Source organism: Streptomyces sp. NPDC003720, assembly GCF_042875075.1.
GTDB lineage: Bacteria > Actinomycetota > Actinomycetes > Streptomycetales > Streptomycetaceae > Streptomyces.
In genome coordinates, this window is the sequence record NZ_JBIANZ010000002.1 from 54880 (window position 1) to 110161 (window position 55282).

Consider the following 55282-nt stretch of genomic DNA (forward strand, 5'->3'; position numbering starts at 1 on the left):
CCCGCAGACTGCGCTGTCGCATGTGCTGTCCCAGCCTTTCGCACACTTCGGTCGGTCGTCCGCACCGCCGTCACGGCGCACGGACGGAGAGAGCCACCCACCATTCAGCGACGGATCGGGCCGCCCGGCATCCCGTGGGGGGACAGCGGGCGGCCCGGTCCCGCTCGGTGGGCCGTCCACGACGCTACGACCTGAAGTGCGCTCGAACGCAAGCGCCGTCCGGTGTCAGACGCCCAGCCGGACCGGCAGCTCGAACAGGTCGTTCTGCGTGACGACCGGCTTGTTGCGCAGCTCGGCCGCCGGGACCGCGAGCTCCAGGCCGGGGAAGCGGGCGTACAGCGCGGGCAGCGCCACCCCCCCCTCCAGCCGGGACAGCGCCGCGCCCGGGCACACGTGCGGGCCGTGCCCGAAGGAGATGTGCCGGTTCCTCGTCTCGCGGGTGACGTCGAACTCCCCGGCGTCCGGGCCGTGCGCCTTCTCGTCGCGGCCGATCGCCCCGTACGACACGATCAGCGCGTCGCCGGCCGGGATCACCCGGTCGCCGACCTGCACGTCCTCGGTCGCGAACCGGATCAGCACGTGCGAGGTGGGGGTGGACCAGCGCAGCGTCTCCTCGACCACCGCCGACCAGTCCGCCTCGCCGGACAGCACCAGGGCACGCTGCTCGGGGTGCGTGGAGAGGGCGACGACGGCGTTGACGATCAGGGAGATCGTGGTCTCGTGGCCCGCCGCCACCATGAGCTGGAGCGTGGAGACGATCTCCTGGTCGGTGAGCCGGTCGCCGTCCTCGGAGGCGAGGACCAGCGCGCTGGTCAGGTCGTCCCCCGGCTCGGCCCGCTTGGCCGCGACCGTCTCGGCCATGATCTCGGCCAGTTCGGTGAGGGTCGCCACGACCTCCGCGGGCGGGGTCTGGGTGGAGAAGAACTTCTCGAACAGCACCTTCAGCCGCGGCAGCCGCGCTTCCGGCAGGCCCATGAGGTCCGCGACGACGTACATGGGCAGCGGGTAGGCGAAGGCCGCCTTCAGGTCCACCGTCGAACCGTCCGCGGGCAGCGCGTCCAGCAGATCCTGGGTGAGTTTCCCGATGCGCTCGCGCATCTTCTCCACCCGGCGCGGGGTGAGCGCCTGCGCGACCAGCGTGCGCAGCCGGCGGTGGTCGGCGCCGTCCACGGTGAGCATGGAGCGGCCCGGGTTGGCCAGGCCGATCAGCGGCCAGTCGGCGGGTATCTCGCCGCGCCGCCACGCGCCCCACACCTCGATGTCCTTCACCAGACGCGGGTCGGTGAGCAGCGCCTTGGCCTCCGCGTGGTGGGTGACGGCCCACACCGGGACACCTCCCGGCAGCTCCACGGCGGCGAGCGGGCCGGCCGCGCGCAGGGCCGCGCTCTCACCGTCCAGGTCGGAGACGAAGGGGTCGAGGGCGATCCGCGGTGCTTCGGTACCGGTGCTCATCGTGACGTGCCTCCCAGGGGCGGGGTCAGGGGTACGGCGCCTGCCCGGGGCGGCCCCGGGCCCCCGGCCGGCGAACGGCCCGGCCGGGGCGGCGCGGTGATCAGCGGGCTAGTACGGGGGTGAAGCGGACGGGCAGCCGGTTCAGCCCCCTGAGCCAGGGCGAGGGCCGGCGGGCGAGGGACTCGGCGGGCACCGCCAGATCGATGTCCGGCAGCCGGTCCAGGACGACCTCGATGCCGGTCCGGGCGATGACCTCGGCGATCTCCTGCGCGGGGAACGGGCAGGAGTGCTCGCCGTGGCCGAAGGAGAAGTGCGCGCTGTTGCCGCCGGTCAGCGCCGAGGCGTCGGTGCGCACCTGCGGATCGGAGTTGGCGCCCTGCAGCCCCAGCAGCACCATGTCGCCGGCCCGGACGGAACGGCCGCCGAGGCGGGTGTCACGGGTGGCCCAGCGGCCGGCCACGTTCTGCGTGGGAGTGTCCTCCCACAGCACCTCGTTCATGGCCTCGGCGACGCTGTGCCGCCCGCCGAACAGAGAGGCGGCGAACCGGTCGTCGGTGAGCATCAGCCGCAGTGAGTTGCCGATCCAGTCGGCGGTCGGCTGGTGCCCGGCCGCCGTCATCACCATCAGGTCCTGGGCGATCTCCTCGTCGGTGAACCCGCTGCCGTCGGCGAGCATCCGGGAGACCACGTCGTCGGCGGGCTCCTTCCGCCGCTCGGCGATCAGGCGCTCCATGGAACCGGCGAGATGGGACTGCCCGGCCAGCGCCCGCTCCCGGCCGTCGATCATGTCGTTGAGCGCGGTGACCAGGCCCGGGCCGTCCTCGTCCGGGAAGCCGTAGAGCCGGGCGAGCACCCGCACCGGCAGGAGCATCGCGTACTGCGCGATCAGGTCGGCCTCGCCGGCCGCGCACAGCGCGTCGATCAGCTCGTCCGCGAACCGCTCGGCGTGCCGGCGCAGTTCGAAGGGGTCGACCGCCTCCAGCGCGTTGCCGATCATGGCCGCGCGCTGCCGGTGCCGCTCGCCGACCGTGTACAGGATCGACGGCTGCCTGTGCCCGATCATCGGCCGCAGCGGCCAGTCCGCGGGGATGCTCTCCCACTGGTTCCACAGGTCCGAGTCCCGGCTGAAGAGCACCGGATCGCCGGTGACCTGGTGCAGCTCGCGGTAGCCCAGCACCAGCCAGGCCGGTATGCCGCCGTGGAGCAGCACGGGCACCACCGCGCCGTGGTCGCGCCGCATCTCGCGGTACAGCCGGGCGGGGTCGGTCCGGAACCCGGGCCCGTCGAGCGGGACGGCGTCGGGGGTCGTCACACGAACTCCTGTCGGGGCGAGCCCGCGCGCGCGGACGGGTCGGCGTACCGGTTCTTCACGTGCTCCACCAGCGTGATCAGCGTGTGCTTGCCCGACTCGCGGGAGCGGGCGTCGCAGTCGATGAGCGGCACCCGCGGATCCAGGTCGAGCGCCTCGCGGACGTCCTCGCCCGCGCGTACGGCGCCGCCGAAGTCGTTGCAGGCCACGATGAACGGGGTGCCGTGGTGCTCCAGGCGGTCGATGGCGTACCAGGAGTCGTCGATGCGCCGGGTGTCGACCAGCACCACCGCGCCGAGCGTGCCCGAGAACAGCCGGTCCCACAGGAACCAGAAGCGCTCCTGGCCCGGCGCGCCGAACAGGTACAGCACGTTGCGCGCGTCCAGGGTGATCCGGCCGAAGTCGAAGGCGACCGTGGTGGCGGACTTGCCGCGCACCTGACGGATGTCGTCGACGCCGGCGCCGGCCTGGGTCATCGTCTCCTCGGTGTTGAGGGGACGGATCTCGCTGACGGAGCGGACCAGGGTGGTCTTGCCGACGCCGAAGCCGCCCACGACCACGATCTTCAGACCGTTGTCGGCGGAGGCACCCAACGGGGTGCGCGCGTCAGAGGTTGCGTAGTCCAACGAGCACCTGCTCCAGGATGTCGGGGTCGGTCGGGGCCGGCCTGCGCGGATGACGGGCGCTGACGCGGCCCGCCGCGAGCAGGTCGCACAGCAGCACCTTGGTGATACTCACCGGCAGCCGCAGTTCGGCTGCGATCTCCACCACCGAGGCGGGCGACCGGGTCAGCTCGAGGATGGCCACGTGCTCCGACTGCATGCCGGCCGCCGGGTCGGACTCGGCGACCACGAGGGTGACCAGGTCGAAGGGGGTGTCCGGTCCGGACCGGCTGCGGCCCTGCGTGATGGTGTACAGGCGGTCGGGGGCGTCGTCCCTGCCCGGCCGGCTCATGACGCGCGCGGCGGCGCGGTCAGGTGCTCACCGAGCTGTTCCACCAGCTCGCTCATGGTGTGTCCGACGAGTCCGGCGTCCGCCTCCTCCGTGGTGACCACGGCCAGATGGGCGCCCGCGCCGGCCTCCACGATGAACAGCACGCCGCCGTAGAACTCCGCCATCGCCGAGCGGACTCCGCCGCTGCCGTCGCCGAACTCGACGGACGCCCCGTGCGAGAGGGACTGGATGCCGGCCGCGATGGCGGCGAGCTGGTCGGCCTGGTCGACGGACAGCTCAGGGGTACGGCACAGCTTCAGTCCGTCGCGGGAGAGCACGAGCGCGTGCAGGGCGCCCGGGGTCCGCTCCAGCAGGCCCTCCAGGAGCCAGGTGAGCTTGTCGTCGGCGGTGGTCGGGCCGGTCATGACGTGGTGTCGCCTTCCAGGTGCGTGTGCGGGTGCGGTTGGCAGGTGCCGGGGGGCTGGGCTTGGTGTCCGGCCGGGTGGCCGCCGGGCGCGCCCTCGTCCGGCGCCGTGACATGGGCGTCGGCGCCATCCCGGCCGGCGTCCTGGGCCGGACCGGTGCGCGGCCGGGCCTCCGGCGCGGAGCGGACCGCCTGGCGAAAGCTGCCGAAGCGGGCGGCGCGGGCCTTGCCCTCGTCGGCGTCGGCCGGTCGGGGGCCGCCGCCCTGCTCGGCGCCGGGCGGGGTCCGGGCGCCCTCCGTGCGGGGCGCCGGCCGGGAGCGTTCGGCGGCGGCGAGGGTACGGCCCCGGCGGCGCTTCGGCAGTCCCGCCGGGCCCTCCGCGGCGGACGGCGAGGTGTCGTGGACGACGTCGGTGTCCGCGGGAGCCGGAGCCGGCGGGGCCTCGACCGGCTCCGGGCGGGGCGCCGGCGCCGGCGCCGCCGGGGCGGGGCCGGCGAGGATGTCCTGCGGGACGAGCATCAGCACGCCGGTGCCGCCGCGCGCCGAGGGGCGGAACGACACCTTCAGACCGTGCTTGCGGGCCAGCCGGCCGACCACGGCGAGCCCGAGCCGGGTGCCGGTCAGACCGCCCAGTTCCGTGACGTCACCGGAGACCGCCCGTTCGGCCCGGCGCAGCTGCACCTCGCCCATGACCAGGCCGCTGTCCTCCACGGACACGATGACCCCGGCCGGCACCTCCTCCACGTAGACGTGGACCTCGGCGGTCGGCGGCGAGAAGTTCGCGGCGTTGTCGAGGAGTTCGGCCAGCGCGTGCATCACGCCCTCGGCGGCGTGCCCGGCGACCGCGCTTCCGCTGACCGAGTGCACCCGCACCCGCCGGTAGCCGGCGATCCGGCCCATCGCCCCGCGCAGGATGGACTCCATGCCGATGGGACGTGCCCACCGACGGCCGGTGCGCGCCCCGGTCAGGACGGCGATGGAGTCCGCGAGCCGCCCGGCCTGGGCCGTGCGGTGATCGAGGTGCAGCAGGTCGGCGAGCACCTCCTCGTCGGTGTGCCGGTCCTCCATCGCGCGCAGGTCGGCGAGCGTGGCCGTGGCCAGGGCCTGCATCCGGGCGGCCGCGTTGGCGGTCGCGGACACCGCGGCGCCGCGCTCCCGCCGGGCGCGTTCCAGCTCGTCGGCCAGGCCGGCGTTCTCCGCGCGCAGCCGCTCCGCCTCGCGATCGGCCGCCGCCCGGAGCCGCTCCCGTTCAGCCGCGAACGACTCGGTCAGCTCCGTGCGCAGCTGCGCAAGGTCGTCGATGAGCCGCTGCTGCTCCTGGCGGGCCTCTTCGGCGGCGTGGGCCTGCTGCTGCAGCAGCCGTCCCATGTCCTGGTTCAGGCTCTCCAGCCGGCGCCTGCCGCCGCGCGCGGCGCGCAGGGCGTGCGCGGCCGTGGCGACCGCGGCGCTGAGCACCACCGCCGCCGCGCCGGCGCCCCAGGCCAGCGGGGCGCGCACCGGGCCGGGCGCCGCCGCCACCGCCCCCCAGACGACGAGTGCCGACAGGGCGGCGGTCGCGGCGAGGGCGACGACGAACGTGCGGGACGGGGAACGGTGGCCGGGATGCGTGAGCGGGGTCATCGGTCCGGGTGATCCTCGCGGCAGAGAGGGGCGAAGGAGGGCAGGCGGAGACGTCCCGGGCGGTCGGAAAAAGACACTCGGGGGGTGAACTGCCGGTCACTATACGAGAGTTCGTGATCGAAAAGGAAAGAGTCCGTGCTCGTTCCAGGTGCCGGACGGTCACCGGCCTGGAGCAGCGGCCGGTGCCGTCTGTGGCGCCGCCCACCCCGCCCGTGTGATGGTTCTCGCACGTCGAGACGATTTGGCACCCCCTAATGTTGCCGCGACGTACGGCAGGGATGGCTGACACCATGGTGTTTGTCGCCGCCAGGCAGCTGAAGGGAATCCAGGATGTTCCGCAAGGTGCTGGTCGCCAACCGTGGAGAGATCGCGATCCGCGCGTTCCGGGCGGGCTACGAACTCGGCGCGCGCACGGTCGCCGTGTTCCCGCACGAGGACCGCAACTCGCTGCACCGGCTGAAAGCCGACGAGGCGTACGAGATCGGTGAACCGGGGCACCCCGTGCGGGCCTACCTCTCGGTCGAGGAGATCGTCGCCGCCGCCCGCCGGGCGGGCGCCGACGCCGTCTACCCCGGCTACGGATTCCTGTCCGAGAACCCGGAACTGGCCCGCGCCTGCGAGGAGGCGGGCATCACCTTCGTCGGCCCGGACGCGCGGACGCTCGAACTGACCGGCAACAAGGCCCGCGCGGTCGCCGCCGCGCGGGCCGCCGGCGTACCCGTGCTCGGTTCTTCCGCGCCCTCCCAAGACGTGGACGAACTGGTGCGGGCCGCCGAGGAGATCGGCTTCCCGGTCTTCGTCAAGGCGGTCGCCGGCGGCGGCGGGCGGGGCATGCGCCGGGTGGAGGACCCCGCCCAGTTGCGCGAGTCCATCGAGGCCGCCTCCCGCGAGGCCGCGTCCGCGTTCGGCGACCCGACCGTCTTCCTGGAGAAGGCCGTCGTCGACCCGCGCCACATCGAGGTGCAGATCCTCGCCGACGGCGAGGGCAACGTCATCCACCTCTTCGAGCGCGACTGCTCGCTCCAGCGCCGGCACCAGAAGGTCATCGAACTGGCGCCCGCACCCAACCTCGACCCCGCGCTGCGGGACCGGATCTGCGCCGACGCGGTGCGCTTCGCCCGCGAGATCGGCTACCGCAACGCGGGCACCGTGGAGTTCCTGCTCGACCCCGACGGCAACCACGTCTTCATCGAGATGAACCCGCGCATCCAGGTCGAGCACACGGTCACCGAGGAGGTCACCGACGTCGACCTGGTCCAGGCCCAGCTGCGCATCGCCTCCGGCCAGACCCTCGCCGACCTCGGCCTCTCCCAGGACACCGTCACCCTGCGCGGCGCCGCCCTGCAGTGCCGCATCACCACCGAGGACCCGGCCAACGGCTTCCGCCCGGACACCGGCCGGATCAGCGCCTACCGCTCCCCGGGCGGCTCCGGCATCCGCCTGGACGGCGGAACCACCCACGCGGGCACGGAGATCAGCGCCCACTTCGACTCGATGCTGGTCAAACTCACCTGCCGGGGCCGGGACTTCCAGGCCGCCGTGGGCCGCGCCCGGCGTGCCGTGGCCGAGTTCCGCATCCGCGGTGTCGCCACCAACATCCCGTTCCTGCAGGCGGTCCTGGACGACCCCGACTTCCAGGCGGGCCGGATCACCACCTCCTTCATCGAGCAGCGCCCGTACCTGCTCACCTCCCGGCATTCCGCCGACCGCGGCACCAAACTGCTCACCTACCTCGCCGACGTCACCGTCAACAAGCCGCACGGCGAGCGGCCCGAACTGCTCGACCCGGTCGCCAAGCTGCCCTCGCTCCCGGCCGGTGAGCCCGCGGCCGGCTCCCGGCAGCGGCTGGTGGAACTCGGCCCCGAGGGCTTCGCCCGGCAGCTGCGCGAGTCGCCGACCATCGGGGTCACCGACACCACCTTCCGCGACGCCCACCAGTCGCTGCTGGCCACCCGGGTGCGCACCAAGGACCTCCTCGCCGTCGCCCCGGTGGTCGCCCGCACGCTGCCGCAACTGCTGTCCCTGGAGTGCTGGGGCGGCGCCACGTACGACGTCGCGCTGCGCTTCCTGGCCGAGGACCCCTGGGAGCGGCTGGCCGCCCTGCGCGAGGCGGTGCCCAACATCTGCCTGCAGATGCTGCTGCGCGGCCGCAACACCGTCGGCTACACCCCGTACCCGACCGAGGTGACCGACGCATTCGTGCAGGAGGCCGCCGCCACCGGCATCGACATCTTCCGCATCTTCGACGCCCTGAACGACGTCGGCCAGATGCGGCCCGCCATCGAGGCGGTGCGCGAGACCGGCACCGCGATCGCCGAGGTCGCCCTCTGCTACACCGCCGACCTCAACGACCCCTCGGAGCGGCTCTACACGCTCGACTACTACCTGCGGCTCGCCGAGCAGATCGTCGAGGCCGGCGCGCACGTCCTGGCGATCAAGGACATGGCCGGGCTGCTGCGCGCACCGGCCGCCGCGAAGCTCGTCACCGCGCTGCGCCGCGAGTTCGACCTGCCCGTGCACCTGCACACGCACGACACGGCGGGCGGCCAGCTCGCCACCTACCTCGCCGCGATCCAGGCGGGCGCCGACGCGGTCGACGGCGCGGTGGCCTCGATGGCCGGCACCACCTCGCAGCCCTCGCTGTCGGCGCTCGTCGCCGCCACCGACCACTCCGAGCGGCCCACCGGCCTCGACCTGGGCGCCGTCGGCGACCTGGAGCCGTACTGGGAGGGCGTGCGCAAGATCTACGCCCCGTTCGAGGCGGGTCTCGCCTCCCCGACCGGGCGGGTCTACCACCACGAGATCCCCGGCGGGCAGCTCTCCAACCTGCGCACCCAGGCCGTCGCCCTCGGGCTCGGCGACCGCTTCGAGGACATCGAGGCGATGTACGCCGCCGCCGACCGGATCCTCGGCCGGCTGGTCAAGGTGACGCCGTCCTCCAAGGTGGTCGGCGATCTCGCGCTGCACCTGGTGGGCGCCGGGGTCTCGCCGGAGGACTTCGAGGCGACCCCGGACCGGTTCGACATCCCGGACTCGGTGATCGGCTTCCTGCGCGGCGAGCTGGGCACCCCGCCCGGCGGCTGGCCCGAGCCGTTCCGCACCAAGGCCCTGCAGGGCCGGACGGAGGCCAGGCCCGCCCCCGAGCTGTCCGCCGAGGACCGCGACGGGCTGGCCAAGGACCGCCGCGCGACCCTCAACCGGCTGCTGTTCCCCGGCCCGACCCGCGAGTTCGACACGCACCGCCAGAGCTTCGGCGACACCAGCGTGCTGGACAGCAAGGCCTTCTTCTACGGCCTGCGCCCGGCCAAGGAGTACGCCGTCGACCTGGAACCCGGTGTCCGGCTGCTGATCGAGCTGCAGGCGGTCGGCGAGGCCGACGAGCGCGGCATGCGCACCGTGATGTCCTCGCTCAACGGCCAGATCCGGCCCATCCAGGTGCGGGACCGGGCGGCGGCCTCGGACGTCCCGGTGACGGAGAAGGCGGACCGGGGCAACCCGGGGCACGTGGCGGCGCCGTTCGCCGGCGTGGTGACGCTCGCGGTGACCGAGGGCGACGAGGTGGCGGCCGGCGCCACCGTGGCCACCATCGAGGCCATGAAGATGGAGGCCACGATCACCGCGCCGAAGGCGGGCCGGGTGTCCCGGCTGGCCATCAACCGGATCCAGCAGGTGGAGGGCGGCGACCTGCTGGTGGAGATCGCCTGACGACAGCGCCCGCTCTCCGCGGCCGGAGGTCCGGCCGCGGAGAGCGGGCGTGAAGGGTCCGGCTCGGCGCCGGCCGGGAGTCGTCCGTCAGCCCGGGAGCGGGTAGCTCACGACCTGGTCGAAGCCCTCGGGCCGGGCGCCCTCGTAGGTGAGCGTGATCCGGGTGAAGCGCTGGACGCCCGGGTGCTTCTTCCACGGGGCCGGGCTGTCAAGCCGCACCGTCACCCGGTACGAGTGGAACTTGCCCGCCGCGCAGTACGGCTTGCAGTCGTTGACCGCGTTCAGTCCCTCGGCCATGGCCGCCCGGGAGCCCCACTTGGTCCAGTTGAGGCCCGCCAGACGGCTGTTGCCGTCGCCGCAGGCCAGGATGTAGTCGGCCGGGCGGACGGTGCGCTGGAAGGAGCAGTCGACCAGCACCGGTTGCGAGCGCCGGGCCTGCGGGGCCGACGTGCCCGGCGGAGTCGCGGAGGCCGTCGTCATGGCCGCCGTGAGCATGGCTCCCGCCGCGAGCGTGACTGCCGTTCCCACCAATGATCCGCGCATGGCCGCTCCCACTGCCGTTCCGTGTCCGACCGCGTGCACATCGACGCTACGACCGTACGCCCGGATGTACCAATCGCGCAGGTCGCGCCGCGTGTCCGCGGTAGGGACAACCGTTCGGCCCCGTGTTTGCGCCGAACACGTCAAGCGGATCAGCAGGCGCCCTCGTCCTGCCAGGGGCCCCACTCCGAGGCGCCGGGCACCTCGTTCTGGGTCCACCACTTGGCCTTCCAGTTGTGCTTGCCGTACGAGACCTCGTTGTCCTTGGTGTACACCGCCGCCGAGCTCCAGGCGGCCTTGCAGGAGACGCCCGGGGTCGGCGTCGGGGTCGGCGTGGGGGTGGGGGTCGTGGTGGGCGGGGTGACGCCCGCGAACTTCACCGAGTACTTGGCGAAGTCCCAGGAACCCTGCGCCACGCTCGAGCAAGTCCCCGACGTACGGCCGCCGTTGTCGGCCGGGGTGCACTGGCGGTCGCGGTTCAGGGACCAGAACGTGAAGCGGTCCATGTGGTGAGCGGTGGCGTAGTCCAGCACGGTCTGGAAGTCGGCCTGTGTGAAGTACTCGCCCGTGTCGCTGCGGCCGTTCATGCCGGAGAATCCCTCGTGGGCGTAGGCGGTCGCCTGGTCCCAGCCGAAGGTCGACTGCAGGATCGAGTTGAAGCCGGCCAGCGCCGTGGTCTGGCTCGCCGCACCGTTGAAACCGCCGTCGAACGGCATGATGGAGAAGTTGTTCGGGGTGAACCCCTGCGACTTGGCCTCCAGCAGCATCTGCTTGCCGAACCAGCCGGTGCCGTCCGCGGTGCCCGCGGTGGTCACGGAGACGTACAGGCCGGGGTTGTTCTGCTGGAGGATCTTCGCCGCGCCGATCTCGTTCCTGATCGCGGCGCTGTTCTCGTACTCCGGCTCCTCCAGGTCGAAGTCGATGGCGTGCAGGCCGTACTTCGTGATGACCTGCTGGTAGGCCGCGGCCGTGGCGGCCGGGTCCGCGCACGTCTGGCCGAGCTTGGTGCCGCCGTAGCCGCCGATGGAGACCGAGACGTCGCCGCCCTTGGCGCGGATGCCGGAGATCACCGACTGGACGGCGGTGTCGGAGGAGACGGGGGAGGTGCCGCCCCAGGTGGGGGAGCAGCCGCCGCCGTTCGGGGCGAGGACGAAGGCCAGCTGGAACGCCTTGAGGCCGGTGGCGTCCATGATGGCGGCCGCGTCCGGCGGGTCGTTGTCCAGCGGCATCAGATAGGGGGCGGCGGCGTACCACCGGTCGCTCAGCGCGGTGGTGGCGCCCGAGGCGCTGGTGGTGACGAGTGCGGTGGTGCCCGCGGCGGCCATTCCGACGGCGGCCGCCGCACCCAGACATGCGCGAAGAGGTCTCACTGCGTGCCTCCAGGGGGTGGGGGTGGGGTTGCCCAGCGGGGAGTCGCCCCAGCCTCCGGGAGCTGTTGCGGTCACGTCAATGAGTTGGTCTAGTCCAAAGAGGTCTTTGGACTAGACCATGCGATCTCTTTACCCGGGACGCCGGGTGCTCGAGGCCCGGGGCGGTGCCGGGCTCAGTCCGCGCTCTTCCGCAGCACGATCTGCGTCTGCGTGGTCTGGCCGACCAGCCGGTCCCGGTCGTCCCGCAGATCCGTCTGCACCACCAGCAGGGTGCCGCCGACGTGCAGCGGGCGGGCCGTCGCGTGGACCTCCCCGGAGGTGACCGCCCGCAGGAAGTTGGTCTTGGACTCCACGGTCGAGGTGCCGGTGGCCCCCGCCGGCAGGTTCAGGTAGGCGCACACGGCGCCGACACTGTCCGCCAGCGCCATCAGCGCCCCGCCGTGCAGCGCGCCGCCCGCCGTGCAGACCTCCGGGGACCAGGCGAGGCTGCCTGCCGTGCGCTCGGCGGTGGCCTCGTGCAGCTCGATGCCCAGGCCGGCCGCGAACGGCATGGCGGCCAGCAGATCGGCGGGCCGGGGGACGGCCGGCTCGGACAGGGACATGGGGTACCGCCTCTCGTGGACGCCGTGCTGCTCCGCACGTCGGTCAGGCAGTGTGCCAGCGCTGTCCGGCACGGGCCCGGACCATGGTCGTCATCGCGCCAGCCGGCGCGCGGCCGCCCGGACGCGGCCGCCGAAGGACCGCCCGGGGCGCCGCACCCGCGGCCCCCGCCCCGACGCCCTCCACCCCGGAGGGGGACGACCGAATGCGGCCGTGCGGGTTTGCCCGTCCGCCGTCCATGGCGTAGCTCTGCCACCGGTCGGGACACACGAACAGAACGGTGGGCGGTACCGATGGCACGCATTCTGGTGATCGGCGGCGGCGTCGCGGGCACGGCGGCCGCGCTGGGCCTGGACAAGGCCGGACACGACGTCGCCGTCTTCGAGGCGCACCCCGGCACCGCCGAGGACATCGGCGCCTTCCTGACCCTCGCCACCGGCGGCATGCGCGCCCTGGCCCAGATCGACGCCACGGACGCCGTCACAGCCATCGGTTTTCCGCTGACTTCCCTGCGCCTGCTCGACAGCGCGGGCGGCGAGGCGGCGCGCGCACCGCTCGCCGGTGCCGGCGACCCCGCGCTGCGTTACCGCTGCCTGCGCCGCGGCGAGCTGAACGCGGCCCTGCAGGCCGAGGCGGTACGGCGCGGCGTCCCCCTGCGCCACGGGGCCCGGCTGGTGTCCGTGGACCAGGACGGCGACGGCGTGACCGCGCGCTTCTCCGACGGCACCAGCGCCGCCGGAGACCTGCTGATCGGCGCCGACGGCCTGAACTCGGCCGTGCGCCGGCTGGCCGTGGCGCCCGCCGTCCGGCCCCGGTACGCGGGCCAGCGGGTGTACTACGGCTACACGGACGCGGCGCCCGCGCCGGGGGAGACCGGCGTCATCACCATGGTGCGCGGCAGTGCGGCCGCGTTCGGGTACGCGGTCGCGCCGGCGGGGGAGACGTACTGGTTCGCCCGCGTCTCCGGCGACCCTCGGCCCGCCGGTGACGCGCCGGACGCCACGCCCGCGCGTCTGCGGGGCGAACTGCTCCCGCTGCTGCGCGAGGACGCCACGCCCGCCGGGGACATCGTCGCGGCCTGCGGGGAGAGCCTCATGGCCACCGACGCCACCGAGATGCCGCTGGGCACCCCCTGGCGGGCGGGCCGGATCCTGCTCCTCGGCGACGCGGCGCACGCGGCCTCGCCGGCCACCGGGCAGGGCGCCGCCATGGCCCTGGAGGACGCCGTCGTCCTCGCCAAGGCCCTGCGCGACCTGCCGGACCCGCGGACCGCCTTCACCGTGTACGAGCGCCACCGCCGCCCCCGCGCCGAGCACAACATCACCGTCAGCGGCGCCATCTCGCGCGGCACCCACGACCCGGCGCGCGGCGCCGCCGCGGCTCCGGGCGCACCGCGCGAGGACGACGCGCTGAACCGTCTGCTGGACTGGGAGACCCCGCTCGCCGATCGCTGAGGGAGAGAGCCAACTGGGCTGGCTGAAGGGGAAATTGGGCGACCGGTGACGCGGGCTATCCTGCCCGCATGGAGATGATCGACCCGGCGTCGGACGCCCGCCTCGCCCGTACGGCGGCCCGGGCGGGAGCCGCCGTGGTCCGCGAGATGCACGGCGGGCGCCTGGACCGCTTCGAGAAGGCGGCCGGTGACTTCGCGACGGCGGCGGACCTGGCGGCCGAGGAGACCATCCTCGGACTCCTGCGCGCCGCCCGGCCCGGCGACGCGGTCACGGGCGAGGAGAGCGGCAGCAGCGGCGCCGCGGACGCCCGGCGGCGCTGGCTGGTCGACCCGCTGTGCGGAACCCTCAACTATGCCGTGCGGAACATGCTGGTGGGGGTGAACGTGGCCCTGCGGGAGGACGGCGTCGTCACCGCGGCCGCGACGGCCGACCCGTTCGCCGGCGAGGTGTTCTGGACCGACGGACACCGCGCCCTGGTCCACCGCGACGGCGCGGACGAGGAGTTGACGCCCTCGGGCGGGTCCCGGCTGGTGGACGTCAACCTCGACCCGCCGTTCCCCAACGCGCCGGACTTCCAGGCGGCCCGGCTGCTCGCCGACCCCGGCTTCGGCCGGCGGTTCCGGCCCCGGGTGGTCTCCACCACCCTCGCGGTGGCCTGGGTCGCTGCGGGCCGCAGGGCCGCGTACGTCACCGACGGAGACCTGAGCGACAGCGTGCACTTCGCCGCCGGAATCGCGCTGTGTCGGGCTGCGGGCTGCACGGTGACCGGCATCCACGGCCAGCCCCTGCACACCGGCGCCGGCGGACTGATCGCGGCCGCCGACGCCGAGACCCACGCCGCGCTGCTGGAGATGGTCAAGAACCAGACACGGTAGCGGACTTGGCGCAGGGGCACGCCAGGTCGCGCGCATTTCAGGTTTTGACTTCCGAAGGCTTGCCGCCCGCTTGGCTCACCACTTAAATCAAAACATGAACTAAGCCATGGGGTCAGCTTCCTGACCTCCGCAGCCGCATGGAGCCACCACATGAGACTGAGATCCCTGGGCATCGCGCTGACCGCCACGGCCGCGCTGATCGCCCTTCCCTCCACCCATCCACCCGCCGCCGCGGCCGAAACCCCGCTGTCCCAGGGGAAGACGGCCACCGCGTCCTCCGAGGAGAACGCCGGCACCCCGGCCGCCAAGGGCGTCGACGGCGACACCGGCACCCGCTGGTCCTCGGCCGCCACCGACGACCAGTGGTTCCAGGTCGACCTCGGCGCCACCGCCACGGTCAGCCAGGTGGTCCTCAACTGGGAGGCCGCCTACGGCAAGGACTACAAGGTCCAGCTCTCCAAGGACGGCAGCACCTGGACCGACCTGAAGTCCGTCACCGGCTCCGACGGCGGCGTCGACACCCTCGACGTCTCCGGGCAGGGCCGCTACGTACGCATGCTCGGCGTGCACCGCGCCACCCAATGGGGCTACTCGCTCTGGGAGTTTCAGGTCTACGGCACGGCGGGCGGCGGCCAGTCCGGCTGCGGCACCGCGAACGCCGCACAGGGCAGGCCCGCCGGCGCCTCCTCCACCGAGAACGCCGGCACCCCCGCCTCCGCCGCCTTCGACGGCGACACCGGCACCCGCTGGTCCAGCCAGGCCGCCGACCCGCAGTGGCTGCGGGTGGACCTCGGCTCGGTCAAGGACCTGTGCCGGATCGACCTCACCTGGGAAGCGGCGTACGGCAAGGACTTCCAGCTCCAGGCCTCCGCCGACGGCCAGACCTGGACCACCCTGAAGAGCGTGACCGGCGCGACCGGCGGCACCGCCGCCTACGACGTCAGCGGCACCGGCCGCTACGTCCGGGTCTACGGCACCGCCCGTGGCACCGGTTACGGCTACTCGCTGTGGGAGGTGGCCGTGCACACCGGCTCCACCGGCGAACCGCCCGTCCAGGGCGGCGGCGACCTCGGCCCCAACGTCATCGTGGTCGACCCCTCCACGCCGAACCTGCAGCAGAAGTTCGACGACGTCTTCAAGCAGCAGGAGTCGAACCAGTTCGGCACCGGCCGCTACCAGTTCCTGCTCAAGCCGGGCACCTACAACGGCATCAACGCCCAGATCGGCTTCTACACCTCGATCTCCGGTCTCGGCATGAACCCCGACGACACCCAGATCAACGGCGATGTCACCGTGGACGCGGGCTGGTTCAACGGCAACGCCACGCAGAACTTCTGGCGTTCGGCGGAGAACCTCGCCATCAGGCCGTCCAACGGGGCCGACCGCTGGGCGGTCGCCCAGGCCGCCCCGTTCCGCCGCATCCACGTCCAGGGCGGTCTCAACCTCGCCCCGAACGGCTACGGCTGGGCCTCCGGCGGCTACATCGCCGACTCGAAGATCGACGGCACCGTCGGCCCCTACTCCCAGCAGCAGTGGTACACCCGCGACAGCTCGGTGGGCGGCTGGACCAACGGCGTGTGGAACATGACCTTCTCCGGCGTCCAGGGCGCACCGGCGACCAACTTCGACAACGGCCCGTACACCACGCTCGACACGACCCCGGTCTCGCGCGAGAAGCCGTTCCTCTACCTGGACGGCTCCACCTACAAGGTGTTCGTGCCGGCCAAGCGCACGAACGCCCGCGGCGTCTCCTGGCCGGCGAACGCCGGCACCTCCTTGCCGCTCGACCGGTTCTACGTCGTCAAGCCGGGCGCCACCGCCGCCACCATCAACGCGGCCCTCGCCCAGGGCCTCAACCTCCTCTTCACCCCCGGCGTCTACCACCTCGACCGGACGATCGACGTCACCCGCGCCGGCACCGTCGTCCTCGGGCTCGGCCTCGCCACCCTGGTCCCGGACAACGGCGTCGACGCCATGCACGTCGCCGACGTCGACGGCGTGCGGCTGGCCGGATTCCTCATCGACGCGGGACCGGTCAACTCCGACACGCTGCTGCGGATCGGCGATCCCGGCTCCTCCGCCGACCACTCCGCCGACCCCACCACCATGCAGGACGTGTTCGTCCGCATCGGCGGCGCCGGACCCGGCCTCGCCACCAACTCCGTCGTGGTCAACAGCGACGACGTCGTCGTCGACCACACCTGGATCTGGCGGGCCGACCACGGCAGCGGCACCGGCTGGGACACCAACCGCGCCGACTACGGCCTGCGGGTCAACGGCGACGACGTCCTCGCCACCGGCCTGTTCGTCGAGCACTTCAACAAGTACGACGTGTACTGGAGCGGAGAACGCGGACGCACGGTCTTCTATCAGAACGAGAAGGCGTACGACGCCCTGAACGCCGCCGCCGTCACCCACGACGGCATCGTCGGCTACGCGGCCTACAAGGTCGCGGACTCGGTCACCACCCACGAGGCGTGGGGCCTCGGCAGCTACTGCAACTACACGGCCGATCCCACGATCGTCCAGGCGCACGGCTTCCAGGTCCCGGTCGCCTCAGGGATCAAAATGCACGACCTGCAGGTGATCTCCCTCGGCGGCAAGGGCCAGTACGCCCACGTCGTCAACAACACGGGGGCGCCCACCTCGGGGACGGACACCGTCCCCTCCAAGGTGGTCTCGTTCCCGTGACGCACCCCCCGCTCCCGCGCGCCCACCCGGCGCGCGGGAGCGGGCTCACTCCCCGGCCAGCGTCACACGCGGCGGGCGCCGGTAGGTGCCCCGGTACAGGGACGCGAAGCACCCGCCGCCACGGGGTTTGGAGCGGACGCCGGGTGCTACACGGGGAGTGCCGCACCGCCGCACCCGCCACAGTCCGGCCGGGCCCCCGGCTCACCGCCGCCCGGACGCAGGCACGGCGGGCGCGCGCCGCGTCACCGTACCCGGACCAGAGGAGGACGGCCATGGACCACTCACGCGCACCCGTGCTGGAGGCCCTGCAGGAATTCCGGCGCCGAGGGGACGTGGTGTTCGGGCCGCCGGGCCACAAACAGGGCCGCGGGACGGACCCGCGCGTCGCCGAGGTCCTGGGCCTCGACGTCTTCCGCTCGGACGTGCTCAGCCTGAACGGCCTGGACGACCGGCGCCAGTCCCAGGGCGTCCTGGAACAGGCGCAGGAACTGATGGCCGACGCCGTCGGCGCCGAGCACGCCTTCTTCTCGACCTGCGGCAGCTCCTTGTCCGTGAAGACCGCCATGCTCTCCGTCGCGGGCCCGGGGGAGAAACTGCTGCTGTCCCGCAACGCGCACAAGTCGGTCATCGCGGCCGTGATCATCAACGGGGTGGAGCCCATCTGGGTCCACCCCAAGTTCGACGCCGAGCGGCACATGGCCCACCCGCCCGAGCCGGAAGACGTGCGCGACCGGCTCCGGGAACACCCCGACGCCAAGGGCATGCTGCTGATCACGCCCACCGAACTGGGCTCCTGCGCCGACATCCGCGGGGTGGCCGACGTCTGCCACGCCGCGGACGTGCCGCTCATCGTGGACGAGGCCTGGGGCGCCCACCTGCCCTTCCACCCCGGCCTGCCGTCCTGGGGCATGGACGCCGACGCCGACCTGGTGGTCACCAGCGTCCACAAGATGGGCGGCGCGATCGAGCAGAGCTCGGTCTTCCACCTCCAGCACGACCGGGTGTCGGTCGACGTGCTCAAACAGCGGGAGGACCTGCTCGGCACCACGAGCGCGTCGTCCCTGGTGTATGCGGCGCTGGACGGCTGGCGGCGCCAGATGGCGGAGCAGGGGCACGGGCTGCTCGACACCGCCCTGCGCCGCGCCGAACGGCTGCGGGCCGCGCTGGACGAACTGCCGGGCCTCGCGGTCATGGGCGACGAGATCGTGCGCGGGGGCCTGGCCGCCGAGTTCGACCCCCTGAAGATCGTCGTCGACGTACGGGACCTGGGCATCACCGGCATGCAGGCGGCCGAGTGGCTGCGGGCCGAGCGGCACATCGACGTCGGCGGCTCCGACAGCTGCCGGATCAGCGCCTCGATCACCCACTCCGACGACGACGAGACCGAGAAGATCCTCCTGGAGGCGCTGCGCTCCCTGGTGGACGGCGCCGACTCGATCGAACGGCAGCGCCCGGTCCGCCTGCCGGAGCCCCGCGCCCTCGAACTGGAACAGGCGGTCCTGCCCCGTGCGGCCTTCTTCGGCCCGGCGGAGCAGGTACCGGCCGAGCACGCCGTGGGCCGGATCTCCGCCGAGACGATCAGCCCCTACCCGCCGGGCGTCCCGGTCGTTGCGCCGGGCGAGGTGATCACCGAGCAGGTCGTCGACTACCTGCGCAGCGGCATCGAGCACGGCTTCCTGGTCTCCGACTCGGCCGACCCCTCGCTCGAGACCTTCCGGGTGCTGACCCGCCCCTGACCCGCGCGAGCCGAACTGCGCGGCCCGCGCGCAGCACCTAGGGTGGCGGGAGCGGGCGGCCGCGTGCCGGCCCGCCCGCGGGTCAAGAAACGGCCCTCCTCCGAACCCGCTTTCGGCTGCGGGCGGTTGACCCCGCCGACGGTCCCCGGGTCCGGGCGCATGTCCGAAGGGTTGGACGCGCGGACCACGCGCCGCGTTCCCGACCCGACTTCACCCCACGGGACAAGCCGTACGGCTCCCGGTTTCGGACGCCCGGCCCCGGGGACCTAGGTGTGCGGGTCCCCGCGTTCCCCGGAGCCCGTCCCCTCGCACCCCGGCCGACCTGTCCCCGGAGCCCCGGACCGGCCCCCGTGCGCCGAACACCGCGGACCCCCGTGCCCGGCACGGCATCCATGCGACCAGCGAAGGAATGGTAGTGATGAGCGAGAGCATCCCCGGCAAGCCGGCCCCCGAGACGCCGTCGGTCGCCGAGCCGGCCGAACCCCGCCAGCCGCTGCCCCCGAAGGCCGACCAGACCGGCCCCGACACCGTCTCGCCGACCGGCCAGCCCACCGGCGCCGACCAGGCCCGGATGGCGCAGAGCGGCAGCTACCTCACCGACGCCCAGGGCACCCGGCTGTACGACACCGACCACTCCCTTAAGGCGGGCCCCCGCGGTCCCGTGCTCCTGCAGGACCACCACCTGCGGGAGAAGGTGATGCACTTCGACCACGAGCGCATCCCGGAGCGCGTCGTCCACGCCCGGGGCGCCGGCGTCCACGGCGTGTTCCGCAGCTACGGCACGGCGGCGACCGTGACGAAGGCGGCGTTCCTGGCCGAGGACGTCGAGACGCCGGTGTTCGTGCGGTTCTCCACCGTCCTGGGCTCCCGCGGCTCCTCCGACACCGTCCGCGACACCCGGGGCTTCGCGACCAAGTTCTACACCAGCGAGGGCGTCTTCGACCTGGTCGGGAACAACATCCCGGTGTTCTTCATCCAGGACGCGATCAAGTTCCCGGACGTCATCCACGCCGGCAAACCCCACCCCGACCGGGAGATCCCGCAGGCCCAGAGCGCCCACGACACCTTCTGGGACTTCGTCACCCTGCACACCGAGGCCACCCACCACACGCTGTGGAACATGTCCGACCGCGGCATCCCCCGCTCGTACCGCACCATGGAGGGGTTCGGCGTCCACACCTTCCGCCTGGTCGACGCCGCCGGCGGGACCACTCTGGTGAAGTTCCACTGGAAGCCCAAGCTGGGCGTGCACTCCCTGGTGTGGGAGGAGGCGCAGATCATCAACGGCGTGGACCCGGACTTCCACCGCCGCGACCTCTACGACGCCATCGAGGCGGGCGCCTTCCCGGAGTGGGAGTTCGGCATCCAGACCTTCCCCGACACCCCCGACCAGATGTTCGAGGGCATCGACCTGCTGGACCCGACCAACATCGTCCCCGAGGAACTGGCCCCCGTGCAGCCCATCGGGCTGCTCACGCTCAACCGCAACCCGTCCAACTACTTCGCCGAGACGGAGCAGGTCGCCTTCCACGTCGGCCACCTGGTCCCCGGCATCGACGTCACCGACGACCCGCTGCTGGCCGGCCGGCTCTTTTCCTACCTGGACACCCAGATCACCCGCCTCGGCGGCCCGAACTTCCCCCAACTCCCCATCAACCGGCCGCAGTCACCGGTGAACGATATGCTGCGCGACGGCATGCACCAGACCGCCGTGCACCGTGGCGTCGCCCCGTACCGCCCCAACTCCCTCGACGGGGGCTGCCCGTTCCTCGCCGGGGCCGACACGGGCGCGTTCATCGAGACGCCGGTACGCGTGCCGGAGTCGACCAAGGTCCGCGAGGCCCCCGAGACGTTCGACGACCACTTCAGCCAGCCCCGCCGGTTCTGGCTCAGCATGACCCCCGTGGAGCGCGAGCACATCATCCACGCCTACACCTTCGAGCTCGGCAAGTGCTACGAACAGGCGATCAGGGAAAGGGCGTTGCAGGTCCTCGCCAACATCGACCCGGAACTGTGCGCGGGCGTCGCCGCGGGCCTCGGACTGCCCGCCCCCGAACCCACCGTGCCCCTGGCCGACGTCGAGCCGAGCCCCGCCCTCTCCCAGATCGGCCACACCTGGCCCAGCGACGGCCGGATCATCGGAATCATCACCGGCCCCGACGGCGACCTCGGCGGCGTCCGGGCCGTGCGCCAGGCGGTGCTGGACAGCGGCATGGTCCCGCTCGTCGTGGCCCCGGCAGGCGGCACCATCGGCGACGGCGCGGACGCCCTGACCGTCCAGCGGACCTACGCCACCGCGCGTTCGGTGGAGTTCGACGCCCTGCTGGTCGCCGGCACCCCCGGGGTCGGCGTCGACGCCTTCGGCGCCCGTGACGCCAAGGCCGGCCTGCCCACGTCGGCGCAGGGCACCCCCGACCCCCGGGTGGGGCTGCTGCTGGCGGAGGCGTACCGGCACGGCAAGGCCATCGGCGCGGCCAAGGGCGGCGACGCCGCGCTGGAGGCGGCCGGCATCCCGCTCGACGCGCCGGGCGTGGTCGTGGGCGACGGCGCCACCGCGGTGCTCCAGCAGCTCAACGGGCTGCTGGGCGCCCACCGGGTCTGGGAACGCTTCCCCGCCGCCGCCTGACCCCCAACGGCGTATCCCAACAGGCGGCCGCCGTGCGCAGCCGTTGAGATGAGAGGGTCCCTAAGTCAACCAGTGAGGCAATTCTCATGCGTATGCGCAGCTTCGCCACGGCGGCAGTTCTCGCGGGCTCCCTCGCCCTGGCCGGCACGACGGCCGCCCACGCGGCCGACCCGGACCCCACGACGGGCACCGCCAGCAACAGCCCGGGCGTCCTCTCGGGCAACGTCACGCAGATCCCGGTCGATCTCGGCCTCAACCTGTGCGGCAACAGCGTCGACGTCCTCGCGCTGCTGAACCCGGCCGCCGGGAACACCTGCACGGTGAAGTGACACGGTCCGGTGCGCCGGTCCCCTCGCAGGAGGGGGCCGGCGCACGGCTGTTCAGGAGGAGGTGCGGCAGAGCAGCAGACAGACGTCGTCGTCGTGCTCGGAGTCGTGCAGCATCGGCTTCAGCAGCGACTCGGCCGCCGCGTCCAGATCCTCCAACTCGGCGGCGCCGAGCGTCTCCAGGGCCTGGGCCAGCCGGTCGATGCCCGCGTCGATCCCGGCCGCCCGCCGCTCCACCAGTCCGTCCGTGTAGAGCGCCAGCGTGGACCCGGGCGGCAGCCGCACGGTGTGCTCCTCGTACTCGTACGCCATCGGCACGCCCAGCATGATCCCCGGCTTGAGGTCCAGCACGCTCACCGCGCCGCCGGGATCGCGGGTGACGGCGGGCGGATGGCCGGCCGCGGCCCACACGACGGCCGGATCGCCCGGGGTGAAGCGGGCCACGGCGCACGTCGCGTACAACTCCGGCTGCTGGTGGAGGAGCATCCGGTGCAGCAGGGTGAGGATGCGGGCCGGGCCGTTGCCCTCGACGGCGTACGCGCGCAGGGCGGTGCGCAGTTGCCCCATGATCACCGCCGCGCGCAGCCCGTGCCCCGTGACGTCCCCTATCACCGCGAGGACGCTGCCGTCGGGCTGCGGGAACGCGTCGTACCAGTCGCCGCCGATGTTCAGGCCGCGGGTCGCGGGCAGATAGCGCGCGGCCAGTGACACGCCCCGGACGTCGGGCAGTTCGGTGAGCTGGGCGCGCTGCAGCGCCTCGGCCACGTCCCGGTGCTGCTCGTACCGGCGGGCGTTGTCCAGCGCGATCCCCGCCCGCCGGCCCAGTTCCAGCAGCATCACGGTGGTGTCCGGGTCGAACCGCTCGCCCGGCGCGGTCAGGGTCAGCACCCCCTGCACCGTGCGCGAGCCCAGCGGGATGCACAGCAGCGGCCGGTCGGGGAAGAGGGCGGAGGGCGGCAGGTCGTCCACGCCCGGCAGCTCGCCGGGGTGCCGGGCCGCGTGCTGCGGGCGGCCCGTGCGGGCCGCGGTGACGGTCGCGGCCGCCCGGTCGCCCGGCGGCGTGCGCTCGTCGTCCGGCAGCCAGATGTCGACGTCGGCGGCGTACTCCGGGACGAGCAGGTCGGGCAGCCTGCGCAGGATGTCGTCGTGCTCCAGGGAGGCGTTCAGGGCCGCGCTCGCGTTCGCCAGGAAGGTCAGCAGCCGCCGGGCGTTCTCCGCCGCGGTGCGGGCCGCCCGCTCGGCGTCCAGCAGTTCGTGCTGCGCCAGCGCGGCCGCCTCAAGCTCGGCGTGCAGCGCCAGCACCCCCTGGTTGGTCTGGTGGAGCTCGTCCCGGTGGAAACTGACCAGCTCCTCCGTCTCCGCCAGGCTCTCCAGCACGGCGTCCGCGTCGGCGTCGGCGTCCAGCAGGGCCTCGGCGAGCCCGGCGTCGTCCAGCCCGGCAGGCGAGGGCGGCGGTGACGCGACCGGGCGGGGGCAGGACAGGGTGTGCCGCCAGGACCCGGGCCGCCCCGGCTGCCGTACCGCGACGTGCAGCCGCCCGTCGGCGTCGACGCGGACGGCGACCTCGGCGCCGCCCTCGGCGACGCAGCGGCGCAGCCGCGCGGTGAACGCGGTCAGGAACCGGGCGCGGTCGAGAGCGGGCAGGCCGGCGTCCGCGGTGAGCCGGGCGAGCACGGCCCGGGCGCGGGCCGCGTCGGCGGTCGAGTCGATGGTCCAGAGGTCACGGGCGGCTGTCATGGGAGCTGGTCCGGCGGTCGGGGGCCAGTACGGCCACACTGGTGTCGTCGCGTACGGGGCGGGCGGGGCTGCTCGCGTCGCGCAGGATCGTGGCGGCCACCACCGTGGGCTCACGGGCGAGCAGCGCGTGATCGTCGGGCGGCGACCAGCGGCTCGGCAGCCCGTCGCTGTGCAGGACGAGCAGACTGTCCGCGTGCCACGGCATCGTCCGCAGCGGAACGTGCGCCGGGAAGTAGGCGCCGACGATGCCCGGATGGGAGACGAGGGACGTCCAGGTGTCTCCGGTGCGCAGCCGGGCGCCTGCGTTGCCCACCCCGGCGAAGCGCAGTTCCCGCCGCTCGGTGTCGAGCTGCGCCACCACCGCGGCCGCACCCCGGGTGCGCCGCAGGGCGGTGTGCAGGCGGCGCAGCATCTCCACCGGAGGCAGGTGCGCGGCGGCCCGCAGCTCCTCCACCGCCGCGGTGGAGGCGTGGGCCGCCTTGGCGCCGTGCCCGAGTCCGTCGGCCAGCAGCAGCGTCACCAGGGGACCGGAGCGCACCCAGCCCCAGGAGTCCCCCGAGTGCTCCGCCTGGTCGAGCGCGACGGTGATCCCGCCCGCCGGCGGTTCGTCCCGCGCGGGTGCGCCGGTCCGGCCGGCCTCCTGGTCCACGCGGGCCGCCGCCACCGTGCCACCGCCCGCGGCGCTGTACAGGTGGAAGGCGTTCGCCAGCCGGCGGCAGCTTCCGAGGCCCGCTCCGAGCGACCCCTCGGCGGTGCTGAAACCGTCCCGCAGCGCCGTGCCGACGTCCGCGATCCCCGGCCCCCGGTCGAGCGAGCACAACTGCACCGACGGCGCGCCGCCGGCCGGGCCGTCCACCAGGTTCAGCACCATGCGGCCCCCGTCGGCGTGCCTGAGCAGATTGGTCGCCAGTTCGGTGGCGACCAGCGCGGCCGCCGCGGTGCGCTCCTGACCCAGACCGGCGACGGCGCTCGCGGCCTCGGCCGCGACCCGGACGTCCCGTACCCGTGTGGAGTCGTGCACCGGGATCTCCCACACCCGGCCCATCACACCCCCGCCCTGGCCGGCGGCACCGGGGTGACCCAGGCGACGGCCGTGACCGTGGTGCCCCGGCCGGGCTCGGTGTCCACGGCGAACTCCTGCACCAGCCGTTTGGCGCCGCTGAGTCCCAAGCCCAGGCCCCCGCCGGAGGTGTAGCCCTCGGTCATCGCCAGCTCCAGGTCCCGGATGCCGGGGCCCTCGTCGGTGAAGCGCATCCGCAGCCCGTGGACGCCGCCGTGGTGCAACGGGGTGATCTCCGCCTGCCCGCCGCCGCCGTGCACCAGCGTGTTGCGGGCCAGCTCACTGGCCGCGGTCACCAGTTTGGTCTGCTGCACCAGGCCGAAACCGAGCTGCGCCGCGTACTGCCGCACCTGGTGGCGGACGTAGGCCAGATCCCCGTCCGAACCGATCGGCAGGCAGGCCGCCGAGCAGGCCCGGTCCGACGACGCCGGCATCACGACTCCTCCGGCGACAGCAGTTCCACGGCGCGGTCGACGTCCAGGGCGGTGGTCAGACCGGGCAGCGTGAGTCCCAGTTCGACCAGCGTGATCGCCACCGCCGGCCGCATGCCGGCCAGCACCGTGCGGGCCGCCAGCAGCCGGGCCGTCGACGCGATCTCCGCGAGCACCCGGCCCAGGAAGGAGTCCACGATGTCGACGCCGGAGATGTCGATCACCACGCCGGTCACGCTGCTGGTCGCGATGCGGCTGGAGATGTCGTGCTGGAGCTGTTCGGCCATGCCGTCGTGCAACTCGCCCTGCAGCGAGACGAGCAGGATGTCGCCCAGTGCCAGGACGGGCACCTGGGCCTGGCCGGAGAAGGGCTGCATCACCGCGCGCCCGCCCCGGCGTCCGTGCGCGCGGAGACCTCGATGCCCTGCCGGCCCAGGGCGTAGGCGAGCGCGTCGGCCAGCGAGGCGCGGGTGATCACCGTCCCCAGGTCGATGCCGAGCTGGACGATCGTCTGCGCGATGGCCGGCCGGATGCCGGAGACGATGCACTCCGCCCCCATCAGCCGCGCGGCGGCCACCGTCTTCATCAGGTGCTGCGCGACCAGCGAGTCCACCGTGGGCACACCGGTGATGTCCAGGATCGCGTACCGGGCCCGCTGTTCGACGATCGCCTCCAGCAGGGACTCCATGACCACCTGGCTGCGCGCGCTGTCCAGGGTGCCGATCAGCGGCACGGCGACGGTGCCCTCCCACAACTGGATGACGGGCGTGGCCACTTCGAGCAGTTGCTGCCGCTGCCGGTGGATCAGGTCCTCACCCGCGTGCAGCGCCGTCTCCATCACCACCAGACGCAGGGTACTCATGATCAGGGTGAGGGCGAGCGCCGCGTCCTGCGCGTCCGGACCCGCCGGGTCGGGGAACTCCTCGCGCAGCAGCTCGACCGCCGGTCCGCGCAGCCAGGCCACCTCGCCGGAGATCTGCGCCGGGCTCGATCCCGTACGGGACCGGGTCGCGGCCATACGGCCCAGCTGCTCGCGGACCGTGCCGAAACCGGGGGCGTCGATGTCCTCGAACCGGCCGCTCATCGCCACGTCGACGAGCGCGTCCAGCACGGCCTTGCACGCCTCGACCGCCTCGTCGCGGGAGACGGTGAACACCGAGCGGAACAAGGGGGCGTCCGCCCAGCGCTGCGCGATCTGCTCCTGACGCCGCTCCAGAAAAGCGCTCACCACACGCGACGCCGACTCGGCAGCATCCTGCTCCGGCACGTACATCCACTCCTTCCGCACGGCCCGGCTCCGCCGTCGTCCGGCCGGTTCCGGGCCGATGGCCTCCCTACGACTGACAACAGGGTCCGCGCCGACGAGCGGCCGAACCCCGGAAGGCCCGGCGGCCGAAGCCGCCGGGCCGGTGTCGGAGGCCGTCTACCCCGGATCAGGAAGACCTCTCCGCAGTGTTAGACAGATCACTCGCGCGCGGGACGGATCAGATCGCCCCGCCGCCGCCCGGACCGCCCATCTCGCCGCGCCACGCCCCGGTCTCCCGGCCGCCGCGCTGCTCGATGAAGTCCTTGAACCGGTGGAGATCACCGGAGACCCGCCGCTTGACCACGCCGAGCTTGTCGCCGACCGTCTCGGCGAGTCCCTCGGGTTCGAACTCCAGCTGCAGCATGACCTTCGTGGTGGAGTCGTCGATGCGGTGGAAGGTGACGACGCCGGCCTGCTTGGCCTCGCCGTCGACGGTGGTCCAGGCGACCCGCTCGTCCGGCCGCTGCTCCGTGATCGCGGCGTCGAACTCCCTGCGCACCCCGCCGACGTTGGTCACCCAGTGGGTGAGGGAGTCGGTGCGCTGCTCGATGCGCTCCACCCCCTCCATGAACTCGGGGAACGTCTCGAACTGGGTCCACTGGTTGTAGGCGGTGCGCACCGGGACGCCGACCCGCACGGATTCCTCGACCTGCGACATACAGGAACACCTCTCGTTCTCGTCGGCTGTACGAGGAGCGGGTTCCTGTTTGCCGCCAAGTCATGCACACGATCCCGCGATCGGGTGACACGAGGGCCGGGCGCGGACGCGGGCGGCGCCCGTCAGTCCCGGGCCGGCGCCGGCGCCTCCCGGCCTCCGGCGACCGGTTCGTGCGGCTCCCGCGACTCGCGGCCGGCGCGCCGCCCGCGCAGCAGCAGGCGTCTGGCGGGCCGCTCCACCGCCTCGTACAGCACCCAGGACAGCGCGAGCGACACGGCGAAGGCGACCGCCGTCACCGCGAGGCCCGCCAGCAGGCCGAAGTGCGGCTTCGTACCGAGCAGTTGGGTGCCCGCGCGCAGGACCAGCAGGTGGACCATGTAGAAGGCGAACGACAGCTCCCCGAGCCGCACCAGCCGCCGGCGCCGCCACAGGGAGGGCAGGCCGCGCAGGTCCGCGACGGCCGCGGCCGGGATGAGCAGGGCGAACCCGGCGATGGTGCAGACGGTGGCCGAGTAGCCGGGCGTGACCTGGGGCACCAGGAAGTAGCCGATGACCGCCAGCGCCAGGGCGGCCTCGAGGCCGGGCCCGCGCCACCGGCCCAGCAGTACCAGCCGGGCCGTGACGGCGCCGAGTACGAACTCCGGCAGCCGGGCGGCGGGCATCGAGTACAGGGCCTGCTCGGTCCAGTGGTGGGCGTCCGCCCGGGCCAGCACCAGCACCGCCACCACCGACAGCACGCCCAGCACCGCCGCGCCCCGGGCGCCCAGCCGGCGCAGCAGCAGGAACAGCAGCGGGAACGCGGCGTAGAAGAACGCCTCGCAGGCCAGCGACCAGCTCACCGGGTTCAGCGTCTGCCACCAGGGGCGCCACCACGAGTGCACCAGCAGCAGGTTGGACAGCGCCTGCCCGGAGGACGGTCTCGGCTGGCGGGGCAGCGTGTACGCCATGAGCAGCGCGATGCCCAGGGTGACCACGTGCACCGGGTAGACGCGGGCGATCCGCCGCCGCCAGAAGGCCGGTGCGCGGTCGTGGGGCCGCGCGGACCACGTCAGCACGAATCCGGACAGCACGAAGAAGAACGACACACCCGTGGCGCCCGCCCCGAAGCCCCACAGGACGATACGGCCGGGCTCGCCGCCGAAGTAGCCGAAGTTGTTCACGTGCAGCCCGAAGACCAGCAGTGCCGCGACCCAGCGCAGCCCGGTCAGGGACGGCAGGGCGGGCCGGGCGGCCGGCGGGGCGGAGCCGGCTCCGGTCCCACCGGTCCGTGCGGGCGGCGTCCGGGTGGACCGGGTCGTCGCCGTGGTCATCACATCACCTGCCGCAGAGGGGTCGCGTGGGGCATAAAGGGGACCCTTGCCCGGTCGCCCCTCCGCATTCACACCACGTCGCGAACATCACACTGCTGCCGGACGAACGGGTCCGCCGTATGCCACGGACGGCCGCCGCCGGGCATCCCTACGAGTGACAGGCCCGTGATCCGTGTGGTCCACCGTCGAAGCGGGGTGCGCCTCGTTTCGACGGCCGAAGGCCGGTCGCGCGCACAGCGGCGGAGAGGGCAGGATTCGAACCTGCGTGGGCCCCTGGCGGGGCCCGACCTCGAGACGTGCTCTTGGTCCCCGATCAACCACTCCGGGCACCTCTCCCTGTTCCCGGCCCGGTCTCCCGCGCCGTTCACGACCACTACGTTGCCAGGCCCCGCTGACCGCGCCCTGACCCTCCGCTGACGCCGGCCGACCCGCGCTCACCCGTTCGGAGGACCCGTCGGCTCGGCGCGCCGCCCGGCGGGCCGTGCGGCCACAAGATGCGTTCACACGACGTCCCGGGCGATGCCGGGCGAAACCACGCGCAGGCGAACACCGGGCGTCGCCGAGTAGCCAGAATTGCATCGTTCGTTTTCTTGAACCCTTCGTGTTTACAGGGGTAGGTTCGGCCCATGACCGCATCCGGTGCTCCGACCACCGCCGAGGAACTGCGCGGTGCCGGCCTGCGCGTGACGGCGGCCCGGGTCGCGCTCCTGGAGACAGTCCGGGACGGTGACCACCTCGGCGTCGAGGCGATCGCGTCCGGGGTCCGCGACCGTGTGGGCCACATCTCCCTGCAAGCCGTCTACGAGGCACTGCACGCGATGACGGCGGCGGGCCTCGTACGGCGGATCGAGCCGGCCGGCAGCCCCGCCCGGTTCGAAGGACGCGTCGGCGACAACCACCACCACATCGTGTGCCGGTCGTGCGGTGCCCTCGCCGACGTCGACTGCGCGGCCGGCGAGGCGCCCTGCCTCACCGCGTCCGACGACCGCGGCTTCTCGATCGACGAGGCCGAGGTCGTCTACTGGGGCACCTGCCCCGACTGCTCCACCGGCCGTATCTCCTGAGTTTTCGAGTTCCTGAGTTCCTGAGCACAGAGTTCCGTTCCGTTCGGAAGGATTGCCATGACTGAGAACCACGACGCGATCGTCACAGACGCGAAGTCGGAGGAGCCGAGCGGCGGCTGCCCCGTCGCGCACGGGCGGGCCCTGCACCCGACCCAGGGTGGCGGCAACCGTCAGTGGTGGCCGGAGCGGCTCAACCTGAAGATCCTTGCCAAGAACCCGGCCGTCGCCAACCCGCTGGGCGCGGACTTCGACTACGCCGAGGCGTTCAAGTCCCTGGACCTGCCGGCCGTGAAGCAGGACATCGCCGAGGTGCTCACCACCTCCCAGGACTGGTGGCCGGCCGACTTCGGGAACTACGGCCCCTTCATCATCCGGATGGCCTGGCACAGCGCGGGCACCTACCGCATCAGCGACGGCCGCGGCGGCGCCGGCGCCGGCCAGCAGCGCTTCGCCCCGCTGAACAGCTGGCCCGACAACGCCAACCTGGACAAGGCCCGCCGGCTGCTGTGGCCGGTCAAGAAGAAGTACGGCCAGAGCCTGTCCTGGGCCGACCTGCTGGTGCTCGCCGGCAACGTCGCCCTGGAGTCCATGGGCTTCGAGACCTTCGGCTTCGCCGGCGGCCGCGAGGACGTGTGGGAGCCGGAGGAGGACGTCTACTGGGGTCCCGAGACCACCTGGCTGGACGACAAGCGCTACAGCGGCGACCGCGAGCTGGAGAACCCGCTCGGCGCCGTCCAGATGGGCCTGATCTACGTCAACCCGGAGGGCCCCAACGGCAACCCGGACCCGATCGCCGCGGCCCGCGACATCCGTGAGACGTTCCGCCGCATGGCCATGAACGACGAGGAGACCGTCGCCCTGATCGCCGGCGGCCACACCTTCGGCAAGACCCACGGCGCCGGCCCCGCCGACCACGTCGGCCCCGACCCGGAGGCGGCCGGCTTCGAGGAGCAGGGCCTGGGCTGGCGGAGCAGCTACGGCACCGGCAAGGGCGCCGACGCCATCACCTCCGGCCTCGAGGTCACCTGGACCTCCACGCCCACCCGGTGGAGCAACGGCTTCTTCGACAACCTCTTCGGCTACGAGTGGGAGCTGACCGAGTCCCCGGCCGGCGCCAAGCAGTGGAAGCCGAAGGACGGCGCGGGCGAGGGCACCGTCCCGCACGCCCACGACTCCTCGAAGAGGATCGCCCCGTCGATGCTCACCACCGACCTGGCGCTGCGCTTCGACCCGATCTACGAGCCGATCTCCCGCCGCTTCCACGAGAACCCGCAGGAGTTCGCGGACGCCTTCGCCCGCGCCTGGTACAAGCTGACCCACCGCGACATGGGCCCGAAGTCGCTCTACCTCGGCCCGGAGGTTCCGGAGGAGACCCTGCTCTGGCAGGACCCGCTGCCGGAGCGCGAGGGCGAGCTGATCGACGACGCCGACATCGCGGCCCTCAAGACCAAGCTGCTCGACTCGGGCCTGACCGTCTCCCAGCTCGTCACCACCGCCTGGGCGTCCGCCTCCACCTTCCGCGGCAGCGACAAGCGCGGCGGCGCCAACGGCGCCCGCATCCGCCTCGAGCCGCAGCGCGGCTGGGAGGTCAACCAGCCCGACCAGCTCGCCCTGGTGCTGCGCACGCTGGAGAGCGTCCAGCAGGAGTTCAACGCCTCCTCCGGCGCCAAGCGGGTCTCCCTCGCCGACCTCATCGTCCTCGGCGGTGTCGCGGCCGTGGAGAAGGCCGCGAAGGAGGGCGGCTTCCAGGTCGAGGTGCCCTTCACGCCCGGCCGGGTCGACGCCGGCGAGGAGCACACCGACGCCGAGTCCTTCGAGGCCCTGGAGCCGACCGCGGACGGCTTCCGCAACTACCTCGGCAAGGGCAACCGCCTGCCCGCCGAGTTCCTGCTGCTGGACCGGGCCAACCTGCTGACGCTGAGCGCCCCCGAGACGACCGTCCTGGTCGGCGGCCTGCGCGTGCTGGGCGTGGGCGCCGAGGGTTCCCAGCTCGGCATCTTCACCAAGACGCCCGGCTCGCTGACGAACGACTTCTTCGTCAACCTGCTCGACCTGGGCACGACCTGGTCCGCGACCACCGAGGACCAGACCACGTTCGAGGGCAGGGACGCCGCCACGGGCGAGGTGAAGTGGGCCGGCAGCCGCGCCGACCTGGTCTTCGGCTCGAACTCCGAGCTGCGCGCGCTCGCCGAGGTCTACGCGGGCGACGACGCGAAGGAGAAGTTCGTGAAGGACTTCGTCGCCGCCTGGGACAAGGTCATGAACCTCGACCGGTTCGACCTGGCCTGACCGACCCGCCGAGGGCGTCCGGCCCGGCCCGCACGGGCCGGACCGGGCGCCCTCGCCCGTGCCGGCGCGGGCCCGCGCCTGCCCGTCCGCGAAGGGTCCGGCGACGAAGACCGTCGCCGGTACTGCGGTCGCGGCGGTCGGGGTGCACGATGGTGAGGTGGCGATCCGGATCCCGATCCGGATCCTCCGGACGCCGAGCGGGCCCGCGCGCCCCGGCGCGCGGCCGCCGGCAGGCGAGAGGAGGCGGCGGCCGATGACTCGGACACCTCCCACGACGGTGACCCGCGACCGGCTGTGGCGCTGGCGGCGCAACCCACTGCGCCGGCACAGCGACATCGTCGAGGGCTGGGTGGTGCTCGCCACCTGGATCCTCGCCGTGCTCGGCGCCGTCCTCGGGGGCTGGGCGGCCGCGCACTCCGTGGACTCGACGCTGACCGCGCGGCGGGCCGAGGTGCACGCCGTCTCCGCGGTCCTCACCGACGGCGCGATGAAGACCCCGGCCGCCGGCAGCGGCTACGACGACGGCCGGGTCTGGGCCACGGCCCGCTGGACCGGCCCGGACGGCAAGGTGCACATGGACCGGACGAAGGTCCTGCCGGGCGCCGCCGCCGGAACCCAGGTCACGGTGTGGACGGACCGCACGGGCCGGGCGGTGCCCGCGCCCGCCTCGGCGGCCGAGGCCATGCTGCAGACGCTCCTCACCGGCGCCCTGGTCGCCCAGGTCACCGGCACGACGGTGTGGGCCGGCGGCTGGCTGGTCCGCAACGCGCTGGTGCGACGCAGGCTGGCCGAATGGGACGAGGAGTGGAAGCGCGTCGGCCCGGAGTGGCGCAACTTCAGCGGCGGCCGGGGCTGAGACCCCCACCGCAGCCGTCGCGCCCTGCGCACCCTCCCGGCGATCACCGCATCCGACGCCATCCCTCGATGCCGCGTCCCGGGCGGCCTCACCCGCGCAGCGCCTCGAACGCCTGACGGGCGCCGATTCCGATCGCCAGGTCGATGTCCGGCGCCTGCGCCGCCCGCCGGTCCGCCCGGGTGAGCGCGGCGACGGCCACCCGGGCGCCCGAGTCGGCCTCGATCACGCCGATCTCGTGCCGCAGATGCAGGAACGTGCCCGTTTTCCCGCTCAGCCGCAGACTGTCGGCGCGCAGTTCGCTCGCCAGCCGCTGCGTGAACACCTGATGGCCCATCAGCCGCCGCAGCTCGGCCGTGGCGCTGGGGTGCGCCACCTCGTCGCGCCACACCCGCCCCAGCAGGCCGGTGAGCGCCGAGGCGGTGCCGAGGTTGGCGTGCGCGGGGTCGAGCGTCTCGATGGTGTGCCGTCCCGCCCGCTCGTCGCGGACGGCGAGTTCCAGGGCGAGGGAGAAGTCGTTGCCCGCGGCGCCGGCGGCGCACTCGTACATGTGGTTCATGCGGTGCCGTATCCGGATGCCGGCGCAGCCCCAGGCCCGCAGCCGGGCGTCGGCGTCGGCGACCGGCACCAGGTCGAACAGCGCGTCCGCGGCCGCGTTGTCACTCACCGAGAGCATGAGCAGGAGCAGGTCGCCTACGGCCACCGTGACCGGGTGGCGGAACGCCGCGATGCCGGTGGGGCCGACGCTGCCGGCGGCCGGGTCGACCGTCACCGCAAGGGCCGGGTCCAGGTCGCCGACCGCGATCAGGTCCAGCACGACCAGCGCGAACGGCACCTTCACCACGGACGCCAGGGGGAACGGCTCCTCGGTGTCGAAGCCGAGCTGCTCGCCGGAGTCGATGTCGCGGGCGAGGAACGCGCCGCGCACGCCGAGTGCCGCCCAGTCCCGGGCGATCTCCTCGGCGACGTCCAGGAGGGGGCCGTCGCCGCGGAACTGCGCCGGCCGGTGCGCCGTGTCCCCGGTCATCCGCGTGCCGCCAGCCGCGCCGGAGCGTCCGCGGCCTCCGGCCGCCCGGCGGCGCGTACGGCGGTCCCGGTGCCGGCCGCGGCGGCCAGCACCGCGGCCAGCCACTCCGGCACGGAGCCGCCCCGCTGACGCGGGGTGCCCCGCACGTCGTACCCCCGGTGCAGCGAGGTGTCGGCCAGCGGCGCCCAGTCGGCGCCGTGCCGCCGCGCGAAGGGCTCGTCGCACAGCAGCGTCGCCCGGCCGGCCAGCGTCTCGGCGAGCGCGGTGGCCGCAGGGCCGGCCGGCCGCACCAGCCGCTCGGGCAGCCCTGAGCGGGCCGCCGCGCGGACCAGCCGGTCCCACGCGTCGGGCACCTCGTCCTCCGTCAGGGTCAGGATCGGCAGGGGGTCGATCCGCTCCCGGGTGACGGCGCGGCGGCGCGGTCGCAGATCCTCCAGGTGGACCGGGTGCCCCCGGCCCACCGCGTGCGCCGGCCGCTCCGCCCCGAGGGGCGGCGCGCCGGCCAGGCCGAGCGGCACCCGGTGGGCGGCGTGCTCGGGCGGGACGCGCAGCAGCGCGTACGCGAGCGAGCCGTCCGCCAGCCGGGCCGCCCGCTCGTGGGGCGGCAGTTCGCGCACCGCGAGCGTGAAGCCGCGGTCCGCCCCGGCGCGGATGATCCGTGCCAGGGCCGCCGGCGCCCGGTCGGCGGGCACCCCCACGGCCCGTGCCTGGGTCCGCCGGGCGGCCCGGGCGACCTGTTGGAGCCGCTGGGTCCGGTCCAGGACGTCCTGCGCGTAGGGGAGCAGCAGCATGCCCAGCTCCGTCGTCGCGACCTGCCGCCGGGAGCGGTCGAACAGCAGGCCGCCGAAGTGGGCCTCCAGCGTCTTGATGCGGCGGCTGAGGAGCGGCTGGGCGATGCCGAGCCGGTCGGCCGCGCGCGAGAAGCTCGTCTCGTCCATGGTGGCGACAAACGCCTCGAGATGCGCGAGGAGATCCATCCAGCAGTCATATCAATTGGGTATGGGACCTTCAAAGTTCACTCTTGGACATGAGTGGTGTCCCGCTGTTTCGCTGTCCCGGTCGACGAAGATCCACCGAGCCGACGCCCCATCACCGACGAACTCGGGAGAACTCCGCACAATGACGAGTGCCGTTCCGACGCCGCGCCGCCGCCTGTTCAAGGCGGGCATCGCCCTCACCGCCGCCGCAGCGGTGGCCCCAGCTCTGACGTCCGCCCCCGCCTCGGCGGCCCCGAACGCCCGATCAGCACACCTCCGCGACCGGTTCGCCGAGCTGGAGCGGCGGTACGGCGCGCGGCTCGGTGTGCACGCCCGGAACGCGCGCACCGGCCGCACCGTGGTGTACCGGGCCGCGGAGCCGTTCGCGATGTGCTCGACGTTCAAGGCGTTCGCCGCCGCCGCCGTGCTGCGCGACCACGCCGACTGCGCACCGCTCGACAAGGTCGTCCACTATCCGCCGAACGACATCCTCGCCAACTCCGACCATGCGAAAGCGCGTCTGGACACGGGGATGACCGTGGACGAGCTGTGTGCCGCCGCGATCCGGTACAGCGACAACACGGCGGGGAACCTGCTGCTGCGTCAGATCGGCGGCCCGCAGGGGCTCACCCGGTTCTTCCGGTCGCTCGGGGACCGGGTGAGCCGGCTCGACCGCTGGGAGACCGACCTCAACACCGCCGTCCCCGGCGACCCGCGTGACACCACCACGCCGGAAGCCCTCGGCGGCAGCTTCCAGCGGCTGACCCTCGGGCGGGTGCTGGCCCGCGCCGACCGCGAGCGGCTCCTCACCTGGCTGAAGGGCAACACCACCAGCGGCGAGCGGTTCGGCGCCGGACTGCCGCGGGGCTGGGTCCTCGCGGACAAGACGGGCACCGGCGAGTACGCGACCGCCAACGACATCGGCGTCGCCTGGACCACCCGGGGGACGCCCCTGGTGCTCACCGTGCTGTCCACGAAGGACACCAGGGACGCGCCCGTCGACAGCGGGCTGATCCGCGAGGCGGCCGCCGTCCTGGCCGACGCCCTGGCCCCCGGCGAGTAGGGCGGCCCCTTCCGGCCCGCCGGCCGCGATTTTCCACTACCGCCAGTAACGTGATGATCTTCTCCCGGTTGTACCAGTCAGTCAGTTTGCACGTCCGGCGGACGTGCTCCGCCCGGAGAAGTCCATGTCCTCTGAAGCCTTCGAGAACGCGCGTCTCACGTACGAGCAGCACATGCGGACCTGCCGCCAGTGCCACGTGGACACCGTGCCCTGCGCGGTGTCCAAGCACCTGCTGCGGATCTGCAACAACGCCCGCAGGGAACTGCTGCGCACCCCGGACCGGCGGGCCGGCCAGGGCTGAGCCGCCGGTCCGGCCGCGATCCGTGCAGGCCCGGGGCTTTCGGGCGGGATGATCGGGGAACCCGGTCGGCTGATCCGCCCGCACGAGACGACGGAGGCCGCCGTGACGGACAAGCAGAGTCCGCAGCCCGACCCGACCACCCGGCACCCCCGGCCGGACTTCCCCTCCCAGGACCAGCCGCACCCCGGCTGGACCGGGCCGATGGATCCGCCGCCCGACCACGGTGAGGAGTCCTACCGGGGCGCCGGGCGTCTGAACGGCCTCAAGACCGTGATCACGGGCGGTGACTCCGGAATCGGCCGGGCGGTCGCACTGGCCTACGCCCGTGAGGGCGCCGACGTGCTGTTCACCCACCTCGCCGACGAGGAGGACGACGCACGCGAGACCGCCCGGCTGGTCGAGGACGCGGGCCGCAAGGCGGTCGCCGTGCCCTGCGACATCCGGGACGAGAGCGAGTGCCGCGCGCTGATCGGGCGGGCGGTCGACGAGTTCGGGCGCATCGACGTCCTGGTGAACAACGCCGCCTACCAGATGTCCCAGCCGGACGGGATCGAGGCGATCAGCACCGAGCAGTTCGACCGGGTGCTGCGCACGAACCTGTACGGCATGTTCTGGCTCACCAAGTTCGCCCTGCCGCACATCTCGGCCGGGGGCAGCGTCATCAACACCACCTCCGTGCAGGCGTACAAGCCCAGCCCGCACCTGCTCGACTACGCCATGACCAAGGGCGCGATCGTCACCTTCACCCAGGGGCTGGCCCAGATGGTCGCCGAGCGCGGCATCCGGGTCAACGCGGTCGCGCCCGGCCCCGTGTGGACGCCGCTGATCCCGGCGACGCTGCCCGACACGGCCGAGTTCGGCAAGCAGAGCCCGCTCGGCCGCCCGGCCCAGCCCGCGGAACTCGCTCCGGCGTACGTCTATCTCGCCTCCGACCAGGCGAGCTTCGTCACGGCCGAGATCCTCAACGCGACCGGCGGCACCCCGCTGCCCTGACCCGGGCACGGGGCCCGGCGTCCCCGGCTAGGCCGTGTCCGCGAAGTCGCGTCTGCGTCACGACGCCCGGCACGCACTCTCGCCGCACCGGGCCCAGACCCGGGCACATCCAGTACGAGGGCCAGGGCCCGGCACTCCCCCAGCCTTCGGCCGGGGGGACCCCCAGAGCACGCACCTGACGCCGCAGGGCCCGCCCTCCGGGCGGACGACGGGAATCTGACGACAGGACCTAGAGCGGGGGCTCCTCGGCGAGTTCCAGCAGCGAGCGGGCGCTCTCGGCCGTCAGGGGAGAGGCCTCGGCCGCGGACGGGAACAGACCGCCCCAGGCCCGGGCCCGCCCCAGGGCGCTGAGCCGCCAGGAGAGACGGACCGCGCGCCGGAGTTCCTCCGTCGTGCGGCCGTCTCCCGTCCACGGCTCCAGGTAGGCGTCGCGCAGCCGCGGCAGGACGCCGGGCCCGTACCGTTCGCAGGCCTTGCGGGCCGGGACCCGCAGGCTGCAGAACGGGTGGGAGACGGCCGAGTCGCCCCAGTCGAAGAAGGTGAACCGGCCCGGCTCCGGGTTGAACAACTGACCGTCGTGCAGGTCGACATGGTCGAGCGAGTCGGGCACCCCCAGGGCCGCAAGCTCGGCGCACCAGTCCGCCAGCCGGGGCCGCAGCTCCGCCAGCCGGGTGCGTTCGTCCGGCCGCAGCGCCGGGCTGCCGGCCAGCAACTCGTCGAAGAGGTACGGCATTTCACCGGTGCGGGCACTCGGCACGCCCAGCCGTCCGAGTTCCCCCGCGTGCGGGACCAGCGTGTGCTGCATGCTCGCGTACTGGCGCAGCAGGTCCTCCCAGGCCTCCGGCCCGACGGGCTCCCGCTCGAGCACGTCCCGGAACAGCGCGCCGCCGTCGGGCAGCAGCGACCAGCCCCGGCCGGCGTCGATCGCCAGCGGCGCCAGGACGTCACCCGGAACCCAGTGGGCGAGCGCCGCGGTGAGGGCGCCCTCGAAACCGCTGGCCGGCGGATTCGCCTTGAACCAGACCGTCTCCCGGCCCGCCACGGGGACCCGTACCAGCACGGACCACGGCCGCAGCCGTACCCGCAGACCGCCGGACATCCGCAGCCCGTGGGCGGCGAGCCCGTCCTCCAGCCAGCCGAGGGCCGCGGACCGCCAGTCCTCCTGCTCCCAGGGGGTCGGCGCGTCCGGGTACGCGCCTCGGTCCACGGTCGCTGACGCAACATCTCGCATCAGGTCATCCCAGCACGGGCGCATCGCGGCCGGCCAGCGGTTTTCCGGTTCGGCCGGCGGCGGAGAGGGCAGGATTCGAACCTGCGTGGACCCCTGGCGGGGCCCGACCTCGAGACGTGCTCTTGGTCCCCGATCAACCACTCCGGGCACCTCTCCCTGTTCCCGGCCCGGTCTCCCGCGCCGTTCACGACCACTACGTTGCCAGGCCCCGCTGACCGCGCCCTGACCCTCCGCTGACACCCGGACCGGCCCCGCGCCGCGCCGCCCGGGAATCCCGTGGCCGCCCGCCGTCCCGTTCAGCGCACCGGGAAACCGAAGGAGTAGCCCTGCTGCTTCAGCCAGGGCAGCACGGTCCGCAGGGCGGCAACCGTCTGCGAGCGGTCACCGCCGGCGTCGTGGAAGAGCAGGGTGGGGCCGTTGGGCACTTCCTGCTGCACGGTGGCGACGATGGCCTCGGTGCCGGGCCGCTCGAAGTCCTTGGAGTCGACGTTCCAGCCGAGCGGCCGCATGCCGTGGGAGGCCGCGAGGTGCCGGCTGTAGGGGGTGAAGGCGCCGCCCGGGGCACGGTAGTACAGGGGGCGCACACCGCCGGACGCCTTGGTGATCTGGCGTTCGGCGGTGAGGATCTGCTCCGACTGGTAGGACTGCGGCTTCTTGTCCATGGCGGTGTCGTGCGAGACCGAGTGGTCGCACAGCCGGTGTCCGGCCGCCACCACCTGCTTGACGAGATCGGGGTGGGCCTCGGCCTGGGGGCCGACCATGCAGAAGACCGCCTTCACGCCGTTCTCCCGCAGCACCTGGAGCACCTGAGGGGTCCAGGTCGGGTCCGGGCCGTCGTCGATGGTGATGTTGACCGCGTGGTCGCCGCCGTCGGAGGCGTGGACGATGCCGGCGGACACGGCGGCCGCCTTCGCGGCGGCGGGCTTGGCCGCGGCCTGGTCGCCGCCCGCGGGACCGGCCTGCGCGGTCCACACCGAGGTCGCGGCGGCCACCGCCGTCACCCCGACCGCCGCCGCGACCACCCGGCCGTACCATCCCCGCCCGCCGTGCCGTGCCATGTCCCGCCCCGATCCTGCCGTGTTGGTGTCTCCGTGCACCTGTGAGGACGGGCGGGAACGGCCCGAGGATCCCGCTGTTACCGATCAAGGACAATCCCGCGGTGCTTCCGGGACAACGAGCGAAGTCCCGGGACGGGAACGGCCGTCCGCCGCGCACCCGGGTGATTCCGCGACCGGGTCAGTCCGTGGACGGACGGCGCGCGTCCACCTCGATCTCGATCTTCATACGGGGGTCGGCCAGACCGCACACGAGCATCGTCGCGGCCGGCCGGACCTCGCCGAAGCGGCGGCGCAGCACCGGCCAGCAGGGCTCGAAGTCGGCGCGGTCGGGCAGGAGGTAGCGCACCCGCACCACGTCGGGGAAGCCGCAGCCGGCCTCGGCCAGCGCGGCCCCGATGTTGCGCAGGCACTGCTCGGCCTGTTCCACCACGTCGTCGGAGATGGTCATCGTGGCGTAGTCGAACCCGGTCGTCCCGGACACATGCACCCGGTCCCCGTCCACCACGGCGCGGGCGTACCCGATCTGCTCCTCGAAGGCGGAACCGCCGAGGATCGCACGTCGTATCGTCATGCGCCGCACGCTAAACGGCCCGCGCCGGTCCCTCCAACACGGCCCCGGCCGCCCGGAGTCCGGTCAGCGGCCGTAGCGGCGGTCCCGGGCGGCGTACGAACGCAGCGCGCGCAGCAGGTCGATCTGGCGGAAGGCGGGCCACAGGACGTCGACGAAGTGCACTTCCGCGTAGGCGGACTGCCACAGCAGGAAGCCGGACAGCCGCTGTTCGCCCGAGGTGCGGATGATGAAGTCGGTGTCGTGCCCGGCCGGCGAGTACAGATTGTCGCTGATGTGCTCCAGGTCGAAGTCCGCGGCCAGGTCCCGGGGATCGCCGCCGGCGCCGATGTGCTTGTCGAAGGCCGCCCTGACGGCGTCGACGATCTCCCGGCGGCCGCCGTAGCCCACGGCGACGTCGACCTTGAGCCCGCCCCGGCCGGCCGTGCCCGAGGCGGCCTCCTTCAGGACCCGGGCGGTGTTCCCGGGCAGCAGGTCCAGCGCGCCGATGATCTCGATCTCCCAGGGCTCCCCGGGGGCGCAGATGCGCTGGACGGTCTCCTCGATTATGGCGAGCAGCGGGCCGAGTTCGTCGGCGGGCCGGTGGAGGTTGTCGTCGGACAGCATCCACAGCGTGACGTGCTTGATCCCCGCGTCGGTGCACCAGCGCAGGAAGTCCGTGACCTTGGCGCCGCCGACACGGTAGCCCTCGCGCACGTCGCTGTGTCCCGCGCCGCGGGCCCAGCGCCGGTTGCCGTCCAGCATGATCGCCACGTGCCGCGGCCGGGGGAGACCCTCCAGCTTGCGGTTGAGGCGCCGTACGTAGACCGCTTCCAACGCCGCGCGCAAGGCCTTCATCGCCACACCGACATCCTTTCTCCGAAGCCGTGTTAGAGGGCGCAACGATAGTCCCACGTCCGCCGGCGGCACATGCGGAGCCCTGGAGTCCGCGTTCCGGGGGACCGCTGCGCCGGGCGTCACTCGCGATCCGTCACCGACTCGCCGTGTCGAGCGGGCGTCCGTCGGCCGGGCTCGCGCCGTCGGGCACGGACCCCGCGTTCCGGCCCCACCTCCACGGCAGGAGCTGGAGCACGCCGAACGCCACCTCGACGCCGAGGAACAGCCACAGGAGCCGCGACGCGCCATGGGCCAGTGCGTACGCCTGCCACGTCGCGAACAGCGTGCGCGCGGCGCCGTCGAACAGTCCGTGCTCCGGCAGCGTCCTGACGATGCGCAGAACGGCCCAGACGACCACCACCGAGCCCATCAGGTTGGCGAACAGGACCTGCCAGGCGTCGGGTTCGGGCAGGGCGCCGAACCCCAGCGCCCGGCTGCCCGACGACAGCGCGTCGTGTACCGGTGCGTAGGTCCACGGAGTCGCGAAGCCCGCCGTGACGACCAGGTCGTACCAGGCGCTCGCGCGTACGACGCGGAGGTAGGCGGGGTGCGCGGGGGTGCGAAGAGGGTTCACGATGAGGCTCCTACGGGGGTTTCGTGGCAGATGCCTCACGCTAAACAGTGGAGTACGCTCCAAGGTCAAGTCCGGCCTACCGCGGAGGGGCATGCGCATCGGCGAGCTTGCCGCGCGGGCAGGCATGACCAGAGACACGATCCGGTTCTACGAGAAGGTCGGTCTTGTCGCGGGCCGGCGGCTGCCCAACGGGTACCGGGACTTCCCGCCCGAGGCGGTGGTCTGGCTCCAGTACGTCCGCACCGCGCAGGCGCTCGGGTTCTCCCTGGCGGAGATCGCGCGGACCGGCGAGCGACTGCGCGAGGCGCCGGACACCGCCGCGGCGCTGTCCGCGCTCCTCGAGGAGAAGATCCGGGTCATCGACGCCCGCATGGCCGAACTGGCCGCCCTCAGGGCCGACCTGGCCACGCGCGTGGGCACCGGATGCCCCCTGCGGCCGGCCGGAGGGGCCGCCGGCGAGACGGCCGGCTGAGGCCGTCGGCCCGCTCCGCGCCGGTAGCGGAACATACAAGCAGTGACTTCCGGGCGTGGGATGTAACGCACGATGGTCCTCGTAAGGGCGATGGCGGGCGTGGCAAATCAGGGCAATCTGACCTATTCCCCGGCACCCCGCATGCGTTGCAGGAATGTAATCGGCGTTACATCTACCCATGATGACGGCCTGGCTGTAGTTTCCTGCGCTGTCAGGGGGCGAGGGCAGACCTCCCCCGGCAGTACGTCCGAGAGGGACCGATCGTGATGCCACATTCCTCCCGCCGCGCCATGCTCAGTGCCGCGACCGCCGTCGCGGCCCTGATGGCGGTGAGCGCCTGCGACGACGGCTCGGACACCGGCGGGGCCGCGTCGCCCGGCGCCGCGAAGGTCGCCGGCGTGACGGTGAAGAAGGACCAGGCGCTGCACGACGCGCTGCCCGCCGGGATCAAGAAGTCCGGCACGGTCCGCGTCGCCACCGACGTCCCCTACGCGCCGTTCGAGATGTTCGTCAGTGAGGGCGGCAAGGAGCTCACCGGGCTCGACTACGACCTCGGTCAGGCCATCGGCGCGAAGCTCGGCGTGCGGTTCGCCTTCACCCCGCAGAAGTTCGACGGCATCGTGCCCGCCCTGCAGGCCGGCAAGTTCGACGCCGCGATGTCGGCGATCACGGACAACAAGGACCGCCAGAAGGTCGTCGACTTCATCGACTACTCCCAGTCCGGGTCCGGCGTCCTGGTCGCCAAGGGCAACCCGAAGAAGATAACCACCCTTACCGACCTGTGCGGGTCGCCGGTCGCCGTGCAGGCGGCCACCAACCAGCTGAAGCTGCTCACCGCGACGCAGGCCGACTGCACCGCGGCCGGCAAGCCCAAGATCGCCGTCTCGACCTACCCGAAGGACTCCGACGCGCAGCTCGCGCTCCGCTCGGGGAAGGTCGTCGCCGACGTGCTGACCAAGCCCGCCGCGGGCTGGACGGCGAAGACGGCCGACGGCGGCAAGGCCTTCGAGCTGGTGGAGGACCCCAAGGCGCCGGGCGGCTACAACGCCTCGCCCAACGGCATCGCCGTCAGCAAGAAGCTCCCCGAACTCACCGCAGCGGTCCAGAAGGCCCTCCAGGCCCTCATCGACGACGGCACCGCCACCAAGATCTTCGACAAGTACGGCGTCGCCTCGATCGCCGTCAAGGAAGCCACCCGCAACGCGGCGGTGGACTGAGAATGACCGCCACCTCCACACCCGTGAGCGCCTCACCGCACCGCGAGTCAGCCGCCGAGGACATCGACATCGTCCCGGTGCGGCACTACGGCCGCTGGGTCGCCGCCGCGGCGGCCGTGGCGGCCGTCGGCGGACTGATCGGCTCCCTGGCCAAGAACGCCAACCTGCACTGGGACGTCATCGGCCACTACCTCTTCACCGGCCTCGTCTTCGACGGCCTGGCGACGACGCTGTGGCTGACCGCCGCGGCCATGGCCCTCGGCCTGGTCCTCGGCACCCTGATCGCGGTCATGCGCCTGTCGGCCAACCCCGTCCTGTACGGGCTCTCCTCCCTGTTCGTCTGGGTCTTCCGGGGGACACCGCTGCTGGTCCAGATCATCTTCTGGGGCTATGCCGCGGCTCTGTACAAGAAGGTGCTGATCGGAATCCCGTTCACCGACGTCACCTTCGTCCAGGCCGACACCAACTCGCTGCTCACCCCCGCGGTCGCGGCTCTGCTGGCGCTCGGCCTGAACGAGGCGGCGTACGCGAGCGAGATCGTGCGCGCCGGCATCCAGTCCGTCGACCCGGGACAGACGGAGGCGGCCCACTCGCTCGGTATGCGCCCCGCCCTGACCATGCGCCGGATCGTCCTGCCCCAGGCCATGCGGGTGATCATCCCGCCGATGGGCAACGAGACCATCAACATGCTGAAGATGACGGCGCTCGTCTCCGTCATCGCCGCCCACGACCTGATGTCGAACATCCAGGACGTGTACGCGCAGAACTACCAGGTCATCCCCATGCTCGTGGTCGCCAGCATCTGGTACCTGGCCCTGGTCAGCCTGCTGAGCATCCCCCAGGCGTGGATGGAGCGGCGCTACGGCCGCGGCACCTCGGGAGGCGGCCGGGTGTCCCCCGTGCAGCGCCTCCTCGCGGGCGCGTTGTCGCTGGGCCGCGTGAACAAGGAGTCGGACCGATGACCACACCCATGGTCCACGCCCAGGGCGTGCGCAAACACTTCGGGAAGCTCGAGGTCCTCAAGGGCGTCGACCTGACCGTGGGCGCGGGAGAAGTGTGCTGTCTGCTGGGGCCGTCCGGCTCGGGCAAGTCCACGTTCCTGCGGTGCATCAACCATCTCGAGACGGTGGACGGCGGCAGACTGTCCGTCGACGGCCAGCTCGTGGGCTACCGCCGGCAGGGCGGCCGGCTGCACGAACTGCGTGAGCGGGAGGTCGCCTCCCGCCGCCGTGACATCGGCATGGTCTTCCAGCGCTTCAACCTGTTCCCCCATCTGACGGCGCTGGAGAACGTGACCGAGGCGCCCGTACGCGTCGCGGGCGTCAGCCGTGCCGAGGCACGGGAGGACGGTATGCGCCTGCTGGAGCGGGTCGGGCTCGCCGACCGCGCCGGGCACTACCCCGCGCAGCTCTCCGGCGGACAGCAGCAGCGGGTCGCCATCGCCCGCGCCCTGGCCATGAAACCCAAGCTGATGCTCTTCGACGAGCCGACCTCGGCACTCGACCCGGAGCTGGTCGGTGACGTCCTGGACGTCATGCGGCAGCTCGCCGCCGACGGCATGACCATGGTCGTCGTCACCCATGAGATCGGCTTCGCCCGCGAGGTGGGCGACACCGCCGTCTTCATGGACGGGGGGGTCGTCGTCGAAGCCGGACGCCCCCAGCAGGTCCTCGTCGATCCCGAGCAGGAACGCACCCGCGGATTCCTCTCGAAGGTCCTGTGAGCGCCTCGGTCCGTCAGCGGCCGCGCACCGCCGCACTGCTGACGCTCGCCCATGCCCACCAGCCCCGGTACCTGCGGGAACTGGCAGAACTCGTCGCGATCGACTCCGGCTCCTACAGCCCCGAAGGCGTCAACCGCGTCGGCGAGATCGTCGGCGACCGGCTGCGGGCCCTGGGATTCGACACCCGCCGCGTCGGCATGGGACCCGCAGGTTCCCGCGGCACCGGCGACCTGGTCGTGGCGCGGAAGAAGGGGGCGCTCCCCGTCGAGGAAGGCGGCCGCCGCATCCTCCTGGCCGCGCACATGGACACGGTCTTCGAGGACGGGACGGCCGCGGCGCGGCCGTTCGGCCTGGTCGGCTCGCACGCCCGCGGGCCGGGCGTGAGCGACGACAAGGGCGGCCTCGTGGCAGGTCTCACGGCGCTGCGCGTCCTCGCGGAGGCGGGCTTCCAGGACTACGCCGAGCTGGTGTTCCTCGCCGTCCCCGACGAGGAGATCGGCTCCCCGGCGAGCCGCCCCCTCACCGAGAAGGCGGCGCACGGCATGCACTACGCCCTGGCGCTGGAGTGCGCCCGCGAGAACGGCGACGTCGTGATCGCCCGCAAGGGCGTCGCCGACTTCCGGCTCACCGTCACGGGCCGCGCCGCCCACGCCGGCATCGAACCGGAACGGGGCGCGAACGCCGCGCTGGCGGCGGCCCACCTCACCGTCGCCCTCCAGGGACTCAACGGCCGCTGGGACGACGTGACGGTCAACGTCGGAATGGTGCACGCCGGCACGCGCATCAACATCGTCTGCCCCGAGGCGGAACTCCACGTCGAGGTCCGCTCGGCGACGACGCGGGGCATCCGGCGGGCCCGGCAGGCGATCGAGGAACTCGCCGCGCGCCCCACCGTCCCCGGGACCACGGCGACGGTGGAGCAACTCGACCTCTGCCCGCCGATGGAGGACACCGACGCCTCACGGCGGATCCTGCACGCCGCCCAGTCCATCGGCGCGGAGATCGGACTGTCCATCGGGGCGGCCGCGACCGGGGGAGTGGGCGACGCGAACCTGATCGCCGGCGTCGGCGTACCCGTGCTCGACGGTCTCGGGCCGGTGGGCGGCGGCGACCACAGCCCGCAGGAGTGGCTGGACACCACCACCGTCGCCCCCCGCGTCGCCCTGCTCGCCTCGCTCATCGCCGAACTCGGCCGCGAGCACCTCCCCGCCGCCTGATCGCACAACTCCCCGACAGCACATCCCCCACGTCCGCACACACCCGGAGGCACCTCATGCGCATCCCGTACGGAACCGGTCGCACCGTCCTCGCCGCGAGCACCACTCTCCTGCTGGCTCTGGCAACGGCTCCGGCCGCCACCGCGCACCAGGCCGCCGCACACCGCTCCGCCGGCTCGCTCGTCCTGGTCGGCGGCGGGCTGAAGGACGACAACGACCAGGTGTACGGCGAGATCATCGACCGGGCCGGTGGCGCGGGGCGCGCACGGATCGGCGTGCTGACCGCCGCCTCCGTGCCGGAGAGCCAGGACCCGAACGCCGGTGACCCGGCCACGTGCTCCAACTCCGCCTGCAACGGCGCCTACTACGCCGGCCTGTTCACGCGCCACGGCGCCGCCGACGCCGAATGGATCCCAATCGACATCGACCATGTCGCCGAAGCCGACTCCGACCGTGTCGTCGCACAGGTCAACAGCATGACCGGCTTCTTCTTCGGCGGCGGCGACCAGTACCGCTACGTGACCAGCCTGCTGCACGGCTCCGGCCACACCGACTCCAAGGTGCTGGCCGCCATCCGCGCCAAGCTCGCCCAGGGCGCCGTGGTGGCCGGGTCGAGCGCCGGTGCCCAGATCGCGGCCGGAGCCGACATGGTCACCGGCGGTGACTCCTACGAGGCCCTGCGGGACGGCAGCGCTCCCGGCTACTTCGACGACGCGTCGAAGCTCGGCTACCTGCCCGAGGGCGGCTTCGGCTTCCTGCGCTCGGGACTGCTGGACACCCACACCGGCACCTCGGGACGTGAGGGCCGCTCGCTGCGCCTGGCCGCCGACACGGGCCACCGGCGGGTCTACGCGCTGGAGGAGAACACCGCACTCGTCGTCGAGCACCCGGGCTCGGCCGACGAGAGCATGCGCGTCGTCGGCCCTCAGGGCCTGGCGGTGTTCGACCTGCGGCACATGCGCGTGAGCCGGCGCGACGGAGGCTGGTCGCTCAGCGGGGCGACCTACGACTACCTCACCGACGGCGACCGCTACGAGCCGAGCCGCTGGCGGGTGCGGCCGGCATCCGGCAAGACGCGGCTCCACCCGCAGGACCGCACTCCGGTGCCCGCGAACAACGACGTCTTCTACTCCCTCGCCAATGACGACGGCGTCCCCTACAGCTTCCTGCGGACCGCGCGCGCCCTCGCGCGGTCCGCAGGACAGCGCGAGGCGACCGCCACCACGTTCGAGTCCGGTCCGCGCTTCACCGTCACCTTCCGGAAGGACCGGCACTTCACCCCCCTGACGGACGACGGCACGACGGCGGACACCCTCATCGGGATGAGCGTGTCCATCACCCCCAGCTGAGACTCCCCGCACAGGCCGCGCAGGGCCTCGATCCTCCAGCGGGCGCCATCGGCGCCGTACCCGCCGCTTAAGCTCCACGGACAAGGCCCTCCCGGCACGGAAAAGGAACACACCGATGGCTTCTGGCACGCTCGCCGACAGGATCCGGCTCAAGCTGGGTGAACTCAGCCCCGCCGAACGCAAGGTCGGCCGGGTCATGTTGGCGGGCTACCCGGCGCCCGGATTCGAGACCATCGCCACCATCGCCGAGCGTGCCGCGGTCAGTGCGCCGACCGTCCTCAGGTTCGTCGGACGCCTCGGCTTCCGCGGCTACCCCGACTTCCAGGCGGCCCTGCGCGAGGAACTCGAGGAACGAAGCGCCTCACCCCTGGCGCTGTACGAGTCGGCCCCCCTGACCCGGGCCGACGACGCCGACCACGCGGACGCCAGGGAACCGCTGCTGACGAGCGGCAGCAGGCTGTTCGCGGCCGCGCTCACCCAGTCCCTGGCCGAACTCCCGCCGCACGACCTGGACCGGGCCACCCAGCTCCTCGCCGACCCCAAGCGACGGATCGTCCTCGCCGGCGGCCGGTTCACCCACCTGCTGGCGCAGTACCTCGGTCTCCACCTCATGCAACTGCGCGACGACGTGTCCTTCCTGCCCGATCGCGACGTCGAGCGCACCGCCGTCCTGGCCGCGCTGACACGCCGCGACGTACTCGTCGTGTTCGACTACCGGCGCTACGAGGACGACAAGGTCGGCATGGCTCAGCTGCTGCGGGAACGCGGCGGCAAGGTGGTGCTCTTCACCGACACGTGGCTCTCGCCGGTGACCGCGCACGCGGAGGTCGTCCTGCCCAGCCAGGTCACGTCGCCCTCGCCGTACGACAGCCTGGTCCCGACGATGGCCGTGATCGAAACCGTCGTCGCGTCGGTCATCGTGTCGCTGGGCGAGGCCGCGCACCGACACCTGAGGCACGGGGAGGACGTCGCCCAGCAGATCGGCCTGGTCTGACCGCCGGCCGGCCGGGTGAGACCTCGCCTCTCCGGGAGAAGTGGCGGGGTCCGGGTGTGGATGGCTGTCACTCACTTTCGGGTGTCGGCCGGACGGCGGAGCGGGACCGCGCAGCGGCGTTCGCGGCGGTGGTACGGCTTGACGGGGCGTCAAAAGCCGCTTTGCGCATGTGGATGGTGCATGAAGGTAAGAGTCACGGAATTGTGGGTGATGTGTAACACCGCTCGTGTACCGCTCGTACGTGGCGTGTCGGTGGGGAGGGTGGGGTGTGCGGCCACCCGGGCGAACCGAGCGCACAGCGCACTCGGCCCCACGGGCGAGACGTGCCAACGAAGCGTAGGCAGAACGGAGCGAGATCATGCAGACCATCACCGCATCGACCGATCGAGCACTGGACGACGCCCCGGCGGAGGACTTCCTGCTGGCGCCGCCCAGGTCCGCGGACCGCATCACCTGCCGCGTCGACCCCCGCGATCTGCGGCGCCTGAACCTGTACGCGGTGCTGACCGCCGCCGGGATCGCTCCCTGGCCAGGAGACCGGGAAGCGATCGAGGAGCTCAGCGCACTGCCCGACAGCGTGCACGAGGCACTGCACCACTGGCTCAACTCCGGCAGGTGACGCGCTGAACGACGCCATCGGCGCCCAGGAGCGCCGGCTCGCCGCCGAGGAGCCGTCCTCACCACGGCCGCGGCAACGGGATACCCGGCGGCGAGCGGATCCACCGGGCGTCCGAGGGTGACGCCGAACGCGCCGGAGCAGGTGACCGATACAACGGTTCGATCTCTGTCCGCCCCAGGGCTGACACCGGGGTCCTGGTCTGCGATAACGTGCGCGCTCGGCCCGATCATCGTACTGTCCGGGGACTGTTATGCCTGATCCTTCCATACCGCCGGACGACCGGCCGGCGTCGCCCGTGACGCCCCGTCCGACGGCCGAGTCGCCCGCCGGCTCCTTGAAACGGCGTCTGGTGCTGTCCTCCGTGCTGCCGTCGGGGGTGGTCGCCGTGACCGGCGCGGTGGCCACCGGGCTGGTCCTCGACGGCCACCTGGACCAGGCGTACCAGGGCGCGGTGTTCGGCGGCGTGGCGCTCGTCGGTGCCCTGGCGGCCGCGATCGCGGGCACACGGGCTTCGGCGGAGGCGCGGGCGGTCACCGAGCACTGGGCGGAGCTGTCCCGCGCGGCCGACCGCAACCGGGCCGAGCTGGCCGAGCTGACCCGGGCCACCTCCGAGGGCAGGGCCGAACTGGAGTCGCTGTGCCGTCGGTTGCGGGCCGGAGAGCGGCCTGTGCGGCAGCGGCGGCCGGAACTCCCGCCGCAGACCGGCCCGGACGCACTCTCCCGCCTCGGGTTCGAGATCACCGTGGCCCGGCACGAGGCGGAGACGGCCCTGCTGGAGACCGCCGCCTCCGCGATCGGTGCGGAACACCACTCCCGGCTGGAGCAGTTCGAGGTCTTCGCCAACCTGGCGCGCCGTCTGGAGTCCCTGGTGCACCGCGAGATCGGCCTGCTGGACGACCTGGAGAACGAGGTCGAGGACCCCGACCTGCTCAAGGGGCTGTTCCGGGTGGACCACCTGTCCACCCGGATCCGCCGCTACGCCGAGAACCTGGCCGTGCTCGGCGGCGCGAACACCCACCGCCAGTGGACCCGCCCCGTCGGCCTGACCGACGTGCTGCGTTCCGCCGTCGCCGAGATCGACCAGTACGCCCGCGTCAAGCTGGTCCCGCCCGTCGAGGGGTCGGTCAGCGGCCACGCCGTGGTCGACGTCGTCCACCTGCTGGCCGAACTGCTGGAGAACGCGACGGTCTTCTCACCGCCCCAGACCACCGTGCACGTGCGGGTGGAGCCCGTCGCCGCGGGCGTGGCGATCGAGGTCGAGGACCGGGGCCTGGGCATGTCCCCGGCCGAGCGCGGCCGGATGAACACCGTCCTGAGCGCACCCGACAAGGTCGCGCTCGGCGAACTGCTGCAGGACGGCCGCATCGGCCTGTACGTGGTCTCCGTCCTCGCGCAGCGGCACGACATCGCCGTGCGGTTGCAGAGCAACGTCTACGGCGGCACCCAGGCCGTCATGGTGCTGCCCCAGGCACTGCTCGGCCCGCAGCCCGCGGCTCCCGCGCCGGCCCCGCACACCGCCCCCGCGCCCGACGCCGAGCCGCACGACCTGGGGGAGCCCGAGACGGTCGGCCCCCGGGCGACCGACACGGCCGGCGTCGCGGATCCGGGCGTGTCCGGTCCCGGACCCGAGCCCGCCCCGGCCCTCGCGGACGGCGACGACGACCGCCCGCGGCTGCCGCAACGCCGCCGTCAGGACCACGCCGCCGAAGTGCCGCAGCCGGCCCGTGACGCCGTGGCCGCCGAGGACACCGCACACGACCCCGGCCTGATGGCCGCGTTCCAGACCGGACTGCGCAGGGCCGAGGAAGCCGAGACGCCCTGACGGCGCGGGCCGCCCCCGAAGGCCCGGCCTCCGCGCAGCACAACGTTCCTTCCGTCGAAGAGGAGTACACGATCGTGGCGAGCGAAGACCTTTCCTGGCTGTTGACGGGTCTGGTGAACCGGGTGCCGCACACCCGAAGCGCGTTGTTGCTGTCCTCGGACGGGCTGGTGAAGGCAGCGGAGGGCCTCGACACGGACGCCGCGGACCAGTTGGCCGCGCTGGCCAGTGGGCTGTACTCGCTGGCGCGCAGCGCGGGCCGGCACTTCGACGACGGCGGTGACGTGCGACAGATCGTGACGGAGCTGAGCAGCTCGCTGCTGTTCGTCTCGTCCGCCGGGCACGGCGCGGTGCTGGCGGTGCTGGCCGGACGCGATGCGGACGCGGCGGTACTGGGCTACGAGATGGGGATGATGGTGAAAAGTGTCCGTCCGCACCTGGCCACGCCGCCTCGGCGCCCGGTGGCGTGACCGATGACGCCGGTCCTCCCGGACGGACCGCGGCTCGACGAAGCGGCCGGGCGGCTGGTCCGTCCCTACACCGTGAGCGACGGCCGGACCAGGGCCACGTCCCACTTCACGCTGGTGACCACGGTACGGGCCACCGGCGCCCAGACGCAGGGCGCCTTCGGCCTGGAGCACGCGCGGGTGCTGGCGCTGTGCGAACAGCCGGTGAGCGTCGCCGAGATCGCGGCCCGGATGCAGGTGCCCGCCGCCGTGGTCAAGGTACTGCTGTCCGATCTGGCCGAGGGAGGCGCGGTCGTCGCAGGTGACACACGCCCGGCGTCCGCGGACCACTCCGCACGACCTGATCGAGACCTCCTGGAAGCGATACGCGATGGCCTCCTCAAACGACTGTGACCCGCTGCCCGCCGAAGTCCTGCCGGTGGGCGTCAAGGTGCTGATCGCCGGCGGGTTCGGCGTCGGAAAGACCACCTTCGTCAACGCGCTCAGCGAGATCGAGCCGCTGAGCACCGAGGAGACGCTGACCGCCGTCAGCGCGGCCACGGACCGGCTGGACGGAGTGGAGAACAAGGCCACCACCACGGTCGCCCTGGACTTCGGCCGGATCACGCTCAGCCGGTCCCACATCCTGTACCTGTTCGGCACGCCCGGACAGGAGCGCTTCTGGTTCCTGTGGGACGAACTCTCCGAGGGAGCGCTCGGGGCGGTGGTCCTCGCCGACACCCGCAGGCTGGAGCACTCCTTCGCGGCGGTGGACTTCTTCGAGCGGCGCGGCATCCCCTTCGTCGTCGCCGTCAACGAGTTCGACGGGGCTCACCGCTACCGCGGGGAGGAGGTGCGGACCGCGCTCGACCTCAGGCCGGAGGTGCCGGTGGTGCTGTGCGACGCCCGCGTCCAGCACTCGGGCATCCGCGTGCTGATCGACCTGGTTCAGCATCTGATCACGACAAGGAGTTCCCATGGCAGCGACACCGACCAACCCACCGTCCGGGCCTGAGTCCGGGATCGCCCTGCGCCATCTGCTCCTCCCCCCGGAGGACCCGCAGGTGCGCGCCCGGTCCGAGCGGCTGCGCGAGCTGGGCATCGACGCGCGCCCGGACGCCGGACTCGACGCCTTCGCACGGGAGCTGGCACACCGCACCGGCGGCTGCTACGCCGGGGTCAACTTCTTCCTCGACGCCGACCGCCAGTACTTCGCGGGGTTGTACAGCGCGGCGCAGGACACCACGGCCCACGTGGGACCGCCGTTGCTGGAGGAACCGGTGCCCGGCCGCGTCATGCCCCGCGACATCGACATGGGTATCTGCCCGCACGTGGTCAAGCGCCGCCGGGCGCTGGTGCTGGAGGACATCCGGGACTTCCCGCGGTTCGCCGGCAACCCGGTGGTCGACGCGATCGGCGTCCACTCCTACCTGGGCGCGCCGCTGATCGACAGCACCGGCGTGGTGCTGGGCACGATCTGCGTGGTCGACCAGGACCCCCAGCCGTGGGGCCGTGAAGGCCTCGAAACCATCAAGGCCATGGCCGCCGAACTGGTCGAGCGTCTGGAGGAGTCGGCGAACCGCCGCGGCTGACCGGCGCCGCCGTCGTCCGACGCGGGGCGGCGCCGCGGGCTGCGCCGTCGGCGCCGTGTCCGTGCCCGCTGGTTCCGTTCCGGGACGGCGGGTACTTGCCGCGGCATGGGATCTCTGGGTTCGCCGGTGCTGCTGGTGTTGTTCGTGGCCAGCGCGGCCGTCATCTGGGTTGCGGGCGTCAAGCTGTCGGACACCACCGACGTGCTCGCCGAACGGCTCGGCCTGGGCAGCGCGTTGGGCGGTCTGATCCTTCTGGCGATCGCGACGAATCTGCCCGAGATCGCGATCACCGCGAGCGCGGCGATGGCCGGCCGGCTCGACGTCGCGGTCGGCAACATCCTGGGCGGGATCGCCATCCAGACCGTCGTGCTGGCGGTCCTGGACGCGGCCGGGGTCCGCCCCCGGGCCCCGTTGACCCGTCTTGCCGCCAGTCTGCAGCTGGTCCTCGAAGGGGCGATGGTGGTGGTCGTCCTGGCGGTGGTCGTGATGGGCACTCAGCTCTCCCCGGATCTGCACGCCGCCCGCCTGGCCCCGTCCTCCGTGGCGATCGCCGTCCTCTGGGTGATCGGTCTGGTCCTGCTCGACCGGGCCGGCCGGGGCCTGCCGTGGCGCGAGGGCGGCGACGCCCCGGACGGCCAGCCGGAACCGCGCGGCCACTCCAAGGGCAAGAAGGAGAAGGCCGCCAGCGACAAGGGCACGAGCACCGTACGCGCCGGGCTGGTGTTCGGCGTCTCCGCACTGGCCACCCTCCTCGCCGGCGTCGTGATCGAACGCAGCGGCGAGGAGTTCTTCGCCCGCCAGGGCCTGAGCGGTGTCCTGTTCGGCGCGACCGTGCTGGCGGCGGCCACCTCCCTGCCCGAGGTCAGTACCGGCCTGACCTCCACCAGGCTGGGCGACTACCAGCTCGCCGTCAGCGACATCTTCGGCGGGAACGCATTCCTGCCGGTGCTGTTCCTGCTCGCCACCGTCATCTCCGGTGAACCGGTGCTGCCGGCCGCGCACGACACCGACGTCTACCTGACGGCGCTCGGGATCATCCTGACCGTGGTCTACATGGCGGGGCTGATCTTCCGCCCCCGCCGTCAGTACGCCCGCATGGGTATCGACAGCGTCGCCGTGGTGGTCATCTACCTGATCGGCATAGCCGGACTGGCCACGATCGCCACCTTACCGTGCGGGCCGTGCCCTCGCGGGGCGCGCCCATGGAGTCCCGAGCGCAGCGGGGAGCGGCGCGGGCGGCGGTGCCCCTCAGCCGGCCGGGTCGCGGTCGAGCGGACCCCAGCGGCCGGGCTGCGCGGTCACGATGCGGGATGCCTGGGCGATGACGGAGTCGGCGATCCAGCCGAGGGGCTCGACGTCTCGTACCAGGGGCTCGTTGTCCGGTCCACGGGCCGCCTCGTGGCCGTGCAGGAGCCACGGCCGCGTGCGTTCGTCCTTGACGCGGGGGAGGTGGCAGTAGTCGTACAGCTTGCGAGCCACCCAGATGTCCACGGGCCGCTCGCCCCACCAGTCCTCGACGTCCAGGGAGCTGGCCGACAGGCCGGGCAGCTTGACGCCGGTCAGGTCGTCGGTGCTGCTGACGGCCGTCAGGTCGCGCTCCGGGCCGCGGGACCAGCGTACGTAGAGGCAGCGGCGGCGGGTGACGAGCCGGGTCAGCTCGTCCAGGCTGGTGAAGGTCGGCAGACGGGCGGTGGTGCTCATGGCGGTCCGGTAGGTCAGGCGGTCAGCACGGAGTCGTCTTCCGGGCGGGTGCCGGGGAGGTGGTGACGGGCGGTGACGAGAGCCGTGTCGATGTCACGGGTGCCGGTCGCCACGCACAGCGTGTACGCCACGTCGTTCATGCGCTGGCGGACCCCCTCGTCGCCCTGTTCGGCGTGCAGGATGCGCAGCGTGTCGTACTGCTCGACCAGATTGTCGAGTACAGCAGGGTGTGCCATGAGCATGGGAACGCTCCTCGTCGTCGCCGTTCGCGTAGGACACCGGCCTGTGTGCCCAGGTATCACACCGGCAATCACTCCCACGCCGCACCACCAGCGGAAACGCGTGGGAAGCGGTGCCGCAGGAGCAGGGACGGCGTGCGCCGCGTCAGCCAGGCACAGGCCAGGCCGATCACGGCGCCGCCGGCGACGTCGCTGGGGTAGTGGGCGCCGGACTGGACGCGTTCGAGGGCGACCGTCGCGGCCGGTATCGCGCACAGGGCGCCGACCGCGGGCCAGGTGGCCGTGACCGCCGCCGTGAACCCGACCGCGGCAGCGGTGTGTCCTGACGGAAACGACGGGGAGTCGGGCCGATCGTGCACCCCCTCGTGCGGAATCAGCTCCTTGGGCGGCCGCGGCCGGTCGGCCAGGTGCTTGCACAGCCCGTTCGAGACGAACTGCGCCAGCGCCAGAGCGGACAGTCCGGCCCCGGCGGCCACCCGGCCCCGTCGTCCGCCTGCCGCGGCCAGCGCCACGGCCGTGCCCCACCACAGTTTGCTGTTCTCCGCCGCAGCCTCCACCGCCGACAGCACCCGGCCGGCGCGATTCGGGACGCGGGACGCCGTCCGCTCAATGAGGACGCGATCCAGTTGTTCGAAGAAAGTGCACACCGTCATGGACCGCTGATATCCCGCCGCATGCCGTCCACGCGTACACCCGGCCCCAGGGCCGTGACCACTCGGGACGTCCCTCTCATGGGCGAGGGCGCCGAGGGTTTGCTGACGGAACCGAGGGGCAGGCGGGGTTTCGTGCTTCGGACCGGAGGCGCGCGCCCAGCGGGAGGACCCTGGCCGCCGGCTCCGTCCAACGGTCACGGTGCT

Annotated in this window: 53 protein-coding genes and 3 pseudogenes (1 of these 56 cut by a window edge); 27 read left to right on the forward strand and 29 right to left on the reverse strand. The window is 72.9% G+C overall.

The genetic code is table 11. From position 1 onward, the window contains the following. The 7 genes from ACFYU0_RS05695 to ACFYU0_RS05725 all read right to left on the reverse strand — a co-directional run. Nucleotides 1-22, reverse strand: the beginning of a protein-coding gene (locus ACFYU0_RS05695) for an aldo/keto reductase (protein ID WP_389298063.1). 968 nt of this gene lie to the left of the window's left edge; only the first 22 of its 990 coding nucleotides appear in the window; it begins with the start codon at nt 20-22; its stop codon lies off the left edge, out of view. A gap of 203 nt (nt 23-225) precedes the next feature. Next, complete coding sequence (locus ACFYU0_RS05700) at nt 226-1452, reverse strand: cytochrome P450 (RefSeq protein ID WP_389298065.1); 1227 nt, start codon at nt 1450-1452, stop codon at nt 226-228. A gap of 100 nt (nt 1453-1552) precedes the next feature. Then, entirely contained in the window at nt 1553-2764 is a 1212-nt protein-coding gene (locus ACFYU0_RS05705) for a cytochrome P450 (RefSeq protein WP_389298067.1), read from the reverse strand. Continuing rightward, entirely contained in the window at nt 2761-3354 is a 594-nt protein-coding gene (locus ACFYU0_RS05710) for an ATP/GTP-binding protein (protein WP_351666487.1), read from the reverse strand. Before ACFYU0_RS05710 ends, ACFYU0_RS05705 begins: the two co-directional genes overlap by 4 nt. Before the next feature lie 13 nt (nt 3355-3367). Next, nucleotides 3368-3715: a DUF742 domain-containing protein gene (locus ACFYU0_RS05715; RefSeq protein ID WP_351666261.1), complete on the reverse strand. Its 348-nt coding sequence runs from the start codon at nt 3713-3715 to the stop codon at nt 3368-3370. Next, nucleotides 3712-4119 (reverse strand): roadblock/LC7 domain-containing protein, encoded by a 408-nt coding sequence (locus tag ACFYU0_RS05720; RefSeq protein WP_351666262.1) that lies wholly within the window; start codon nt 4117-4119, stop codon nt 3712-3714. The genes ACFYU0_RS05715 and ACFYU0_RS05720 overlap by 4 nt, the downstream gene beginning before the upstream one ends. After that, nucleotides 4116-5738 carry a sensor histidine kinase gene (locus ACFYU0_RS05725; protein WP_389298070.1) on the reverse strand — a complete coding sequence of 541 codons (1623 nt, stop codon included), beginning with the start codon at nt 5736-5738 and terminating at the stop codon, nt 4116-4118. The genes ACFYU0_RS05720 and ACFYU0_RS05725 overlap by 4 nt, the downstream gene beginning before the upstream one ends. A gap of 330 nt (nt 5739-6068) precedes the next feature. Here ACFYU0_RS05725 and ACFYU0_RS05730 point away from each other — a divergent pair, with 330 nt between their 5' ends. Beyond that, nucleotides 6069-9443 carry a pyruvate carboxylase gene (locus ACFYU0_RS05730; protein ID WP_389298072.1) on the forward strand — a complete coding sequence of 1125 codons (3375 nt, stop codon included), beginning with the start codon at nt 6069-6071 and terminating at the stop codon, nt 9441-9443. A gap of 87 nt (nt 9444-9530) precedes the next feature. On the opposite strand, the gene ACFYU0_RS05735 is transcribed toward ACFYU0_RS05730, so the two are convergent. From ACFYU0_RS05735 to ACFYU0_RS05745, 3 genes are all read right to left on the reverse strand, one after another. Beyond that, nucleotides 9531-9986 carry a hypothetical protein gene (locus tag ACFYU0_RS05735; RefSeq protein ID WP_351666267.1) on the reverse strand — a complete coding sequence of 152 codons (456 nt, stop codon included), beginning with the start codon at nt 9984-9986 and terminating at the stop codon, nt 9531-9533. A 149-nt stretch (nt 9987-10135) separates the two neighbouring features. Then, nucleotides 10136-11308 (reverse strand): chitinase, encoded by a 1173-nt coding sequence (locus tag ACFYU0_RS05740; protein WP_351666489.1) that lies wholly within the window; start codon nt 11306-11308, stop codon nt 10136-10138. Between the two features lie 218 nt (nt 11309-11526). Next, nucleotides 11527-11955 carry a PaaI family thioesterase gene (locus ACFYU0_RS05745; RefSeq protein ID WP_389298074.1) on the reverse strand — a complete coding sequence of 143 codons (429 nt, stop codon included), beginning with the start codon at nt 11953-11955 and terminating at the stop codon, nt 11527-11529. 291 nt (nt 11956-12246) lie between these two features. Between ACFYU0_RS05745 and ACFYU0_RS05750 the strand changes: the two genes are divergently transcribed. The 6 genes from ACFYU0_RS05750 (at nt 12247) to ACFYU0_RS05775 (ending at nt 21664) form a co-directional block, all read left to right on the forward strand. Next, nucleotides 12247-13407, forward strand: a complete 1161-nt coding sequence (locus ACFYU0_RS05750) for an FAD-dependent monooxygenase (protein ID WP_389298076.1) — start codon at nt 12247-12249, stop codon at nt 13405-13407. Nucleotides 13408-13475: 68 nt separating this feature from the next. Continuing rightward, the gene (locus tag ACFYU0_RS05755) at nt 13476-14282 is read left to right on the forward strand and encodes an inositol monophosphatase family protein (RefSeq protein WP_389298078.1); all 807 of its coding nucleotides are present in this window, start codon (nt 13476-13478) and stop codon (nt 14280-14282) included. Nucleotides 14283-14432: 150 nt separating this feature from the next. Beyond that, on the forward strand, nt 14433-16973 hold the full coding sequence (locus ACFYU0_RS05760; protein ID WP_389298080.1) for a discoidin domain-containing protein: 2541 nt from the start codon (nt 14433-14435) through the stop codon (nt 16971-16973). 272 nt (nt 16974-17245) lie between these two features. Further along, nucleotides 17246-18709 (forward strand): aminotransferase class I/II-fold pyridoxal phosphate-dependent enzyme, encoded by a 1464-nt coding sequence (locus tag ACFYU0_RS05765; protein ID WP_389298082.1) that lies wholly within the window; start codon nt 17246-17248, stop codon nt 18707-18709. 418 nt (nt 18710-19127) lie between these two features. Further along, nucleotides 19128-21335 carry a catalase gene (locus tag ACFYU0_RS05770; protein ID WP_351666275.1) on the forward strand — a complete coding sequence of 736 codons (2208 nt, stop codon included), beginning with the start codon at nt 19128-19130 and terminating at the stop codon, nt 21333-21335. 92 nt (nt 21336-21427) lie between these two features. Further along, nucleotides 21428-21664, forward strand: a complete 237-nt coding sequence (locus ACFYU0_RS05775; RefSeq protein WP_389298084.1) for a chaplin — start codon at nt 21428-21430, stop codon at nt 21662-21664. Nucleotides 21665-21715: 51 nt separating this feature from the next. On the opposite strand, the gene ACFYU0_RS05780 is transcribed toward ACFYU0_RS05775, so the two are convergent. The 8 genes and pseudogenes from ACFYU0_RS05780 to ACFYU0_RS05815 all read right to left on the reverse strand — a co-directional run bounded on the left by ACFYU0_RS05780 (nt 21716) and on the right by ACFYU0_RS05815 (nt 28499). Continuing rightward, nucleotides 21716-23398: a GAF domain-containing SpoIIE family protein phosphatase gene (locus tag ACFYU0_RS05780; protein ID WP_351666279.1), complete on the reverse strand. Its 1683-nt coding sequence runs from the start codon at nt 23396-23398 to the stop codon at nt 21716-21718. Beyond that, nucleotides 23382-24443, reverse strand: coding sequence for a SpoIIE family protein phosphatase (locus ACFYU0_RS05785; RefSeq protein ID WP_389298086.1), 1062 nt, complete (start codon nt 24441-24443; stop codon nt 23382-23384). Before ACFYU0_RS05785 ends, ACFYU0_RS05780 begins: the two co-directional genes overlap by 17 nt. Continuing rightward, nucleotides 24443-24892 carry an anti-sigma regulatory factor gene (locus ACFYU0_RS05790; RefSeq protein ID WP_389298088.1) on the reverse strand — a complete coding sequence of 150 codons (450 nt, stop codon included), beginning with the start codon at nt 24890-24892 and terminating at the stop codon, nt 24443-24445. The genes ACFYU0_RS05785 and ACFYU0_RS05790 overlap by 1 nt, the downstream gene beginning before the upstream one ends. After that, on the reverse strand, nt 24892-25266 hold the full coding sequence (locus ACFYU0_RS05795) for an STAS domain-containing protein (protein ID WP_351666285.1): 375 nt from the start codon (nt 25264-25266) through the stop codon (nt 24892-24894). Before ACFYU0_RS05795 ends, ACFYU0_RS05790 begins: the two co-directional genes overlap by 1 nt. Next, on the reverse strand, nt 25266-26162 hold the full coding sequence (locus ACFYU0_RS05800) for an STAS domain-containing protein (protein WP_389298886.1): 897 nt from the start codon (nt 26160-26162) through the stop codon (nt 25266-25268). Before ACFYU0_RS05800 ends, ACFYU0_RS05795 begins: the two co-directional genes overlap by 1 nt. A 211-nt stretch (nt 26163-26373) precedes the next feature. Next, entirely contained in the window at nt 26374-26853 is a 480-nt protein-coding gene (locus ACFYU0_RS05805; protein WP_351666287.1) for an SRPBCC family protein, read from the reverse strand. Nucleotides 26854-26975: 122 nt separating this feature from the next. Continuing rightward, nucleotides 26976-28163 carry an acyltransferase family protein gene (locus tag ACFYU0_RS05810; protein ID WP_389298090.1) on the reverse strand — a complete coding sequence of 396 codons (1188 nt, stop codon included), beginning with the start codon at nt 28161-28163 and terminating at the stop codon, nt 26976-26978. A 240-nt stretch (nt 28164-28403) separates the two neighbouring features. Further along, nucleotides 28404-28499: pseudogene (locus ACFYU0_RS05815) on the reverse strand. A 290-nt stretch (nt 28500-28789) separates the two neighbouring features. Between ACFYU0_RS05815 and ACFYU0_RS05820 the strand changes: the two are divergent. From ACFYU0_RS05820 to ACFYU0_RS05830, 3 genes are all read left to right on the forward strand, one after another. Next, nucleotides 28790-29227 (forward strand): Fur family transcriptional regulator, encoded by a 438-nt coding sequence (locus tag ACFYU0_RS05820; protein ID WP_351666291.1) that lies wholly within the window; start codon nt 28790-28792, stop codon nt 29225-29227. A 57-nt stretch (nt 29228-29284) separates the two neighbouring features. Beyond that, on the forward strand, nt 29285-31516 hold the full coding sequence (katG, locus tag ACFYU0_RS05825; protein WP_351666293.1) for a catalase/peroxidase HPI: 2232 nt from the start codon (nt 29285-29287) through the stop codon (nt 31514-31516). Between the two features lie 253 nt (nt 31517-31769). Further along, nucleotides 31770-32372: a hypothetical protein gene (locus ACFYU0_RS05830; RefSeq protein ID WP_351666295.1), complete on the forward strand. Its 603-nt coding sequence runs from the start codon at nt 31770-31772 to the stop codon at nt 32370-32372. Between the two features lie 88 nt (nt 32373-32460). Here ACFYU0_RS05830 and ACFYU0_RS05835 read toward each other — a convergent pair whose 3' ends face one another. Together ACFYU0_RS05835 and ACFYU0_RS05840 are read right to left on the reverse strand one after the other, a co-directional pair. Continuing rightward, the gene (locus tag ACFYU0_RS05835; RefSeq protein WP_389298093.1) at nt 32461-33396 is read right to left on the reverse strand and encodes a serine hydrolase; all 936 of its coding nucleotides are present in this window, start codon (nt 33394-33396) and stop codon (nt 32461-32463) included. Then, nucleotides 33393-34373, reverse strand: a complete 981-nt coding sequence (locus ACFYU0_RS05840) for a LysR family transcriptional regulator (RefSeq protein WP_389298094.1) — start codon at nt 34371-34373, stop codon at nt 33393-33395. Before ACFYU0_RS05840 ends, ACFYU0_RS05835 begins: the two co-directional genes overlap by 4 nt. A 142-nt stretch (nt 34374-34515) precedes the next feature. Here ACFYU0_RS05840 and bla point away from each other — a divergent pair, with 142 nt between their 5' ends. From bla to ACFYU0_RS05855, 3 genes are all read left to right on the forward strand, one after another. Continuing rightward, the gene (gene bla / locus ACFYU0_RS05845) at nt 34516-35436 is read left to right on the forward strand and encodes a class A beta-lactamase (protein WP_389298096.1); all 921 of its coding nucleotides are present in this window, start codon (nt 34516-34518) and stop codon (nt 35434-35436) included. 124 nt (nt 35437-35560) lie between these two features. Continuing rightward, nucleotides 35561-35737 (forward strand): hypothetical protein, encoded by a 177-nt coding sequence (locus tag ACFYU0_RS05850; protein ID WP_389298098.1) that lies wholly within the window; start codon nt 35561-35563, stop codon nt 35735-35737. 102 nt (nt 35738-35839) lie between these two features. Then, nucleotides 35840-36730: an SDR family oxidoreductase gene (locus ACFYU0_RS05855; protein WP_389298100.1), complete on the forward strand. Its 891-nt coding sequence runs from the start codon at nt 35840-35842 to the stop codon at nt 36728-36730. A 229-nt stretch (nt 36731-36959) separates the two neighbouring features. On the opposite strand, the gene ACFYU0_RS05860 is transcribed toward ACFYU0_RS05855, so the two are convergent. From ACFYU0_RS05860 to ACFYU0_RS05885, 6 genes and pseudogenes are all read right to left on the reverse strand, one after another. Further along, nucleotides 36960-37961, reverse strand: coding sequence for a phosphotransferase (locus ACFYU0_RS05860; RefSeq protein WP_351666307.1), 1002 nt, complete (start codon nt 37959-37961; stop codon nt 36960-36962). A gap of 60 nt (nt 37962-38021) precedes the next feature. Next, nucleotides 38022-38117 (reverse strand): annotated as a pseudogene (locus tag ACFYU0_RS05865). 140 nt (nt 38118-38257) lie between these two features. Then, nucleotides 38258-39019, reverse strand: coding sequence for a polysaccharide deacetylase family protein (locus tag ACFYU0_RS05870; RefSeq protein ID WP_389298102.1), 762 nt, complete (start codon nt 39017-39019; stop codon nt 38258-38260). Between the two features lie 178 nt (nt 39020-39197). Further along, nucleotides 39198-39590, reverse strand: a complete 393-nt coding sequence (locus tag ACFYU0_RS05875) for a RidA family protein (RefSeq protein WP_389298104.1) — start codon at nt 39588-39590, stop codon at nt 39198-39200. A 63-nt stretch (nt 39591-39653) separates the two neighbouring features. Next, nucleotides 39654-40424, reverse strand: a complete 771-nt coding sequence (locus ACFYU0_RS05880; protein ID WP_351666495.1) for an isoprenyl transferase — start codon at nt 40422-40424, stop codon at nt 39654-39656. A gap of 133 nt (nt 40425-40557) precedes the next feature. After that, entirely contained in the window at nt 40558-41040 is a 483-nt protein-coding gene (locus tag ACFYU0_RS05885; RefSeq protein WP_389298888.1) for a hypothetical protein, read from the reverse strand. An 88-nt stretch (nt 41041-41128) separates the two neighbouring features. On the opposite strand from ACFYU0_RS05885, the gene ACFYU0_RS05890 reads away from it, so the two are divergent. The 14 genes and pseudogenes from ACFYU0_RS05890 to ACFYU0_RS05955 form a co-directional block, all read left to right on the forward strand. Next, a complete protein-coding gene (locus tag ACFYU0_RS05890) occupies nt 41129-41509 on the forward strand; it encodes a MerR family transcriptional regulator (RefSeq protein ID WP_389298106.1) in 381 nt (126 codons plus the stop codon). Between the two features lie 266 nt (nt 41510-41775). Then, nucleotides 41776-42726 (forward strand): ABC transporter substrate-binding protein, encoded by a 951-nt coding sequence (locus ACFYU0_RS05895; RefSeq protein WP_351666315.1) that lies wholly within the window; start codon nt 41776-41778, stop codon nt 42724-42726. A 2-nt stretch (nt 42727-42728) separates the two neighbouring features. Then, nucleotides 42729-43688: an amino acid ABC transporter permease gene (locus ACFYU0_RS05900; protein ID WP_389298108.1), complete on the forward strand. Its 960-nt coding sequence runs from the start codon at nt 42729-42731 to the stop codon at nt 43686-43688. 8 nt (nt 43689-43696) lie between these two features. After that, nucleotides 43697-44449: an amino acid ABC transporter ATP-binding protein gene (locus tag ACFYU0_RS05905; RefSeq protein WP_389298890.1), complete on the forward strand. Its 753-nt coding sequence runs from the start codon at nt 43697-43699 to the stop codon at nt 44447-44449. Beyond that, nucleotides 44446-45666 (forward strand): M20 family metallopeptidase, encoded by a 1221-nt coding sequence (locus ACFYU0_RS05910; RefSeq protein ID WP_389298109.1) that lies wholly within the window; start codon nt 44446-44448, stop codon nt 45664-45666. The genes ACFYU0_RS05905 and ACFYU0_RS05910 overlap by 4 nt, the downstream gene beginning before the upstream one ends. Nucleotides 45667-45722: 56 nt before the next feature. Beyond that, entirely contained in the window at nt 45723-47015 is a 1293-nt protein-coding gene (locus ACFYU0_RS05915) for a cyanophycinase (RefSeq protein ID WP_389298111.1), read from the forward strand. A gap of 115 nt (nt 47016-47130) precedes the next feature. After that, nucleotides 47131-48009 (forward strand): MurR/RpiR family transcriptional regulator, encoded by an 879-nt coding sequence (locus tag ACFYU0_RS05920; RefSeq protein WP_351666322.1) that lies wholly within the window; start codon nt 47131-47133, stop codon nt 48007-48009. 358 nt (nt 48010-48367) lie between these two features. Then, nucleotides 48368-48628 carry a hypothetical protein gene (locus ACFYU0_RS05925; RefSeq protein WP_351666324.1) on the forward strand — a complete coding sequence of 87 codons (261 nt, stop codon included), beginning with the start codon at nt 48368-48370 and terminating at the stop codon, nt 48626-48628. Between the two features lie 295 nt (nt 48629-48923). Further along, nucleotides 48924-50450 carry an ATP-binding protein gene (locus ACFYU0_RS05930; protein WP_351666326.1) on the forward strand — a complete coding sequence of 509 codons (1527 nt, stop codon included), beginning with the start codon at nt 48924-48926 and terminating at the stop codon, nt 50448-50450. Between the two features lie 74 nt (nt 50451-50524). Continuing rightward, nucleotides 50525-50917: a roadblock/LC7 domain-containing protein gene (locus tag ACFYU0_RS05935; protein WP_351666328.1), complete on the forward strand. Its 393-nt coding sequence runs from the start codon at nt 50525-50527 to the stop codon at nt 50915-50917. Nucleotides 50918-50920: 3 nt separating this feature from the next. Continuing rightward, on the forward strand, nt 50921-51307 hold the full coding sequence (locus tag ACFYU0_RS05940) for a DUF742 domain-containing protein (RefSeq protein ID WP_351666330.1): 387 nt from the start codon (nt 50921-50923) through the stop codon (nt 51305-51307). After that, nucleotides 51285-51908 (forward strand): ATP/GTP-binding protein, encoded by a 624-nt coding sequence (locus ACFYU0_RS05945; protein ID WP_389298114.1) that lies wholly within the window; start codon nt 51285-51287, stop codon nt 51906-51908. The genes ACFYU0_RS05940 and ACFYU0_RS05945 overlap by 23 nt, the downstream gene beginning before the upstream one ends. Further along, nucleotides 51871-52485, forward strand: a complete 615-nt coding sequence (locus tag ACFYU0_RS05950; RefSeq protein ID WP_351666334.1) for a GAF domain-containing protein — start codon at nt 51871-51873, stop codon at nt 52483-52485. The genes ACFYU0_RS05945 and ACFYU0_RS05950 overlap by 38 nt, the downstream gene beginning before the upstream one ends. A 105-nt stretch (nt 52486-52590) precedes the next feature. Then, a pseudogene (locus tag ACFYU0_RS05955) lies at nt 52591-53610 on the forward strand (hypothetical protein); the annotation flags it as partial. A 123-nt stretch (nt 53611-53733) separates the two neighbouring features. On the opposite strand, the gene ACFYU0_RS05960 reads toward ACFYU0_RS05955, so the two are convergent. The 3 genes from ACFYU0_RS05960 to ACFYU0_RS05970 form a co-directional block, all read right to left on the reverse strand. Next, nucleotides 53734-54186 carry a DUF6098 family protein gene (locus ACFYU0_RS05960; protein ID WP_389298892.1) on the reverse strand — a complete coding sequence of 151 codons (453 nt, stop codon included), beginning with the start codon at nt 54184-54186 and terminating at the stop codon, nt 53734-53736. Between the two features lie 14 nt (nt 54187-54200). After that, nucleotides 54201-54428, reverse strand: a complete 228-nt coding sequence (locus ACFYU0_RS05965; protein ID WP_389298116.1) for a DUF5133 domain-containing protein — start codon at nt 54426-54428, stop codon at nt 54201-54203. 68 nt (nt 54429-54496) lie between these two features. Then, entirely contained in the window at nt 54497-55078 is a 582-nt protein-coding gene (locus ACFYU0_RS05970; protein WP_389298117.1) for a phosphatase PAP2 family protein, read from the reverse strand. Nucleotides 55079-55282: the final 204 nt, after the last annotated feature.

Excerpts from the sequence above, each read along its gene's own strand:
- ACFYU0_RS05725 (WP_389298070.1), bottom strand. The coding sequence starts at position 5,738 with ATGACCCCGCTCACGCATCCCGGCCACCGTTCCCCGTCCCGCACGTTC.
- ACFYU0_RS05880 (WP_351666495.1), bottom strand. The coding sequence starts at position 40,424 with ATGAAGGCCTTGCGCGCGGCGTTGGAAGCGGTCTACGTACGGCGCCTC.
- ACFYU0_RS05925 (WP_351666324.1), top strand. The coding sequence starts at position 48,368 with ATGCAGACCATCACCGCATCGACCGATCGAGCACTGGACGACGCCCCG.
- ACFYU0_RS05800 (WP_389298886.1), bottom strand. The coding sequence starts at position 26,162 with ATGTACGTGCCGGAGCAGGATGCTGCCGAGTCGGCGTCGCGTGTGGTG.
- bla (WP_389298096.1), top strand. The coding sequence starts at position 34,516 with ATGACGAGTGCCGTTCCGACGCCGCGCCGCCGCCTGTTCAAGGCGGGC.
- ACFYU0_RS05785 (WP_389298086.1), bottom strand. The coding sequence starts at position 24,443 with ATGGGCCGGGTGTGGGAGATCCCGGTGCACGACTCCACACGGGTACGG.
- ACFYU0_RS05895 (WP_351666315.1), top strand. The coding sequence starts at position 41,776 with ATGCCACATTCCTCCCGCCGCGCCATGCTCAGTGCCGCGACCGCCGTC.
- ACFYU0_RS05775 (WP_389298084.1), top strand. The coding sequence starts at position 21,428 with ATGCGCAGCTTCGCCACGGCGGCAGTTCTCGCGGGCTCCCTCGCCCTG.
- ACFYU0_RS05790 (WP_389298088.1), bottom strand. The coding sequence starts at position 24,892 with ATGCCGGCGTCGTCGGACCGGGCCTGCTCGGCGGCCTGCCTGCCGATC.
- ACFYU0_RS05730 (WP_389298072.1), top strand. The coding sequence starts at position 6,069 with ATGTTCCGCAAGGTGCTGGTCGCCAACCGTGGAGAGATCGCGATCCGC.
- ACFYU0_RS05960 (WP_389298892.1), bottom strand. The coding sequence starts at position 54,186 with ATGAGCACCACCGCCCGTCTGCCGACCTTCACCAGCCTGGACGAGCTG.
- ACFYU0_RS05835 (WP_389298093.1), bottom strand. The coding sequence starts at position 33,396 with ATGACCGGGGACACGGCGCACCGGCCGGCGCAGTTCCGCGGCGACGGC.
- ACFYU0_RS05905 (WP_389298890.1), top strand. The coding sequence starts at position 43,697 with ATGGTCCACGCCCAGGGCGTGCGCAAACACTTCGGGAAGCTCGAGGTC.
- ACFYU0_RS05890 (WP_389298106.1), top strand. The coding sequence starts at position 41,129 with ATGCGCATCGGCGAGCTTGCCGCGCGGGCAGGCATGACCAGAGACACG.
- ACFYU0_RS05840 (WP_389298094.1), bottom strand. The coding sequence starts at position 34,373 with ATGGATCTCCTCGCGCATCTCGAGGCGTTTGTCGCCACCATGGACGAG.
- ACFYU0_RS05770 (WP_351666275.1), top strand. The coding sequence starts at position 19,128 with ATGAGCGAGAGCATCCCCGGCAAGCCGGCCCCCGAGACGCCGTCGGTC.
- ACFYU0_RS05740 (WP_351666489.1), bottom strand. The coding sequence starts at position 11,308 with ATGGCCGCCGCGGGCACCACCGCACTCGTCACCACCAGCGCCTCGGGC.
- ACFYU0_RS05795 (WP_351666285.1), bottom strand. The coding sequence starts at position 25,266 with ATGCAGCCCTTCTCCGGCCAGGCCCAGGTGCCCGTCCTGGCACTGGGC.
- ACFYU0_RS05720 (WP_351666262.1), bottom strand. The coding sequence starts at position 4,119 with ATGACCGGCCCGACCACCGCCGACGACAAGCTCACCTGGCTCCTGGAG.
- ACFYU0_RS05830 (WP_351666295.1), top strand. The coding sequence starts at position 31,770 with ATGACTCGGACACCTCCCACGACGGTGACCCGCGACCGGCTGTGGCGC.
- ACFYU0_RS05945 (WP_389298114.1), top strand. The coding sequence starts at position 51,285 with ATGGCCTCCTCAAACGACTGTGACCCGCTGCCCGCCGAAGTCCTGCCG.
- ACFYU0_RS05900 (WP_389298108.1), top strand. The coding sequence starts at position 42,729 with ATGACCGCCACCTCCACACCCGTGAGCGCCTCACCGCACCGCGAGTCA.
- ACFYU0_RS05810 (WP_389298090.1), bottom strand. The coding sequence starts at position 28,163 with ATGACCACGGCGACGACCCGGTCCACCCGGACGCCGCCCGCACGGACC.
- ACFYU0_RS05850 (WP_389298098.1), top strand. The coding sequence starts at position 35,561 with ATGTCCTCTGAAGCCTTCGAGAACGCGCGTCTCACGTACGAGCAGCAC.
- ACFYU0_RS05920 (WP_351666322.1), top strand. The coding sequence starts at position 47,131 with ATGGCTTCTGGCACGCTCGCCGACAGGATCCGGCTCAAGCTGGGTGAA.
- ACFYU0_RS05875 (WP_389298104.1), bottom strand. The coding sequence starts at position 39,590 with ATGACGATACGACGTGCGATCCTCGGCGGTTCCGCCTTCGAGGAGCAG.
- ACFYU0_RS05940 (WP_351666330.1), top strand. The coding sequence starts at position 50,921 with ATGACGCCGGTCCTCCCGGACGGACCGCGGCTCGACGAAGCGGCCGGG.
- ACFYU0_RS05805 (WP_351666287.1), bottom strand. The coding sequence starts at position 26,853 with ATGTCGCAGGTCGAGGAATCCGTGCGGGTCGGCGTCCCGGTGCGCACC.
- ACFYU0_RS05965 (WP_389298116.1), bottom strand. The coding sequence starts at position 54,428 with ATGCTCATGGCACACCCTGCTGTACTCGACAATCTGGTCGAGCAGTAC.
- ACFYU0_RS05860 (WP_351666307.1), bottom strand. The coding sequence starts at position 37,961 with ATGCGAGATGTTGCGTCAGCGACCGTGGACCGAGGCGCGTACCCGGAC.
- ACFYU0_RS05820 (WP_351666291.1), top strand. The coding sequence starts at position 28,790 with ATGACCGCATCCGGTGCTCCGACCACCGCCGAGGAACTGCGCGGTGCC.
- katG (WP_351666293.1), top strand. The coding sequence starts at position 29,285 with ATGACTGAGAACCACGACGCGATCGTCACAGACGCGAAGTCGGAGGAG.
- ACFYU0_RS05700 (WP_389298065.1), bottom strand. The coding sequence starts at position 1,452 with ATGAGCACCGGTACCGAAGCACCGCGGATCGCCCTCGACCCCTTCGTC.
- ACFYU0_RS05735 (WP_351666267.1), bottom strand. The coding sequence starts at position 9,986 with ATGCGCGGATCATTGGTGGGAACGGCAGTCACGCTCGCGGCGGGAGCC.
- ACFYU0_RS05950 (WP_351666334.1), top strand. The coding sequence starts at position 51,871 with ATGGCAGCGACACCGACCAACCCACCGTCCGGGCCTGAGTCCGGGATC.
- ACFYU0_RS05745 (WP_389298074.1), bottom strand. The coding sequence starts at position 11,955 with ATGTCCCTGTCCGAGCCGGCCGTCCCCCGGCCCGCCGATCTGCTGGCC.
- ACFYU0_RS05970 (WP_389298117.1), bottom strand. The coding sequence starts at position 55,078 with ATGACGGTGTGCACTTTCTTCGAACAACTGGATCGCGTCCTCATTGAG.
- ACFYU0_RS05750 (WP_389298076.1), top strand. The coding sequence starts at position 12,247 with ATGGCACGCATTCTGGTGATCGGCGGCGGCGTCGCGGGCACGGCGGCC.
- ACFYU0_RS05765 (WP_389298082.1), top strand. The coding sequence starts at position 17,246 with ATGGACCACTCACGCGCACCCGTGCTGGAGGCCCTGCAGGAATTCCGG.
- ACFYU0_RS05755 (WP_389298078.1), top strand. The coding sequence starts at position 13,476 with ATGGAGATGATCGACCCGGCGTCGGACGCCCGCCTCGCCCGTACGGCG.
- ACFYU0_RS05780 (WP_351666279.1), bottom strand. The coding sequence starts at position 23,398 with ATGACAGCCGCCCGTGACCTCTGGACCATCGACTCGACCGCCGACGCG.
- ACFYU0_RS05760 (WP_389298080.1), top strand. The coding sequence starts at position 14,433 with ATGAGACTGAGATCCCTGGGCATCGCGCTGACCGCCACGGCCGCGCTG.
- ACFYU0_RS05870 (WP_389298102.1), bottom strand. The coding sequence starts at position 39,019 with ATGGCACGGCACGGCGGGCGGGGATGGTACGGCCGGGTGGTCGCGGCG.
- ACFYU0_RS05915 (WP_389298111.1), top strand. The coding sequence starts at position 45,723 with ATGCGCATCCCGTACGGAACCGGTCGCACCGTCCTCGCCGCGAGCACC.
- ACFYU0_RS05715 (WP_351666261.1), bottom strand. The coding sequence starts at position 3,715 with ATGAGCCGGCCGGGCAGGGACGACGCCCCCGACCGCCTGTACACCATC.